The 56,580-nt window shown below is 68.8% G+C and carries 51 protein-coding genes, 1 pseudogene and 1 riboswitch (2 of these 53 only partly in view); of the genes and pseudogenes, 34 read left to right on the forward strand and 18 right to left on the reverse strand.

Annotated features, from left to right (window positions below):
* The 8 genes from ICG51_RS07930 to ICG51_RS07965 all read left to right on the forward strand — a co-directional run.
* Nucleotides 1-282 carry the 3' portion of a hypothetical protein gene (locus tag ICG51_RS07930; protein WP_190279858.1) on the forward strand. The gene continues 192 nt to the left of window position 1, outside the view, so 282 of the gene's 474 nt are visible here — the last part of the coding sequence; the start codon falls outside the window, past its left edge; the stop codon is at nucleotides 280-282.
* Between the two features lie 1,136 nt (nucleotides 283-1,418).
* Nucleotides 1,419-1,859 carry a hypothetical protein gene (locus ICG51_RS07935; protein WP_190279859.1) on the forward strand — a complete coding sequence of 147 codons (441 nt, stop codon included), beginning with the start codon at nucleotides 1,419-1,421 and terminating at the stop codon, nucleotides 1,857-1,859.
* A gap of 36 nt (nucleotides 1,860-1,895) precedes the next feature.
* Nucleotides 1,896-2,339, forward strand: coding sequence for a hypothetical protein (locus ICG51_RS07940; RefSeq protein ID WP_190279860.1), 444 nt, complete (start codon nucleotides 1,896-1,898; stop codon nucleotides 2,337-2,339).
* Between the two features lie 37 nt (nucleotides 2,340-2,376).
* On the forward strand, nucleotides 2,377-2,691 hold the full coding sequence (locus ICG51_RS07945) for a hypothetical protein (protein ID WP_190279861.1): 315 nt from the start codon (nucleotides 2,377-2,379) through the stop codon (nucleotides 2,689-2,691).
* Nucleotides 2,692-3,227: 536 nt separating this feature from the next.
* Nucleotides 3,228-4,100, forward strand: a complete 873-nt coding sequence (locus tag ICG51_RS07950; protein WP_190279862.1) for a S41 family peptidase — start codon at nucleotides 3,228-3,230, stop codon at nucleotides 4,098-4,100.
* A 68-nt stretch (nucleotides 4,101-4,168) separates the two neighbouring features.
* On the forward strand, nucleotides 4,169-4,693 hold the full coding sequence (locus ICG51_RS07955) for a hypothetical protein (RefSeq protein WP_190279863.1): 525 nt from the start codon (nucleotides 4,169-4,171) through the stop codon (nucleotides 4,691-4,693).
* Nucleotides 4,694-4,799: 106 nt separating this feature from the next.
* Nucleotides 4,800-5,081 (forward strand): hypothetical protein, encoded by a 282-nt coding sequence (locus tag ICG51_RS07960; RefSeq protein WP_190279864.1) that lies wholly within the window; start codon nucleotides 4,800-4,802, stop codon nucleotides 5,079-5,081.
* 108 nt (nucleotides 5,082-5,189) lie between these two features.
* Nucleotides 5,190-5,543: a hypothetical protein gene (locus tag ICG51_RS07965; RefSeq protein ID WP_190279865.1), complete on the forward strand. Its 354-nt coding sequence runs from the start codon at nucleotides 5,190-5,192 to the stop codon at nucleotides 5,541-5,543.
* A gap of 164 nt (nucleotides 5,544-5,707) precedes the next feature.
* On the opposite strand, the gene ICG51_RS07970 is transcribed toward ICG51_RS07965, so the two are convergent.
* The 3 genes from ICG51_RS07970 to ICG51_RS07980 are packed head-to-tail and all read right to left on the reverse strand — an operon-like array spanning nucleotide 5,708 to nucleotide 9,145.
* Entirely contained in the window at nucleotides 5,708-7,426 is a 1,719-nt protein-coding gene (locus tag ICG51_RS07970; protein ID WP_223809580.1) for a cation acetate symporter, read from the reverse strand.
* An 11-nt stretch (nucleotides 7,427-7,437) separates the two neighbouring features.
* Nucleotides 7,438-7,755 (reverse strand): DUF485 domain-containing protein, encoded by a 318-nt coding sequence (locus ICG51_RS07975; RefSeq protein ID WP_223809399.1) that lies wholly within the window; start codon nucleotides 7,753-7,755, stop codon nucleotides 7,438-7,440.
* 10 nt (nucleotides 7,756-7,765) lie between these two features.
* Nucleotides 7,766-9,145, reverse strand: coding sequence for a DcaP family trimeric outer membrane transporter (locus tag ICG51_RS07980; protein WP_190279867.1), 1,380 nt, complete (start codon nucleotides 9,143-9,145; stop codon nucleotides 7,766-7,768).
* Nucleotides 9,146-9,333: 188 nt separating this feature from the next.
* Here ICG51_RS07980 and acs point away from each other — a divergent pair, with 188 nt between their 5' ends.
* Entirely contained in the window at nucleotides 9,334-11,277 is a 1,944-nt protein-coding gene (gene acs / locus ICG51_RS07985; RefSeq protein WP_190279868.1) for an acetate--CoA ligase, read from the forward strand.
* Between the two features lie 10 nt (nucleotides 11,278-11,287).
* The gene (locus tag ICG51_RS07990; RefSeq protein WP_190279869.1) at nucleotides 11,288-11,959 is read left to right on the forward strand and encodes a response regulator transcription factor; all 672 of its coding nucleotides are present in this window, start codon (nucleotides 11,288-11,290) and stop codon (nucleotides 11,957-11,959) included.
* A 171-nt stretch (nucleotides 11,960-12,130) separates the two neighbouring features.
* Here ICG51_RS07990 and ICG51_RS07995 read toward each other — a convergent pair whose 3' ends face one another.
* From ICG51_RS07995 to ICG51_RS08005, 3 genes are read right to left on the reverse strand one after another with little or no spacing between them, the layout of a single operon-like run.
* Complete coding sequence (locus ICG51_RS07995) at nucleotides 12,131-15,559, reverse strand: PAS domain-containing hybrid sensor histidine kinase/response regulator (protein ID WP_190279870.1); 3,429 nt, start codon at nucleotides 15,557-15,559, stop codon at nucleotides 12,131-12,133.
* Nucleotides 15,560-15,572: 13 nt separating this feature from the next.
* Nucleotides 15,573-16,673 (reverse strand): HD domain-containing phosphohydrolase, encoded by a 1,101-nt coding sequence (locus ICG51_RS08000; RefSeq protein WP_223809400.1) that lies wholly within the window; start codon nucleotides 16,671-16,673, stop codon nucleotides 15,573-15,575.
* Nucleotides 16,674-16,713: 40 nt separating this feature from the next.
* Entirely contained in the window at nucleotides 16,714-17,493 is a 780-nt protein-coding gene (locus tag ICG51_RS08005; protein ID WP_190279871.1) for an SDR family oxidoreductase, read from the reverse strand.
* A 60-nt stretch (nucleotides 17,494-17,553) separates the two neighbouring features.
* On the opposite strand from ICG51_RS08005, the gene ICG51_RS08010 reads away from it, so the two are divergent.
* On the forward strand, nucleotides 17,554-17,769 hold the full coding sequence (locus ICG51_RS08010; protein WP_190279872.1) for a hypothetical protein: 216 nt from the start codon (nucleotides 17,554-17,556) through the stop codon (nucleotides 17,767-17,769).
* A gap of 42 nt (nucleotides 17,770-17,811) precedes the next feature.
* On the opposite strand, the gene sppA is transcribed toward ICG51_RS08010, so the two are convergent.
* Nucleotides 17,812-19,704 (reverse strand): signal peptide peptidase SppA, encoded by a 1,893-nt coding sequence (gene sppA, locus ICG51_RS08015; RefSeq protein ID WP_190279873.1) that lies wholly within the window; start codon nucleotides 19,702-19,704, stop codon nucleotides 17,812-17,814.
* A 73-nt stretch (nucleotides 19,705-19,777) separates the two neighbouring features.
* Nucleotides 19,778-21,157: an MATE family efflux transporter gene (locus ICG51_RS08020; protein WP_190279874.1), complete on the reverse strand. Its 1,380-nt coding sequence runs from the start codon at nucleotides 21,155-21,157 to the stop codon at nucleotides 19,778-19,780.
* A gap of 65 nt (nucleotides 21,158-21,222) precedes the next feature.
* On the opposite strand from ICG51_RS08020, the gene ICG51_RS08025 reads away from it, so the two are divergent.
* Together ICG51_RS08025 and ICG51_RS08030 are read left to right on the forward strand one after the other, a co-directional pair.
* Nucleotides 21,223-22,386 carry a DUF3667 domain-containing protein gene (locus ICG51_RS08025; protein WP_190279875.1) on the forward strand — a complete coding sequence of 388 codons (1,164 nt, stop codon included), beginning with the start codon at nucleotides 21,223-21,225 and terminating at the stop codon, nucleotides 22,384-22,386.
* A complete protein-coding gene (locus tag ICG51_RS08030; RefSeq protein ID WP_190279876.1) occupies nucleotides 22,383-22,691 on the forward strand; it encodes a DUF4286 family protein in 309 nt (102 codons plus the stop codon). The genes ICG51_RS08025 and ICG51_RS08030 overlap by 4 nt, the downstream gene beginning before the upstream one ends.
* A gap of 16 nt (nucleotides 22,692-22,707) precedes the next feature.
* Here ICG51_RS08030 and ICG51_RS08035 read toward each other — a convergent pair whose 3' ends face one another.
* Entirely contained in the window at nucleotides 22,708-24,072 is a 1,365-nt protein-coding gene (locus ICG51_RS08035; RefSeq protein WP_190279877.1) for a DUF3106 domain-containing protein, read from the reverse strand.
* A gap of 792 nt (nucleotides 24,073-24,864) precedes the next feature.
* On the opposite strand from ICG51_RS08035, the gene ICG51_RS08040 reads away from it, so the two are divergent.
* The 3 genes from ICG51_RS08040 (at nucleotide 24,865) to ICG51_RS08050 (ending at nucleotide 28,911) form a co-directional block, all read left to right on the forward strand.
* Nucleotides 24,865-27,066 (forward strand): primosomal protein N', encoded by a 2,202-nt coding sequence (locus ICG51_RS08040; protein WP_190279878.1) that lies wholly within the window; start codon nucleotides 24,865-24,867, stop codon nucleotides 27,064-27,066.
* 54 nt (nucleotides 27,067-27,120) lie between these two features.
* Entirely contained in the window at nucleotides 27,121-28,062 is a 942-nt protein-coding gene (tal, locus tag ICG51_RS08045) for a transaldolase (RefSeq protein WP_190279879.1), read from the forward strand.
* Between the two features lie 228 nt (nucleotides 28,063-28,290).
* Entirely contained in the window at nucleotides 28,291-28,911 is a 621-nt protein-coding gene (locus tag ICG51_RS08050; RefSeq protein WP_190279880.1) for a trimeric intracellular cation channel family protein, read from the forward strand.
* A gap of 8 nt (nucleotides 28,912-28,919) precedes the next feature.
* On the opposite strand, the gene ICG51_RS08055 is transcribed toward ICG51_RS08050, so the two are convergent.
* Both ICG51_RS08055 and rpoH read right to left on the reverse strand, forming a co-directional pair.
* Entirely contained in the window at nucleotides 28,920-29,387 is a 468-nt protein-coding gene (locus ICG51_RS08055) for a DUF1203 domain-containing protein (RefSeq protein WP_190279881.1), read from the reverse strand.
* Nucleotides 29,388-29,520: 133 nt separating this feature from the next.
* Entirely contained in the window at nucleotides 29,521-30,387 is an 867-nt protein-coding gene (gene rpoH, locus ICG51_RS08060; RefSeq protein ID WP_190282417.1) for an RNA polymerase sigma factor RpoH, read from the reverse strand.
* A gap of 206 nt (nucleotides 30,388-30,593) precedes the next feature.
* Nucleotides 30,594-30,695: riboswitch (TPP riboswitch) on the forward strand.
* A 69-nt stretch (nucleotides 30,696-30,764) separates the two neighbouring features.
* Between rpoH and thiC the strand changes: the two genes are divergently transcribed.
* From thiC to thiD, 6 genes are read left to right on the forward strand one after another with little or no spacing between them, the layout of a single operon-like run.
* Entirely contained in the window at nucleotides 30,765-32,573 is a 1,809-nt protein-coding gene (gene thiC / locus ICG51_RS08065) for a phosphomethylpyrimidine synthase ThiC (RefSeq protein ID WP_190279882.1), read from the forward strand.
* Nucleotides 32,570-33,538: an FAD-dependent oxidoreductase gene (locus ICG51_RS08070; protein WP_190279883.1), complete on the forward strand. Its 969-nt coding sequence runs from the start codon at nucleotides 32,570-32,572 to the stop codon at nucleotides 33,536-33,538. The genes thiC and ICG51_RS08070 overlap by 4 nt, the downstream gene beginning before the upstream one ends.
* Nucleotides 33,535-33,735 carry a sulfur carrier protein ThiS gene (gene thiS / locus ICG51_RS08075; protein WP_223809401.1) on the forward strand — a complete coding sequence of 67 codons (201 nt, stop codon included), beginning with the start codon at nucleotides 33,535-33,537 and terminating at the stop codon, nucleotides 33,733-33,735. Before ICG51_RS08070 ends, thiS begins: the two co-directional genes overlap by 4 nt.
* A 1-nt stretch (nucleotide 33,736) precedes the next feature.
* Nucleotides 33,737-34,507 carry a thiazole synthase gene (locus tag ICG51_RS08080; RefSeq protein ID WP_190279884.1) on the forward strand — a complete coding sequence of 257 codons (771 nt, stop codon included), beginning with the start codon at nucleotides 33,737-33,739 and terminating at the stop codon, nucleotides 34,505-34,507.
* Entirely contained in the window at nucleotides 34,504-35,112 is a 609-nt protein-coding gene (locus ICG51_RS08085) for a thiamine phosphate synthase (protein WP_190279885.1), read from the forward strand. The genes ICG51_RS08080 and ICG51_RS08085 overlap by 4 nt, the downstream gene beginning before the upstream one ends.
* Complete coding sequence (gene thiD / locus ICG51_RS08090) at nucleotides 35,109-35,861, forward strand: bifunctional hydroxymethylpyrimidine kinase/phosphomethylpyrimidine kinase (protein WP_190279886.1); 753 nt, start codon at nucleotides 35,109-35,111, stop codon at nucleotides 35,859-35,861. Before ICG51_RS08085 ends, thiD begins: the two co-directional genes overlap by 4 nt.
* Here the strand turns inward: thiD and ung are convergent.
* The 3 genes from ung to ubiE are packed head-to-tail and all read right to left on the reverse strand — an operon-like array spanning nucleotide 35,848 to nucleotide 37,518.
* Nucleotides 35,848-36,558: a uracil-DNA glycosylase gene (gene ung, locus ICG51_RS08095; protein WP_190279887.1), complete on the reverse strand. Its 711-nt coding sequence runs from the start codon at nucleotides 36,556-36,558 to the stop codon at nucleotides 35,848-35,850. The two genes, thiD and ung, sit on opposite strands and share 14 nt — an antisense overlap.
* A 5-nt stretch (nucleotides 36,559-36,563) precedes the next feature.
* Entirely contained in the window at nucleotides 36,564-36,752 is a 189-nt protein-coding gene (locus ICG51_RS08100) for a hypothetical protein (RefSeq protein ID WP_190279888.1), read from the reverse strand.
* 4 nt (nucleotides 36,753-36,756) lie between these two features.
* Nucleotides 36,757-37,518: a bifunctional demethylmenaquinone methyltransferase/2-methoxy-6-polyprenyl-1,4-benzoquinol methylase UbiE gene (ubiE, locus tag ICG51_RS08105; protein ID WP_190279889.1), complete on the reverse strand. Its 762-nt coding sequence runs from the start codon at nucleotides 37,516-37,518 to the stop codon at nucleotides 36,757-36,759.
* A gap of 90 nt (nucleotides 37,519-37,608) precedes the next feature.
* On the opposite strand from ubiE, the gene ICG51_RS08110 reads away from it, so the two are divergent.
* The gene (locus ICG51_RS08110) at nucleotides 37,609-39,285 is read left to right on the forward strand and encodes a GspE/PulE family protein (protein WP_190279890.1); all 1,677 of its coding nucleotides are present in this window, start codon (nucleotides 37,609-37,611) and stop codon (nucleotides 39,283-39,285) included.
* 26 nt (nucleotides 39,286-39,311) lie between these two features.
* Entirely contained in the window at nucleotides 39,312-40,133 is an 822-nt protein-coding gene (locus ICG51_RS08115) for a D-hexose-6-phosphate mutarotase (RefSeq protein WP_190279891.1), read from the forward strand.
* 56 nt (nucleotides 40,134-40,189) lie between these two features.
* Here ICG51_RS08115 and rho read toward each other — a convergent pair whose 3' ends face one another.
* Together rho and trxA are read right to left on the reverse strand one after the other, a co-directional pair.
* Entirely contained in the window at nucleotides 40,190-41,908 is a 1,719-nt protein-coding gene (rho, locus tag ICG51_RS08120) for a transcription termination factor Rho (protein ID WP_190279892.1), read from the reverse strand.
* A gap of 309 nt (nucleotides 41,909-42,217) precedes the next feature.
* Entirely contained in the window at nucleotides 42,218-42,544 is a 327-nt protein-coding gene (gene trxA / locus ICG51_RS08125; RefSeq protein WP_190279893.1) for a thioredoxin, read from the reverse strand.
* Between the two features lie 207 nt (nucleotides 42,545-42,751).
* On the opposite strand from trxA, the gene rhlB reads away from it, so the two are divergent.
* From rhlB to ICG51_RS08145, 4 genes are all read left to right on the forward strand, one after another.
* Complete coding sequence (rhlB, locus tag ICG51_RS08130; RefSeq protein WP_190279894.1) at nucleotides 42,752-44,464, forward strand: ATP-dependent RNA helicase RhlB; 1,713 nt, start codon at nucleotides 42,752-42,754, stop codon at nucleotides 44,462-44,464.
* 75 nt (nucleotides 44,465-44,539) lie between these two features.
* Entirely contained in the window at nucleotides 44,540-45,229 is a 690-nt protein-coding gene (gene ftsE, locus ICG51_RS08135; protein ID WP_190279895.1) for a cell division ATP-binding protein FtsE, read from the forward strand.
* Complete coding sequence (gene ftsX / locus ICG51_RS08140) at nucleotides 45,222-46,184, forward strand: permease-like cell division protein FtsX (protein WP_190279896.1); 963 nt, start codon at nucleotides 45,222-45,224, stop codon at nucleotides 46,182-46,184. Before ftsE ends, ftsX begins: the two co-directional genes overlap by 8 nt.
* Nucleotide 46,185: 1 nt before the next feature.
* Complete coding sequence (locus ICG51_RS08145; protein ID WP_190279897.1) at nucleotides 46,186-47,016, forward strand: response regulator; 831 nt, start codon at nucleotides 46,186-46,188, stop codon at nucleotides 47,014-47,016.
* Nucleotides 47,017-47,140: 124 nt separating this feature from the next.
* Here ICG51_RS08145 and ICG51_RS08150 read toward each other — a convergent pair whose 3' ends face one another.
* Nucleotides 47,141-49,426, reverse strand: coding sequence for a DUF5916 domain-containing protein (locus ICG51_RS08150; RefSeq protein WP_190279898.1), 2,286 nt, complete (start codon nucleotides 49,424-49,426; stop codon nucleotides 47,141-47,143).
* Between the two features lie 195 nt (nucleotides 49,427-49,621).
* Between ICG51_RS08150 and ICG51_RS08155 the strand changes: the two genes are divergently transcribed.
* Genes ICG51_RS08155 through ICG51_RS08170 form a run of 4 tightly spaced genes read left to right on the forward strand, consistent with a single transcriptional unit; the run spans nucleotide 49,622 to nucleotide 53,600 of the window.
* Nucleotides 49,622-51,580, forward strand: coding sequence for a M1 family metallopeptidase (locus tag ICG51_RS08155; protein WP_190279899.1), 1,959 nt, complete (start codon nucleotides 49,622-49,624; stop codon nucleotides 51,578-51,580).
* A 47-nt stretch (nucleotides 51,581-51,627) separates the two neighbouring features.
* On the forward strand, nucleotides 51,628-52,578 hold the full coding sequence (locus tag ICG51_RS08160) for an alpha/beta hydrolase (RefSeq protein ID WP_190279900.1): 951 nt from the start codon (nucleotides 51,628-51,630) through the stop codon (nucleotides 52,576-52,578).
* A gap of 31 nt (nucleotides 52,579-52,609) precedes the next feature.
* On the forward strand, nucleotides 52,610-53,332 hold the full coding sequence (locus ICG51_RS08165; RefSeq protein WP_190279901.1) for a hypothetical protein: 723 nt from the start codon (nucleotides 52,610-52,612) through the stop codon (nucleotides 53,330-53,332).
* 4 nt (nucleotides 53,333-53,336) lie between these two features.
* Nucleotides 53,337-53,600 carry a hypothetical protein gene (locus ICG51_RS08170; protein ID WP_223809402.1) on the forward strand — a complete coding sequence of 88 codons (264 nt, stop codon included), beginning with the start codon at nucleotides 53,337-53,339 and terminating at the stop codon, nucleotides 53,598-53,600.
* On the opposite strand, the gene ICG51_RS08175 is transcribed toward ICG51_RS08170, so the two are convergent.
* Nucleotides 53,585-54,520, reverse strand: coding sequence for a carbohydrate kinase family protein (locus ICG51_RS08175; protein WP_190279902.1), 936 nt, complete (start codon nucleotides 54,518-54,520; stop codon nucleotides 53,585-53,587). The genes ICG51_RS08170 and ICG51_RS08175 overlap by 16 nt on opposite strands.
* A 208-nt stretch (nucleotides 54,521-54,728) precedes the next feature.
* Between ICG51_RS08175 and ICG51_RS08180 the strand changes: the two genes are divergently transcribed.
* Entirely contained in the window at nucleotides 54,729-55,772 is a 1,044-nt protein-coding gene (locus ICG51_RS08180) for a rod shape-determining protein (protein WP_190279903.1), read from the forward strand.
* Nucleotides 55,773-55,884: 112 nt separating this feature from the next.
* Nucleotides 55,885-56,580, forward strand: a pseudogene (mreC, locus tag ICG51_RS08185) (rod shape-determining protein MreC) (its annotated part continues 141 nt past the right edge of the window); the annotation flags it as partial.

The following is a 56,580-nucleotide window of genomic DNA, read 5'->3' on the forward strand; positions in this document are numbered from 1 at the left end:
GATGAGGTCATACGACAAGAGAAAGCCAAGATCTACCTTCGCCAGAGCAATCCTTCATCTTTTGACCAGTCGGGCGATACGGTCGCGATACCAATTGGCAACTCGAATATTTCAATACCAAAAGATCTCTATGCTCAAGTCGCTTCCCTCGTGAGTGAAGGACAGACGCTTATCGCAGCCTCAAAGATTAGTGCAGCCCTTCCCTGGCTCGGTCTGGCAGGCGCACGTGCAGTAGCACAGTCAATTTGTGACTACCAGTTGGCAGTTGGTGACCGCGCATAGCGGCCTAACAATTCGTCCAAGCCGACGCCGCTTCGCGGCGCGGCTTAACTCAGGTGTTAGGCAGCACAGCAGGAGCTTCGCTTGCGACCTTCCAATCTTATCAGTGCTCTGATTGCCACAGCAGCATCACTAGTTTTTTCCTATTTATTGCTCAGCTCCCTGATATCCGGATCTTCTCCAACTTTCGGCGGAAGAGCGACAGCCGCATTGGGCATACGGCATGACGCCAATACTGAACCAGCGCAATTTTGGTTCATGATCATGATCTATGCTGTTGGAGCCATCGGCCTTGGTTACTTGGCCTGGCGGGACTACAACAAGTGACCGCAAGGAACGTCAAGAAAGTGCTGCCTAACAATTCATTCAAGCCGACGCCGCTTCGCGGCGCGGCTTAACTCAGGTGTTAGGCCGCACCAGAATTCTCGACCGAGCAAAGAACCCATCAAGTGAACGGACTTACCCCTACAGTCATCCTCCTGTTCTTCCTTGCAACCGCACCTGTCGGTCTTCTGCCTACCGTACTGGCGTTCGTGACCAAGCAACGGCATCGCGCATGGGTCACTGCGGGTAACGTCCTCCTGTGGTTGCTGCTCTATGTGGGAGCGCGCGCATTCACGCTAGACGGCTCGAGCGCATTCGCGATACCGACCTATCTTGCCTTGCTGGCATGGCTTTTACTGTTTGGTTGGTCGCTGCGTAGCCTGGGTAGACGGGCAGCGGCCTAACAATTCGTTCAAGCCGAGATCGCTTCGCGGCCGCGGAGTTGTTCGGTACATTGTCACAACGCCGCGGCCGCAAAGCGCTCCGGCTTAACTCAGGTGTTAGGCCGCTATGGTCAGACTGGTCAGGATTGCGGCGGTGGTGCTCGGAGTTCCGCTGATCTGCGTGCCGCTGGCGATCCTCGTCACGGTGCTTTGTGCGCCACTCTGGGAGTGGTTTGAAGCTGCAACCTCCATCCAGTCTTATGGCCATCACGGCCCGGTGGAGTGGTGCTATATGGTCAGCTTCGTGGCGCTCATGGCTGCCGGATACACTCTCGCTCTCATTTCAGAGAGGCGGCGTAGATCGCGGCCTAACAATTCGTCCAAGCCGACGCCGCTTCGCGGCGCGGCTTAACTCAGGTGTTAGGCCCCGCAATGCAGCCCCTCGACAAGTTGCGAGAGAAGCTCTCCAAGTATCCCGACCTAAGGGTTGAGGATGATGGCCGCACAATCACAGTGTTGGCCTCGGATTCTGATGGCTTTGATGTGGCGTTTAGCGTCGAAGAGTCGGGTTACATGGTCTGGTTCGGCCCATGGCACCAGTCCTTTGAGCCAGCTGAAGAGCAGTCGGCCCTAGAGTGTTTTGCGTTCGGCCTGTCCGGCGAGGCGCGCCTTAAGGTCAAGTCCAGGGGCCAGCGAGACTACAGTTGGACCCTCGAAGCATTGGAGCAGGGTCAATGGAGTACGTACTCCACAACTGCACTGCTGCTCTTCCCATTCTGGCGCCCGCGCAAGATCCGCTATCTTCAGAACCCGGCACTCGGTGCGGGGCCTAACAATTCGTCCAAGCCGACGCCACTTCGCGGCGCGGCTTAACTCAGGTGTTAGATGCCCGTGGAAAGGAGATCGCACGTGAAGAGAATGCTTGGAGCTGTCGCGGCGTGCCTTGCGGTCGGCCTGATCGCAGATGAGTTGTTTGGCCTGGTGTGGAATGCCTCCTTGCTCAAACTTCCTCACTGGGCCGGATACGCCTTTGCGCCTGCCTCGGCGCTGTCCACTCTCGCCGGAGTTGCGGTCGGCACATTTGTTTCTCGTGGGCGCTTTCTGTCCGCGGCGCTCGTACTCTGGCTCCTAGGCACCGTGGTTGTACTCACCATCGGCTACAGGGTGCAGGTCGCGGGCATGCCCATGTCGTTCGTTGATTACCTCGCGCTCAATCTGCCGGGAATTGGCAGCAGGCTAATCGCATCTGTCCTTGGTCTCGCGCTTGGATCTGCGGCCTACATGCGCTGGTCGCGCGTCGCGCGGGCATCTAACAATTCGTCCAAGCCGACGCCGCTTCGCGGCGCGGCTTAACTCAGGTGTTAGGCGCTTGTGACCCGAATGGTGGAGCATGGATTTTGAAATTTCCAATATAGAGAAGATCGCAATAGTAATTGCGTCGCTACTTCTCGCAGCATCGCTAATATTCCGTATCTATCTCTTCTTGATCGAAAGAACCACCAACGATGAAATTCTTCACAAAATGCTGGAAGAGCGATTTTTACTTTCGCTCGGGGATATGTTTGCCCTAGTGTTGCTTTGGAGATGGCCGGAGCTACAGCAAGACTCAAAACGACGCGCTCTTCCTTATATCGCATCCTACCTAACAGCCACATTAATTCTTATTGCAGTTTTCGTGCCGCTATTTGCAAAGGCTTGGTTATAGACCGCGCCTAACAATTCATTCAAGCCGACGCCGCTTCGCGGCGCGGCTTAATTCCGGTGTTAGCGCTCATGGCAACCCCTCCTGCAGTCCAGCTACCAGCCCCGCTCGTCGTAAGGTTGCTGGCTGTCGTGATGACCTGCGTCATATCTGGCCTCGGCTTAATGGCCCTGGTCACTGGTCACGCGGCCGGGCGCTGGACCCGCTATGGCTATGCGGGCCCGCTGGAAGGATCCCCTGCCCATGCATTTGGGCTCGCCATGTTCTTCTTCGGGCTTCTCCCACTGGCACTAGCAATGCGTAGTCCCAAGTCCGCGGTCCGGCTTGCTGTTGCATCTGCCGTACTGGGGTTGCTGTCGGTGTTCGTTGGTCCAGCTTTGCTAGCTTGAGCGCTAACAATTCATTCAAGCCGACGCCGCTTCGCGGCGCGGCTTAACTCAGGTGTTAGGGCTCACATGGAGGCAAGGATGCGGCTTGCACCTTTTTGTTTAGTGCTTCTCGCATTGCCCGTACTGGCTGTCGCGCAGGAGCAGTCGAGCTTGAGCCTGACGCTGAAGCTCGCGCGTGACCGCGCCTACCGCACTGCACACGTCGACTGGAAGGCCGTCGAAGCAGACGCCAGATTGCTGGTCGTGAGTAAAGGCGAGGACGCGGCAATCCGCTTCGTGCTGAAGTCGCTGGGCGATGGGCACTCCTTCTACCGGCCGCCTCGACAGGGCGTCACGCCGCTCCTTGCCGCCACCACCGCCCCTCAAGCGTCGGTCCGGGTCCTGTCTCAGCTACAGGCGCCTCAAGATGGCGTTCCGGTCATTCGGATCAATGGCTGGTCGGGCACCCCCCAGGAGGCGATGGCTGCAACTGCAGCGCTGAGGGCCGACTTGGTGAGTGCGCTTTCGGAGCCACGTTGCGGCGTCATCCTGGACTTCTCAGGCAACACCGGCGGCAACATGTGGCCAATGCTGGTTGGCTTAAGCCCGCTCTTAACGGAGGGTGTGCTGGGCTACTTCAGGGATGCACGAGGCACTGACAAATCCATCGAGAAGAAGCCGGGCGGAATCTTCTTCGGCGACTCGGTCCACGCGCTTAACAGCGCAACAGCACTGCAGCCGAAGCACCCGGCCCCGCTGATTGCAGTAGCCGTAGGGCCGCGAAGCTCGAGTTCCGGCGAGATTGTCCCAATCATGTTCCACGGTCAAAGCAACGTGCGTCTGTTTGGCCAGCGGACCTCCGGTCAATCCACTGCCAACTCGACGTTCCCTTTACCCAATGGCGGTGCCGCCAACATCACTACTGCCGTTACGCTGGATAGGCACGGGAAGGTGTTTGACGCACACATCGAACCGGAAGTCTCGACGGAGAAGCCTGTAGAGGACGCAGCACGATGGATATCGAGGCAATGCCAGCACAGGTGACCCCTAACTATTCGTCCAAGCCGACGCCGATTTGCGGCGCGGCTTAACTCAGGCGTTAGGGGCCAATCGTGACATCTCTGGAAGTCCTAGATTCCGCCATCAAAATTGGACTCGGCGCATTGATAGCCGCCCTCTCCACTTTTGTTATCACACGCGTCCAACACAGGAACTCTCTCAGAAAAGAGGCTATTGACCGAGAGTTTGCACTTCTGCGAGAGGTTGCAGAGAAGACTGAGAGATTCACACATACCACTCTCAAGTATTGGTCATTCGCGTCTGATTGGCACCGCGCGTTGCGCAAGGATAGAGGCACTCCCAAGCCTGACCTTCTCAAATCATCACAACAGGAACTTTTCAATCATTTCGGTGATGTAACAAGCGCTGAGGCGGTTTTGCTTCTATTGGGCCAAGAAGCCGCACAAGAGCGTCTCCGCACTTACGGAGAGTACGTCGTCAGCTTTCGCAAGGAAGCTAGCAAAACGTCCGAGCCCATGTCAGAGATCATCATTGAGGACTACCGCAAACACTTCCTCAATGCACGTGCCAGCCTATTCCGAGAACTCCATCAGATTTATAAAGGACTTGGCCCCTAACAATTCGTTCAAGCCGAGACCGCTTCGCGGCTCGGCTTAAGTGGTAGGTTTTACCACTCCGCCGTGCCGCGCAGCGGTCCGGCTTAACTCAGGCGTTAGGCCCCACATGAAGAAGATCGCCCGACCGGAGCCGCAAGTGACTTGGATCTCCCCGGTTGGAGAAGGATTTCAGTTGGAGATCTCCGCCACAATCAATGGGCTATTGCATCAGCTAGTGACTGTTGTTGCCGACGATCTAGATGAATCGCTCTGGGCTCAAGTCAGTTCAGGCGGCACCGAAGTCCAAATACCTCTTGCAGTCCTGCGAGATGCGCTTGACGCTGCCGTCGGTCAAGTTCACTCGGAGAGTTGGTATGACGAGCAGCTACCGACTGACGGTGAGGCCTAACAAGTCGTTCAAGCCGAGCCCGCTTCGTGGCAGCGCCTGCGTGCCTGCGCTACGCTTGCACGCATTCGCCGCCACTGCGCGTGCCGGCTTAACTCAGGTGTTAGGCCCATGCCCAAGCTCACTCGCTACCTGTGTATTGCCTTCGTCATTACCGCATTGGCCATCCCCGCTGCCTGGCTGGCAATTCAACGCACGGACGCCTTTTCCGTAGCGTCTTCCCACATCAAGAACAGCATTGACGTTCGCTCTCGCCTTGGAGAAATCCAGGACATTGACCTGTCCCTCTTCGGTTACAACATGCATGTTGTCGGCGCCGGCGGTGAAGCTAGCTTCAACCTTAAACTAAAGGGCTCTCTCGCTACCGGCACTGCTTTCGTCGAACTCACTCGGCAAGGCACTTGGCGCCCAGTAGGGACTCGGCTTGCGCTTCAAGACGGCACGGTAATGGACGTCACGCAATGAGGCATCATGGGCCTAACAAGTCCTTCAAGCCGACGCCGCTTCGCGGCGCGGCTTAACTCAGGTGTTGGCCGACGTCCGCTTCTGGCCGAAAGCTGCCTTATTCGCAATAAAAAAACGCCGGCCTTGCGGCCGGCGTTCTGCGTACGCGACGCGGGGGAGGCGCGTCAGTGGCCGGAGGACTTGGAGGCTCCCAGGCCCGTCTCCGCGCGCACCTGCTGGGCCTTGAACGCGCCGCGTTCCTTGGCGGCCTGGGCGCTGCGGTCGGTGATGGAGAAGAACCAGATGCCGGCGAAGGCGATCGCCATCGAGAACAGCGCCGGCGAGGTGTAGGGGAACCAGGCCGAGCCGGCGGGGTTGCCCAGCGTGGCTTCCCACACCGAGGGAGAGACCACCGTCAGCGCCACCGAGGACACCAGGCCGAGGAAGCCGCCGATCACCGCGCCGCGGGTGGTGCAGTCCTTCCACAGCAGCGACAGGATCAGCACCGGGAAGTTGGCGGAAGCGGCGATGGCGAAGGCCAGCGACACCATGAAGGCCACGTTCTGCTTCTCGAAGGCGATCCCCAGCAGCACCGCGATCACGCCCAACGCCACCGTGGTGATGCGCGAGACCTTCAGCTCGGAAGCGCTGTCGGCCTTGCCCTTCTTCAGCACGGTGGCGTAGAGGTCATGCGACACCGCCGACGCGCCGGACAGGGTCAGGCCGGCCACCACCGCCAGGATGGTGGCGAAGGCCACCGCCGAGATGAAGCCGAAGAACACGTTGCCGCCCACCATCTTGGCCACCAGCACCGCCGCCATGTTGGCCGCGCCGGCGCCGCCCTTGATGGTGCCGGCATCGGCCATCTCGGGGTTGGTCAGCACCAGGGTGATGGCGCCGAAGCCGATGATGAAGATCAGGATGTAGAAGTAGCCGATCCAGGTGGTGGCCCAGAACACCGACTTGCGGGCTTCCTTGGCGTTGGGCACGGTGAAGAAGCGCATCAGGATGTGCGGCAGGCCGGCGGTGCCGAACATCAGCGCCATGCCGAAGCTGATTGCGCTGATCGGATCCTTGATGAAACCGCCCGGGCCCATGATCGACAATCCCTTTGCAGCCGCTCCCGCGCTTTCCTCCGGCGTTGTTGCCGCTGCGGCCGCCAGCTGCGCCTTCACCTGCACGCCCTTGGCGAACAGCGCCTCCGGGCTGAAGCCGTAGTTCGCCAGCACCATGAAGGCCATGAAGGTCACGCCCGCCAGCAGCAGGCAGGCCTTGATGATCTGCACCCAGGTGGTGGCGGTCATGCCGCCGAACAGCACGTAGACCATCATCAGGCCGCCGACGATGACCACCGCGATCCAGTACTCCAGCCCGAACAGCAGCTTGATCAGCGCGCCCGCGCCGACCATCTGCGCGATCAGGTAGAACGCCACCACCACCAGCGTGCCGGAGGCGGCGAAGGCGCGGATCGGGGTCTGGTTGAAGCGGTAGCCGGCCACGTCGGCGAAGGTGAACTTGCCGAGGTTGCGCAGGCGTTCGGCCATCAGGAAGGTGATGATCGGCCAGCCGACCAGGAATCCGACGGAATAGATGATGCCGTCGAAGCCGCTGCTCATCACCATCGCGGAGATGCCCAGGAACGACGCCGCGCTCATGTAGTCGCCGGCGATCGCCAGCCCGTTCTGGAAGCCGGTGATGCCGCCGCCGGCGGTGTAGAAGTCCGCCGCCGAACGCGTGCGCGCCGCCGCCCACTTGGTGATCCACAGGGTGGCGATGACGAATACGGCGAACATGCTGATCGCCACCCAGTTGGTGGGCTGTTTGTCGACCTGGCCGAGATCGCCGCCGGCGGCCAGCGCGATGTTGCTGGCCGTCATCGCGGCCAGCGCCAGCGATGCCTTCATCTTCGATGCGTTCATCGGGCAGCGTCCTCCAGGATCTGGGCGGTCAGGCGGTCGTACTCGCTGTTGGCGCGACGCACGTACAGCCCGGTGATGGCGATGGTGAACACGATCACCCCGAACGCGATCGGGATGCCGAGGGTGGTGACGCCATCGCTGATCGGCTGGGCAAGGAATTCCTTGTCGAACGCGATCAGGCCGATGAAGCCGTAGTAGACGACCAGCATCAGGATGGTCAGCGTCCAGCCCAGGCCGTTGCGCTTGCGCTTGAGCGCCTGGTAGGCGGAGTTGGCCTCGATGCGGGCCACCATCGGATCTTGCATGTCGGACATGGCGTGCTCCTCAGAAGCTGTACTTGACGGTGGCGTGGACGCGGCGGAGGTCGCCGTCGGCGCCGCTTTCCAGTTCGCGGTTGCCCCAGATCAGTTCGGCGCCGACGTCGAGCTTGGGCAGCGGCGAGTAGATCAGGTTGGCGTGGAACGACTGCGCGGATCTGGTCACCCCGAAACCGGTCCAGTCGGTCTCGTTGTCCAGCTGCGCGCGCGAGAACATCAGGTTGCCGCGCAGCTTGGGGTTGAACACGTGCCGCCACGCGACGAAGCCGGCCAGTACGCCGGTGGGCTCGATGTCGCCGGCGGCGGCGTCGAGGGTGCCGTCCGCGCCCAGCGCGAAACCGACGTAGCGGCCGATGCCGTTGCCGCCGATCAGCATGTAGCGCAGGTCGTCCTGCTTGCCGAGGTTGTACTTGCCGGACAGGCTCAGGCCGTAGCCGTTGCCGCTGGCATGGGTGCTGGCGGTGTCGTGGCGCAGCTGGCGGGCGATGCCGGCCACGCTGACGTGGCCGTAGTCACCCTTGCCGGTCCAGCGCACGGTGATGTCGGGCAGGTTGCCGTCGTCGCTGGTGGTGCGCGCGGTGCCGCGGTAGGCGCCAACCACCGTCTGCGGGTTCTCCAGCGCCACCGACCACGCACCGCTGGTGTAGCGCAGCTGGGCCTGGCGCACGAACACCGTGCCTTCGGTGGGGCCCACGAAGTCCACCGCGTCCGGCAGTGCCGCCACATCCTGGAAGTTGGACCAGGTCTGGCCGGCCAGCCACTTGTCCCAGCTCACGTAGGCCTGCCGCACGGTCACGCCGTGGGTGTTGGTGGAAGCCTGGTTGCCGAGGTTGGCCATGCCGCCGCCGAACAGGTCGAACTCCAGGTAGGCACGCGCCTTGTGGCCCTGCACTTCGCCGTCGCTGGCGAACCAGAAGCGCGAGAACTGCGCGTGGCTGTCGAGGTCGGTGCGCGACTCGTCCACGCCGCCCACCGGGATCGCGCTGGGCAGGTAGAACATGCGGCCGGCGGTGCCGTCGGCGATCTCGCCGGCATTGGTGCTGGTCGCCATCGCATCAAGCTTGATGAAGCCGCCGAAGCTGAAGCGCGTGTCGGGATTGCCGCTGGCCAGGATCGGCGCCGACTGGATCTTCGGCTTGCCGTCGGCCTGCGCCACCTGCACGGCGTCGAGCTTGGCCTGCGCCTGTGCCAGCGTGCCCTGCTGCTGGGTGAGCGCGGCCTGCTGTTGCTGCTGCGCGCCCAGCAGCGCCTGCACCTGTGCCTCCAGCTGGGCGATGCGGGCTTCGAGTTCTTTCTCCTTCGCGGTCTGCGCGAAGGCCATGCCGGGCAGCAGCAGTGCCGCCACGATTGCAAGCGCCAACGGCTTGCGGATGGAGCGTGCGTTCATCGTTCCCCTCCCGGAATCAGTGCACGCGGTCGAGGGTGCGTGCAGGCAGGGCGTGCGCCTATTCGCCATTGGTCGTAGATCGTGCCGATTTCGACCAAGGTCTAATTCCACTTGCTGCGACGCAGCAGCATTGATGCGGCACACTTGGGAAAAGTGGCAACGCCCGCGTGGCGAATGGGAGAAGCACGATGAGCGACATCTATCCGGTGGAACCGGCTTTCGCCGCACAGGCCAACATGGATCGCGCCGCCTACGAAAGCGCATACGCGCAGGCGCTGCAGGATCCTGACGCGTTCTGGGCCGGGCTTGCGCAGCGCCTGGACTGGTACCGGGCGCCGACCGTCATCAAGGACGTCAGCTACGACCTGCGTGATTTCCGCATCCGCTGGTTCGCCGACGGCGAGCTCAACGCCAGCGTGAACTGCCTGGATCGCCACCTGGACAAGCACGGCGACAAGGTCGCGCTGATCTTCGAGCCGGACAGCCCGGATGCGCCGGGGCAGAAGCTCACCTACCGCGAGCTGCACGCCCGCGTGTGCAAGCTGGCCAACGCGCTGCGCAACCTAGGCGTGGGCAAGGGCGACCGCGTCACCATCTACCTGCCGATGATCCCCGAAGCGGCCATCGCCATGCTGGCCTGCGCGCGCATCGGCGCGATCCACATGGTGGTGTTCGGCGGCTTCGCGCCCAATTCGATCGCCGACCGCGTGGCCGACTGCACCAGCAAGCTGATCATCACCGCCGACGAAGGTCTGCGCGGCGGCAAGAAGGTGCCGCTGAAGGCCAACGTCGACGCGGCGCTGAAGCTGCCCGGCACCAATTCGGTGGAAACCGTGCTGGTGGTGCGCCACACCGGCGGCGCGGTGGACATGCAGATGCCGCGCGACCGCTGGTATGACGCGGTGGTGGACAGCCAGCCGGCGAGCTGCGAGCCCGAGCGCATGAACGCGGAAGACCCGCTGTTCATCCTCTACACCTCCGGTAGCACCGGCAAGCCGAAGGGCGTGCTGCACACCACCGGCGGTTACCTGCTGTGGGCCGCCTACACCCACGACATCACCTTCGACCTGAAGCCGGACGACGTGTTCTGGTGCACCGCGGACGTCGGCTGGGTCACCGGCCACAGCTACATCGTCTACGGCCCGCTGGCCAACGCCTGCACCGAGGTGATGTTCGAGGGCGTGCCGAGCTATCCCGATTTCTCGCGCTTCTGGGAAGTCATCGACAGGCACCAGGTCAGCATCTTCTACACCGCGCCCACCGCCATCCGCGCGCTGATGCGCGAAGGCCTGGAGCCGGTGAAGAAGACCTCGCGCAAGTCGCTGCGCGTGCTCGGCAGCGTCGGCGAGCCGATCAACCCGGAAGCCTGGCGCTGGTACTTTGAAAACATCGGCGATTCCCGCTGCCCGGTGGTCGACACCTGGTGGCAGACCGAGACCGGCGGCATGCTGATCACCCCGATCCCCGGCGCCACCGACCTCAAGCCGGGATCGGCCAGCAAACCGCTGCCCGGCGTGCAGCCGGCGCTGGTGGATGCCGAGGGCAACCTGCTGGAAGGCGCCGCCGAGGGCAACCTGGTGATGCTGGATTCGTGGCCGGGGCAGATGCGCTCGGTGTATGGCGACCACCAGCGCTTCATCGACACCTACTTCAAGACCTACCCGGGCATGTACTTCACCGGCGACGGCTGCCGTCGCGACGAGGACGGCTATTACTGGATCACCGGCCGCGTCGATGACGTCATCAACGTCTCCGGCCACCGCATCGGCACCGCCGAGGTGGAAAGCGCGCTGGTGCTGCACCCGAAGGTGGCGGAAGCCGCGGTGGTCGGCTTCCCGCACGACCTCAAGGGCCAGGGCATCTACGCCTACGTGACGCTGGTGGCCGGCGAGCAGGAAACCGAGGCGCTGCGCAAGGAGCTGGTGGCCTGGGTGCGCAAGGAGATCGGCCCGATCGCCACGCCGGACTTCCTGCAGTGGGCGCCGGGCCTGCCCAAGACCCGCAGCGGCAAGATCATGCGCCGCATCCTGCGCAAGATCGCCGAGAACGCGCCCGACCAGCTGGGCGATACCACTACGCTGGCGGATCCCTCGGTGGTCGAGTCGCTGGTGCAGAACCGGCGCCAGGAGTGATGCCGGCTCCATGACCACCCTGCTGATTGCCGACGACCACCCGCTGTTCCGCGAGGCGCTGCGGGGGGTCGCGCTGCGGCTCTTGCCGGAGGCCGACATCCGCGAGGCGGACAACGCCGCCGCGCTGTACGCGCTGGTGGAAGCCGAACCCGACGCCGACCTGCTGCTGCTCGACCTCAACATGCCCGGCGTGCACGGTTTCTCCGCGCTGGTGCACCTGCGCGCCGCGCATCCGCAGCTGCCGGTGGCGATCGTCTCCGCGCGCGAAGAACCCGAAGTGATGCGGCGCGCGCTGGACCATGGCGCGATGGGCTTCATCCCGAAGTCCTCCGATGCCGCCACCCTTGGCACCGCGCTGCGGCAGGTGCTGGACGGCGAGCGCTGGATCCCGCCGGCGGCGCTGGCGGCCAAGCCCATGGCGGAGGAGGAGCGCGCGATCGCCGCGCGCATCCGCGAGCTCACGCCGCAGCAATTCCGGGTCCTGCAGATGCTCGGCTCCGGCCTGCTCAACAAGCAGATCGGCTACGAGCTGGGCGTGTCGGAAGCCACCATCAAGGCGCATATGAGCGCGATCCTGCGCAAGCTGGGCGCGACCAACCGCACCCAGGCGATCCTGCTGGCGGGCAAGCTGCTGGTGGATCCGGAAAGCGTGGTGCTGCCGGAAGAACCCGAGGCGTCCTGAGCACGGGCACTGGCGGCCAGTGCGCAGGGAAGTCAGGAAGCGGGACTCTTCCTGCTTCCATGCGAGGCCTCGCACCATGCGTGCGTTGTTGTCGACGAGGCATCGGGGCCGGGGTGCGGCCTGCGCCGTGTTCGCGCGTTGCGCGAGGTGACAGGAACAGGTGTCGGATCGCTATGCCTGCGCGTGCTCCCGCACCGCCGCCAGGAACGCGCGCAGCGACGCCGGCTTCACCGGCTTGGTCAGCACCCGGTAGCCGCGTGCACGCGCAGCCTGCTTGAGCGCGGCGCTGCCGTCGGCGGTCAGCAGCGCGCCCGGCACGTTGCCGCAGGCGGCGCGCAGCGCGTCCAGCGTGTCCAGCCCGTCCAGCCGGTCGTGCAGGTGGTAGTCCACCAGCAGCACCTCCGGCGCGTTGGCGACCTGCGCCAGCGCGGCGTCCACGGTGTCGGCGCAGTGCACGCGCACGTTCCAGCGCTCCAGCAGGGCGCGCATGCCGGCAAGGATGTCGGGGTCGTTGTCCACGCACAGCACGCGCAGGCCGTCGAGGCCGGGGTCGGGGATCGGCGCGGCCACCGGCGCGGTGGCGACCACGGTGTCGCCGCGCGGCACGGTGATGGAGAACATCGAGCCGCGCCCGACCGTGGAGCGCGCATCCAGCGCATGCCCCAGCAGGCGCGCGATGCGCTGGCAGATCGACAGGCCCAGCCCCATGCCGCGGCCGTCCCAGTCGAACGGCTGCTCGTAGCGGTGGAACTCTTCGTAGATCTGGCGCATGTGGTGGGCGGGGATGCCGGGACCGGTGTCCCAGACCTGCAGCGCCACCTGGTCGCCGCGCGAGCGCGCCGCCAGCACCACCCGCCCCTGCGGGGTGTAGCGCAGCGCGTTGGCGAGGAAGTTCTGCAGCACCCGGCGCAGCAGGCGCGGGTCGCTGCGCACCGCCAGTGGCGGTGCGTGCACGCGGATCTCGATGCCGCGCGCTGCCGCCATCGGCGCGGCCTGCGCCGCCAGCTCGCGCAGCAGCGCGCCGGCATCGAGGTCGCGGATGGCCGGCGTCAGCGCGCCGGCGTCCAGCCGCGACACGTCCAGCAGCCCGTCCAGCAGTTCCTCGGCGGCGCGCAGCGAGGCATCGACGCGTTCGGCCAGGTGGTGCTGCTGGCTGGCCTCGTCGGTCTCGCGCAGCGCGGACGCGAACAGCCGCGCTGCGTTCAGCGGCTGCAGTACGTCGTGGCTGATCGCGGCCAGGAAGCGTGCGCGCGACTCCTGCGCCGCCTCGGCCTCGCGGGTGCGCTCGGCCACGCGTTGTTCCAGCGTCTCGTTGATGTCGCGCAGTTCGCGCTGGGCGTGCACGTGTTCGGTCACGTCGGAATAGCTGGTGGCGTAGCCGCCGCCCGGCAGCGCCTGCCCGCGCAGCTCCACCACCGTGCCGTCGGGGCGCAGGCGCACGGTGACGTGCGGCGAGCCGGCGCGCATGTAGCCGAGGCGCTTGTCCACCTGCGCCTGCACGTCGCCGTCGTCGAGCACGCCCAGCTCGCCGCGCTCGATGTTGTAGCGGATCATGTCGGCGATCGGCCGGCCCACGTAGAGCATGCCGTCGGGGTAGTCGAACAGCCGCTGGTAGCTGCGGTTCCAGGCTACCAGCCGCATCTCGCGGTCGACCACGCTGACGCCCTGGTCGATGTTCTCCAGGGTGGTGGAGAGGATCTCGCGGTTGAATCGCAGCGCCTGTCCGGCTTCGTCCAGCACCGCCACCACTTCCGCCACTTCCATGCCGGAACCACGCAGCGCGCTGGTCAGCACCCGCCGCGCCGAGGCCGCGCCCAGCGCCGCGGCCAGCAGGCGCTCGGTGAATTGGATCCACTGGCGGTCGGCCTGCGCCGTGGGTGCCAGCTCGCGGCCGAGGCTCCTGGCCTGCTCCGCGAAGGCGCGCTGCGCGGTGCGCTCGCCGACGATGCGTTCGGCCAGCGAACGCAGTTCGCCTACCCGCACGCTGCCGCGCCAGTCGTCGCCGGCCAGGCTGCGCTGCTCGGCGTAGGGGTCTAGGAAGGGCGCCGCGCGCAGGCGCTCGTCCAGGCTGGGCCGCCAGCGCATCGAGGCCAGCAGCAGGCCGGTCACGTTCGCGAGCAGCGAGCACACCGTGCCATGGGTGAGGGGATCCCAACCGGACAGTCCGAACAGCTGCTGCGGGCGCAGCCAGCCGATGCCGAACGGACCGGCCTCGACCCAGCCGGCATCCAGCCAGCCAGAGCGCGCCAGGGTGGGCAGCAGGAGGGTGTAGGCCCACACCACGAAGCCCGCCAGCAGCGCGGTCTCGGCGCCGCGTCGGCTGGCGCCGCGCCAGTACAGCCCGCCGATCAGCGGCGGCGCGAACTGCGCCATCGCCGCGAACGCCATCAGTCCGTAGGCGGCGAGGTCGGTGTCGCTGGCGCTGGCGCGGTAATAGCCCCACGCCACCACCGCCAGCAGCACGATGGCGGCGCGGCGGATCCACAGCACGGTCGATGCCACGTTGTCGCCAACCAGGCCGGAGCGCAGCAGCAGCGGCATCGCCAGGTCGTTGCTGACCATCGTCGCCAGCGCCACGCTGGCCACGATCACCATGCCGGTGGCGGCGGAGAAACCGCCGACGTAGGCCAGCAGGGCCAGCGTGCTGTGGCCGTCGGCCTGCGGCAGCGCGAGCACGAAGCTGTCCACGGGCACCGCGCCATCGCTGCCGAAGCGGGCCACGCCGGCCACCGCGATCGGCAGCACCATCAGGCTGATCGCGACCAGATAGGCGCCGAACATCCAGCGCGCGCGGCGGATGTCGGCGACGTCGGCGCATTCCACCACCGCCACGTGGAACTGGCGCGGCAGGCAGACGATGGCGGCGAACGCCAGCAGGGTCTGCGCGACGAAGCCGACCGGCGGCGCGCTGTCGACCAGCGCGCGGGTGGCCTCGGCCAGCGGAATCGCACGCGCGTCCAGCCAGAACAGTGCGAACACGCCGATCGCCACCAATGCCACCAGCTTGACCAGCGACTCCAGCGCCACCGCCAGCATCAGCCCGGGGCGGTGCTCGGTGGCGTCCACCTGGCGGGTACCGAATAGGATCGCGAACAGTGCCATCAGCGCCGCCACGTACAGCGCCGGATCCCCCCACACCGAGGTCTGCGCGCTGCGCCCGCCCAGCACGTCCAGGCTGATCGCCACCGCCTTGAACTGCAGCGCCAGGTACGGCACCGCCGCGATCAGTGCGATCACCGCCACCAGCGCCGCCACCTGCTGCGAGCGGCCGTAGCGGGCGCCAAGGAAGTCGGCGATCGACACCGTGCTCTGCGACTGCGCGATCAGCGCCATCCGTTCGAGGATGCGCCAGCCGAACAGCAGGAACAGCAGCGGGCCGAGGTAGATCGGCAGGTAGCCCAGGCCCTGCCGCGCGGCGGTGCCGACCGCGCCGTAGAACGTCCACGACGAGCAGTACACCGCCAGCGCCAGGCTGTAGACCAGCGGGCGCAGCCAGTTGCTGCGCGGATACAGCGGATGGCGGTCGCCCAGCCAGGCCACGCCGAACAGCAGCGCGGCATAGCCCACCGATACCAGCAGCAGCGCCCAGCCCGGCAGCATCCCCGCGCGCGCCTCAGGCCGTCCCGGGCTGGTGGAAGCGGGCGTGGATGGCGCGCCAGTCGTCGAAGCAGCGCTCGGCCATCGCCACGCACTGCGGGTCGAACTGGCTGCCGCTGTGTTCGCGCAGGTAGGCCAGCCCTTCGTCCAGCGTCCACGCGCGCTTGTACGGGCGTGGATTGGTCAGGGCATCGAACACGTCCGCCACCGCCACGATCCGGCCGGCCAGCGGGATCGCGTCGCCGGCCAGGCCGTTCGGATAGCCCAAGCCGTCCCAGCGCTCGTGGTGGCAGGCGATGACGTCGAGCAGCAGCTGTGCGTAGTGCTCGTTGGCCAGCCCGAACTCGCGCATCATCGCCTCGATCATCTCGCTGCCCTTCTGCACGTGCGATTTGGCGATCTCGTACTCCTCCGGGTCGAGTTTTCCCGGTTTCAGCAGGATGCGGTCGGGCACTGCGATCTTGCCGATGTCGTGCAGGCCGGCGAACTGGAACAGGAATTCGATGTCCTCGTCGCTGTGGCCCATGTCCTGCGGCAGTGCCCTTGCGATCGAGCGGGTGTAGTGGGCGACGCGGTTCAGGTGGCCCGCGGTTTCCGCGTCGCGGTGGCGGCCCAGCTCGCGCGCCAGCGCCATCGCGCTGCGCAGGGCGCGGGTGGCGGAGAAGGCATGCGACACCAGCGTGCCGATCAGCTGGGCGTAGGCATCCAGCTCCAGGGTCACGTCCTCGCGGAAGTGCCCGGGCTCGCGCGAGTCGAAGAACAGGAAGCCCAGCAGTTCGCCCCGCGCATACAGCGGGCAGGTGTAGCTGGAGCGGTAGCCGGCGGCAAGGATCCGCCGCGTGTGCTCGCTGGGAGAGTCGGCCAGCGTCGCCATGTCGTCGATGATCCGGCTGTGCCCGCTCTCGTGCAGCTGCCGCAGCGACGGCACTTCCGCCAGCGGCGCCTGGTAGCGCTCCAGCGGCACCTGCTCGTCGGAGCTGTGGATGAAGGTGCTGAGCTGGCCGCTGTCGGCGTTGTACAGGGCGATGCCGATGCGGCCAACGTTGCCGACATGGGTCTGGATCTGTGCGTGGATATCCGCGATCTTCCTGCCCAGCGTGTCGTGCTGCTGCATCATCCGTCCTTTCCCGGGCGGCCGCGCGCGACGCGGCGGTTGCTCAGAAACCGTAACGCAAAAAGCCGCCGTCGACAGCGATGCACTCGCCGGTGACGTAGCCGGAGGCGGGGAGGCACAGGAAGGCGACCGCCGCCGCCACTTCCTCCGGCTCGCCCACGCGGCCCATCGGCGTGCGCAGCAGCACTTCGTCCAGGTAGTCCGGATCGGCCAGCTTGCCGCTGGTGCGGCGGGTGCGGATGTACCACGGCGCCACCGCGTTCACCCGGATGCCGTCCTCGGCCCATTCCACCGCCAGATTCTTCGTCATCTGATGCAGTGCCGCCTTGCTCATGCCGTAGGGCGCGCCGCTGCGCACGTGGGTGAGGCCGGACACGCTGCCGATGTTCACGATGCTCGATGCCGCGTGTTTCGACAGCAGCGGGTGCGCCAGCCGGCACAGCTCGAAGGCGGAGAACAGGTTGGTTTCGAAGATCCCGCGCCACTGGTCCTCGCCGTAGTCCAGCGTCGGCCGGGTCAGGTTGCCGCCGGCGTTGTTGACGAGCAGGTGCAGGCCGCCCTGGTCGTTGGCCCAGTCGATGATCTCGGCGCGCTGTTCGTCGTCGGTGACGTCGGCCGGCAGCGCCAGCACCGCGTCCTCGGGGCCGGGGAATTCTTCCTCCAGCTCCACGCGCGCCTGCTCCAGCAGGCCGGCGTCGCGGGCCACCATCAGCACCTGCGCGCCGAAACCGAGCAGTTCGCGGCAGATCGCCAAGCCAATGCCGGCGCTGGCACCGGTCACCAGCGCGCGTTGTCCCGACAGGCTCCAGCGGGGCGAATGCATGCGCGTCTCCGAAAGGATGTCCGGCGTAGGATAAGCGCAAGCCCGCCGCCGGAGACCGCCATGCGCCGCGTCCTGCCGATGTCGTTATGCGTTGCCTGCCTGCTGGCGGCCTGCACGCCTTCGCCGCCGGATCCAGAACAGCGGCCGGAGCCGCAGGTGAAGCCGGCGATCACCGCCAATGCCGATGCCTACAAGGATGCCGCGCGCGATGCGGCGGCAAGGACGCAGGCGCAGGCCGCGCAGCAGGCGCGCGCGGCGGGTGAAGCGGCGCGGTAGCCGTGTTGCGGGGCGACCGGGCTGCCCCAGTCGCCGCATGCCTCACATCGGCTCGCAGAAGCAGTAGGCCAGCGCCTTCACCCGCGCCTGCCCGCGCTTGTCCAGCGCGTCCTGCACGAAGCGCAGCGGCGCCTGTTCATGGGCGCGGGTGGCCAGCAGCAGCTCGCCCAGCCCGGTGCCGCGCAGCAGGCCCAGCCCGACGCGGCTCTGCATCAGTTCGGACAGCATCTGCGACAGCGGCACCGTGCGTTCCTCCACGTACACGGTCTGCCAGCGGTCCGGCTTGCCCAGCTTGGCGCGCGCGGCGGCATCGGCCACCGCTTCGCCCAGCCCGCCCAGCGCGTCCACCAGCCCGCGCTGCTGCGCCTGTGCGCCGCTCCACACGCGGCCTTGCGCCACCGCGTCGATCTGCTCCACGGGCTTGCCGCGGGCCTTGGCCACCTTGCCGGTGAAGTCGCGGTAGCCCTTCTCGATCACCGCCTGCACGGTGGTGGCCACGCCCGGGTCCAGCGGACGGGTGATGTCGAACGCGCCTGCATACTTCGCGGTGGCGACGCCGTCGGTGTGCACGCCCAGCTTGCCGAGGGTGCGGTCGACGGTGGGGAACAGGCCGAAGATGCCGATCGAGCCGGTGATGGTCGAGGCATCGGCATAGATGCGGTCGGCATTCATGCTGATCCAGTAGCCGCCGGACGCGGCGACGTCGCCCATCGACACCACCACCGGCTTGCCGGCGGCCTTGAGCGCCTCGACCTCGCGGCGGATCTGCTCGGACGCGAACACCTCGCCGCCGGGCGAATTCACCCGCAGCACCACCGCCTTCACGTCGTCGTCGTCGCGCGCCTCGCGCAGCAGTGCCGAGGTGGATTCGCCGCCGACCTTGCCCGGCGGCAGCTCGCCGCCGGCGATCTCGCCCTCGGCCACCACCACCGCCACCTGCGGACGGGTGTCGGCCTGCGGCAGGGTGCCGTCCAGGTGCTGCAGGTACGTGGCCAGCGCCACTTGGCGGAAGCCGCCGTCCGCATTGTCGTCGGCCACGCCGCGCTGGGCGAGCAGGTCGGCGACCTCTTCGCGGGTCTTCAGCGCGGTCACCAGTTTCTGCCGCTGCGCCAGCTGGGCCAGGTCGCCATTGGCCGCCGCCACCTGCTCGGGCAGGGTGTTGGCATAACCCTCCAGGACGGTGGGATCGAGCCCGCGCGCCTTGCCGATGTCGGCCAGCAGGCGCTTCCACAGGTCGCCCATCCAGAACAGGTCGGCTTCCTTCGATGCGGGCGAGGCGGCATCGAGGATGTAGGGCTCGGCGGCGGACTTGTATTCGCCGACCTTGAACAGGTGCATGTCCACGCCGAGCTTGTCCTGCAGCGCCTCGCGGTAGTACTGCCGGTACGAGGCCAGCCCGTCCAGCATCACCCCGCCGGGCGACATCGGGTCGAGGTAGATCTCGCTGGCCTGTGCCGCCAGCAGGTACTGGCCCTGGCCGTAGGCGTCGCCATAGGCGATCACCTGCTTGCCGGCGGCGCGGACCGCGGCCAGCTTGGCCGCCACTTCGCGCAGCGAGGCGAAGCCGCTGGGCTGCAGGTCGTCCAGGTACAGGGCCACGCGCTCGATGCGCTTGTCGGTGCGGGCGGCATCCAGCGCGCGCAGGACGTCGCGCAGGCGCACTTCACGGCAGTCGCCGCTGCGGGTGGCGCGGGCCAGGTTGCGGCTGAACGGATCGCAGCTGTACTGCTCCACCAGCCGGCCTTCGGGCGCGAACACCAGGGTGGCGCGCGGTTCCAGCGGCGCCAGCTTGCCGCCCCCGAACATCGCCACCAGCACGATCGCCAGCACCAGCAGGAACAGCAGGTTGAAGACCAGCCGGCGGCTGAAATTGACGGCGTCCCACAGGCCGACGGCCAGGCGGACGATGGGGCCGCGGCGGCGCGGTTCGTTCATTGCAGTGCTCCGGGAAATGCGGGCCGCGCAGCGGCGGCCAGTGTGGGAATGCTAGCCGAGCGGCGTGACGGGCTCATGCGCAATCCGTCATGGTGACCGATGGCGCCGGCATGGGCAGGCGCGCGCTGCTGCGCAGGAAACGCCGGCACAGCAGCACCGCCGCCACCAGCAGGCCCGCGGTCAGGCCCAGCCACATCCCGCGCGGCCCCCAGCCCAGCCACAGGCCCAGCCCGGCGCCGACCGGCATGCCGATGCCCCAGTAGGCCAGCGCCGCCATCCACATCGGCACGCGGGTGTCGTTGAGGCCGCGCAGCGCGCCGGCCGACACCACCTGCACGCCGTCCGGCAGCTGGAACAGCGCCGCGTACAGCAGCAGGCTGCCGCCCAGCGCGATCACCGCCGGGTCCGCGCTGTAAAGCGCCGCGATGGCGTCGTGGCCGGCCAGCATCAGCAGCGCCGAGCAAACCTGGGTGCACAGCGCCAGCGCCAGCCCGGCGAAGGCGGCGCTGCGCACGCCGTCGCGGTCGCCGCGGCCCAGCGCGTGGCCCACCCGCACGGTGGTGGCCTCGGCGATGCCGAATGGCAGCATGAAGCACAGCGTGGCCACGTTCAGCGCTACCTGGTGGGCGGCCGCCGGCACCTCGCCCAGGCGCCCGATCAGCAGCGCGGTGGCGGCGAACAGCCCGCCCTCCATGGTCACGGTGACGCCGATCGGCAGGCCGTTGAGCAGCAGTTCGCGCTGCGCAGGCCAGCGTGGCCATTCGAAGTGCGCGAACAGCTGCAGGTCGGCGAAGCGAGGGCTGCGCCACAGGTACAGCGCGAACCCCAGCGCCTGCACCCAGAACATCAGCGTGGTGGCGATGCCGATGCCGGCCGCGCCCAGCTCCGGCAGGCCCAGCAGGCCGTTGGTCAGCACGTAGGCGGTTGGCGCCAGCAGGCACAGCCCGCCGAAGCCCAGCAGCATGGTCGGCAGCGACCAGTGCAGGCCGTCGCTGAGGTAGCGCATCGACAGATACAGGGTGAACGCCGGGATGCCCCAGCGCACCGCGTGCAGGAAGTCGACCACGCCGGGCACGATGTCGGGCGCGATGCCCATCGGCCGCAGCAGCAGCGGCAGCGCCGACAACAGCCCCAGCAGCACGATGCCCAGGCACAGCGCCAGCCACAGCGCCTGCCGGAACAGCGGACCGATCGCCGCGCGGCGGCCGCCACCGTCCAGTTGCGAGACCGCCGGCGGCAGCGCCATCAGCGTGCCCATCGGCGCCAGCATCGGCAGCCACAGCAGCGCCGAGCCCACCGACACCGCGGCCAGAGTGGCGGTGCCGTGGTGGCCGGCAACCATCGCATCGACGAAGCCGACCAGCCCGTGCGACAGGTGCCCGGCCGCCAGCGGCGCGGCCAGACGGGCGGTGCGACCCGCGTCGGTGCGCAGGCGGGAAAGGAAGGTGGGCATGGGTGGTACCGGGAGGCAGGGGCGCGCGCTGGCGCCGGCGCCGCGCGGCCTGTCATTCTACCGGGATGAGCCAGCCGCCCGTTCGCGAACCCGACCCCCAGCCCGCGCCGGAGGCCCACTGCCGCAACTGCGGCGTGGCCCTGCACGGTCCCCATTGCCACGCCTGCGGGCAGCCGGTGAAGGGGCTGGTGCGGCCGCTCGGCAACCTGTTCGGCGACGTGCTGGACAGCGTGTTCGACCTCGATACCCGCGTGTTCCGCACACTGCCGCCGTTGTTCGCCAAACCGGGGTTCCTGACCCGCGAATACTTCGCCGGCCGGCAGATCCGCTATGTCACCCCGTTTCGGCTGTTCTTCTTCCTGACCGTGCTGACGTTCTTCGTGGCGCAGCTGGCTCTGGACGGCCCTTCCATCAACTTCGGCGATGGTGACGCCATTGCCCGCGCCACCACCGTGGCCGAAGTGGAGAAGGCGCGCGACGCCAAGCTGGCGGAACTGGCGAAGGTGAAGCAGGGAATGGCCGGCACGGCGGCGGCCACCGGCATCCCCGGCGTAGAGGCGGGCGAGCAGGCGGTTCGTGAAGTTGCCGCCGAGCGCATCGCCGCGCTGCAGAAGGCACAGGCCGCCGGAGTGCCGCCGCCGGCAGCGGACAGCGGTGGGGAAAACACCCTGAATGTGCGCTTCAACGACAAGGCCTGGGACGAGAAGAAGAACCCGCTCGACACCTGGCTGCCCGGCTTCGCCGATCGCTGGCTCAATGCGCAGGTGGCGCGCGCCAGCAACAACATCGCCCGTCTCCGGCAGGACCCGTCGGCGTTCAAGGACGCGGCGCTGGGGGCGGTGCCGACCACGCTGTTCGTGCTGGTGCCGATCTTCGCGCTGATGCTGAAGCTGGCCTACTTCTTCAAGCGCCGGCTGTACATGGAGCACCTGGTGGTGGCGCTGCACAGCCACGCCTTCCTGTCCCTGAATCTGCTGCTGGTGCTGCTGGTGCGCGCGCTGGCGCTATGGCTGGCGCCGGGCGAAGGCACGCTGCCCACGCTGTTCGGCTGGGTGGAAGGGCTGCTGCTGGCGTGGATGCCGATCTACCTGCTGCTGATGCAGAAGCGCGTGTACGCGCAGGGCTGGCCGATGACCGCACTGAAGTACTTCGTGCTGGGCACCTGCTACTCGGTGCTGCTGAGCTTCGCGGTGGTGGCCAGCATGGCGATCGGGCTGGTGGCGATGTGAGCGGGGTGACCTACGAGGTCAACCTGGACGTCGACGCCGGCATCGCGGCCGAGTACCGCAGCTGGCTGCAGGCGCACGTGGCGCAGGTGCTGGCGCTGCCGGGGTTCATCGAGGCGCGGACGGCCGAGGTGCTGGAGCCCGCGCCCGCACCGGGACGGGTCGCGTTCTGCGTGCATTACCGGCTGCACGACGAGGCCGCCCTGCAGGCGTACTTCGACCACCACGCGGCCGCCATGCGCGGGGACGGCGCGGCCCGTTTCGGTGGCCGCTTTTCCGCCAGTCGACGGGTGCTGCGCGACGCCTGAAGCGGCGCAGGCACGGTTACTGCTGCAGGCGCGCCCGCAGCCAGGCCGAGCGCTGTGCAGGCAGCTGCGCCAGCAACTCCCGGCGCAGCGCGGCACGGGCTTCCGGCGGGGTGATCTGCGCCAGCCGTGCCAGCGTGTCCAGCTCTTCGGCGGAGGCGGCCCGCAGCAGCCGTAGCAGCGGTTCGCGCTCGCCGGGCTCGACGTACGCGAACAGCGCGCCGATGCGCGGCCAGTCGCGCCCCAGCCGGGGCCCCAGGTGCCAGCCGCGGTGGGCATCGAAGGACAGTGACGCGTAGCGCTCGCGCAGGGCCTGCTGCTCGGCCGGGGGCAGTGCGGCGAATCGCGCCGCCAGCCGCCGCAGGAGCGCCTGCTCGTCGGCCGGCAGGGCCTGCCATTCCGCCAGCGCCCCGCGCTGCTGCGCGCGCTGCTGCGGCGACAGCCGGTCCCAGGCACGCATGCGTTCCGACAGGCTGGCGGCCGGGGAGGGCGCGGCCGGTACCGCCGAGGCGGTGTCCGCGAAGGCCGGCGCCAGCGGTGGCGCCGGCAGCGTGTCGGGGGCCTCTGCCGCCAGCCAGGCCAACAGCGGCAGCTGGCGTGCCAGCTGCACGGTGCCCGGCTCGGCCAGCAGCTCGCGGTCGGGGTGCAGGGCCGGGTCAACAGGGTCGAAACGCGCCTTGGGTGCAGCGGCGGGCGGAAGCGGCGCCACCTGCACGTGGTTGCGCCACTGGTCCAGCAGTTCGCGTCCGCGCGGGTGCAGGAAAAAGCTCGCCACCAGCGCCACCGCGCACAGCGCGACGCCCAGCCACAACCAGCGCATGCGTCGGCGGTGGCGGGCGGCGTCCGCGGTCGCATCGGCCTGCGGCCCGGGCGTCCGGGGCGCGTCGGCGGGGGCGGCTTCCGGCAGGGCCTCCAGCGCCCGCTGCGCGGCGGCGCGCCAGGCGCGCCAGACGTCGAGGTCGGGCTGGCCGAGGACATCGCGCGGCAGCGCGTCGCGGATCCGCAGCTGGTAGGCGTCGGTGTCGATGCCCAGCGCGGCCGCGGCATCGGCATCTTCCAGCGCGGCCACCAGGTGCAGCAGGACGGCGGCCCGCACCGGCGGCGGCAGCCGCGTGATCCCGGGCAGGGGGCCGGCAGCCGGGGTGTCGGCCTGCCGCATGGTCGGGGCGGTCAGCAGCAGTCGCCAGTACTGCTGCGGCCACTGCGCGATCGGCCGTTGGCCTGCTTCGGTGGCGAAGACCCGGGCGGTGGCATCCAGCGCGCGCGTGGCCGCTGCGGTGTCGCCGCACTGCACCAGCGCTAGCAGGCGCGCGCGCCGGTCCAGGCCACGCAGGAAGGCGGCGACCGCCGCGGGTGGGGGGGAATGGGGGCTGGATCTGGTCATGTCGGGGGAGTCGGCACCGGCCAATCTTATAGCGCCCATCCGGCGTCCCGCCCGCTTCGCGCCGGCCTTGGGTGGTCAGGCTTCAGCGAAGGGAGGGGCCACACGGTCGCTGCAGTTGTGCACAGCGGCATGAATTGTGTGCTAGTGCCGACTGCAGGCCCGCTGGGTCGCGCTCCAATTGTGCTGGATTTCTGCAAGCCATTGATTTAAAAGATCATTGATGTGGCGATCAAATTTTGGCCAGGGCCTTGAGCGGTGCGCTGCTGTTGCGTTCGGGGCTGCCATCCCGGCGTCGCACACAGGCTTATCCACAGGCAGTGTGGATAACGGGTGTTTTCCTTCCCGAAACAGGCGCTTGCGCGGGATTCCGTGCGCTGGCTCACGCAAGTTCCGGATCCGGCCCCCCGTCAGCACGGCTTGACACCCTCCATCGCGCCGGCTCCGTGAGCAGCGGCGCGGCTTGCGGGCAGGGCAGTTGTGCACAGCCGTGAAGAAGCGGTCACAAATGTGGGTTCCACGTTAACCGGCCCGACACACCCCCATGTGTTTCACGGGTAAAACATTGATGTGTAAGTGAATTTCGAATATGGCGATTTTTTGTCCAGCTGAACGAAAGCATGCTGGAACGGCGCTTGCGCAGTTGTGGATGGGCCCCATGCACAGACTTATCCACAGCCGATGTGGATAAGCATTCTTTCCCTGCAATAACAGCAACTTGCATGGAAGAGGTAAGGGCGGAATCAGGTATGCGGCGCAAGCTGAACGGTGCGCGGCGGGGCTAGACTTGCATCGATGACTGCTCCCGCGATCCTGCGCGTGGCCCTGCCGGTGCCGCTGCCGCGCCTGTTCGACTACCTGCCGCCGCCGGGCCTCGAGGCCTCGGCGGTAGCGGTGGGCGCGCGCCTGCGGGTGCCGTTCGGCCAGCGCGAGGTCTGTGGACTGGTCGTCGGGCATGGGCTGGCGGAGCCGGGCGTCGAGCTGCGCGCCGCGCTGGCGGCGCCGGACGGGGCGCCGTTGCTGCAGGGCGAACTGCTGGCCTCGCTGCGATGGCTGGCGGCCTACCTGCATGCGCCGCTGGGAGAAGTGCTTGCCGCCGCGCTGCCGGCCGCGCTGCGGCGCGGCGAGCCGCTGCCGGACATCACCCGCCATGGCTGGGTATTGAACGAAGCGGGGCGCACCGCGCTGGCGGCAATGCGCGCGGGCAAACCGAAGGCGTTGGCCGGTCTGCTGGTGGACGTGCGCGACGAGGATTGGCTGGATGCCACATCGCCAGGCTGGCGCACACCCCTGCGCGCGCTGCGCGAGCGCGGGCTGGTCGAGCGGGTAGCCGAAACGGGGTCAGGTTCACTACCTCGTGGAAGTGGACCTGACCCCGTTCCTTCCGCTTTCTCTCCCAATACCGAGCAGCAGGTCGCCATCGACGCGATCCGCAGTGCCGAAGGCTTCGCGCCCTTCCTGCTGGACGGCGTCACCGGCAGTGGCAAGACCGAGGTCTACCTGCAGGCGATCGCCGACTGCCTGGCGCGCGGCAGGCAGGCGCTGGTCCTGGTGCCGGAGATCGGCCTGACCCCGCAGGCGCTGGCGCGCTTCCGTGCGCGTCTGGGCGTGCCGGTGCATGCGCTGCATTCCGGTCTCACCGACAGCGAACGGGCCGCGACCTGGCTGGCCGCCGCCAGCGGGCAGGCGCAGGTGATCGTGGGCACGCGCTCGGCCGTGTTCGTACCGCTGCCGGAGGCCGGCCTGATCGTCGTCGACGAGGAACACGACGGCAGCTACAAGCAGTTCGACGGCATCCGCTACCACGCCCGCGATTTCGCCATCGTGCGCGCCCGCGCGCTGGCCGTGCCGGTGGTGCTGGGTAGCGCCACGCCGTCGCTGGAGACGCTGCACAACGCGCAGTCCGGCCGCTACGCGCTGCTTCGGCTGCGCCGGCGGGCGGGCGACGCGCGGCCGCCGCAGGTTCGGGTGCTGGACGTGCGCAAGCGCCCGCTGCACGCCGGCCTGTCCGAGGAATCATTGGCGGCGATCCGCGCTGCGCTGGATGCGGGCGGGCAGGTGCTGGTGTTCCGCAACCGCCGGGGCTATGCGCCGGTGCTGCTCTGCCACGACTGCGGCTGGAGCGCGCACTGCCCGCGCTGCAGCACGCCGGAACGGCCCACCGCGATGACTGTGCACGCCCACGGCAAGCGCCTGCAGTGCCACCACTGCGGCCACCGCCGGCCGTCGCCGCCGGCCTGTCCGGATTGCGCCAGCCTGGCGCTGCAGCCGCAGGGCAACGGCACCGAACGGATCGAGGCCGAACTGCAGGCGCGTTTCGACGCGGTGCCGGTGATCCGCATCGATCGCGGCAGCACCGGCCAGCGCGACGGCCTGCAGAAACATCTCGATGCGCTGGGCAACCGGCCGGGCATCCTGATCGGCACGCAGATGCTGGCCAAGGGCCACGACCTGGGCAATCTGGTGCTGGTGGTGGTGGTGGGGATCGACGAGGGCCTGTTCTCCGCCGATTTCCGCAGCGGCGAGAAGCTCGCGCAGCTGCTGATCCAGGTAGCCGGTCGCGCCGGTCGCGCCGACCGTCCGGGCACCGTGCTGTTGCAGACCCATCACCCGGAGCATCCATTGCTGCAGACGCTGGTGGGCGGCGGCTACCACGCCTTCGCCGATGGCGAACTGGCGCTGCGCGAGGCCGCCGGATTCCCGCCATTCGCCCATCTCGCCCTGCTGCGCGCCGAGGCCAAGCGGGCGGAGCTGCCGCTGCAGTTCCTGCAGCTGGCGAAGACGCTGCTGGATAGCAGCGCAATCGAAGTGCACGGTCCGCTGCCCGCTCCCATGCCGCGCCGCGCCGGCTTCGTGCGTTCGCAGCTGCTGCTGGCCGCGCCGGCACGCGCCGCCCTGCATGCGGCGCTGGACGTGGCGGTGCCCGCGCTGTACGCCGCGCCGGACGCGCGGCGGGTGCGCTGGTCGCTGGACGTGGATCCGCTGGACCTGTACTGATCCTTCGCGGTCGCAGTCCTACAATGCGCAGCCCCATGCCGCGCCAGGCCGTCCGTGAAGTCCCAGCTCGAACAGCTCCGCACCCATTCCGCCGTGGTCGCCGACACCGGCGACATCGAAGCCATCGCCCGCTTCATGCCGATGGATGCCACCACCAATCCGTCGCTGCTGCTGAAGGCCGCGGCGCTGCCGGCCTATGCCCCGCATCTGGCGGCCAGCGCGGCGGCGGCCAGCGGTGACGACCCGCTTGGTGACGCCTGCGACAGGCTGGCGGTGGCGATCGGCAGCGAGATCGTCAAGCTGATTCCCGGGCGGGTGTCCACCGAAGTGGATGCGCGCCTGAGCTTCGATACCGAGGCCACCGTGGCACGCGCGCGCCGGCTGGTGCGGCTGTATGCCGATGCCGGGATCGGCAGCGACCGTCTGTTGATCAAGATCGCCGCCACGTGGGAAGGCATCCGCGCCGCCGAACGGCTGGAGCGCGAAGGCATCCACTGCAACCTGACCCTGCTGTTCTCGTTCGCGCAGGCGGTGGCCTGCGCCGAGGCCGGCGTCTACCTGGTCTCCCCCTTCGTCGGCCGCATCCTCGACTGGCACCTGGCCAACGGCATGGCGCCGCCCGCCACGCCGCAGGACGACCCCGGCGTGCAGTCGGTCACGCGCATCTGGCAGCACTACAAGCAGCACGGCTATGACACCGTGGTCATGGGGGCCAGCTTCCGCAACACCGGCCAGGTGCTGGCGCTGGCCGGCTGTGACCGGCTGACCATCTCCCCGGAACTGCTTGCCGAACTGGAGCGCTCGGACGCCCCGGTGACGCGCGCGCTGGATGAGACCGTCCAGCGCCTCGCACCGCCCGCGGCGCTGGACGAGGCCGGCTTCCGCGCCCGCCACGCCGAGGACGCGATGGCGCGCGAGAAGCTGGAGGAAGGCATCCGCAAGTTCGCCGCCGACCAGCAGCAGCTGGAAGCCCTGCTGGCGGCGAAGCTTGGCTGATGCCGCGGTAATGGCGGGCTGGCCGCGCGTGGTGATCGTCGGTGGCGTTTCCCCGGCCTGACGGCATGGTGGTTCCGGCTGCCAGCGCAGCTGTGCTTCCTGATCGGGTTCCGCAACCGGCCGGTGGGGCTGCTCGACTGCTGGTAGGCGTGTTGGAGCCGCCAGCCCCTGGCGCCGATCATCCCCGGTGAGGCCCGCGAGGGGTCGCCGCCGGGGTAAGGTGGCGGCATGTCCACCCTCCTGCTTGTTTTCGACCTGATCGGCACCTTCGTGTTCGCGCTCAGCGGCGGCACCGTGGCGGTGCGTCAGCGGCTGGACCTCTTCGGCGTGCTGGTGCTGTCCTGCGCGGCCGCGGTGTCGGGCGGGATCGTCCGCGATGTCCTGATCGACGCGCATCCGCCGGCCGCGCTGGCCGACTGGCGCTATCTGGTTACGGCGATACTGGCCGGGCTGGTCACGTTCCGCTGGTCCGCTGCGATCGAGCGCCTGCGCAACCCGGTGCAGCTGTTCGACGCCGCGGGACTGGCGCTGTTCGCGGTGCTGGGCACCGGCAAGGCGCTGGCTTTCGGGATGTCGCCGTTCGCCGCGACCCTGCTGGGAATGACGACCGGGATCGGCGGCGGCATCGTCCGCGACCTGCTGGTGGCGCGGGTGCCGGTGGTGCTGCAGGCCGAACTGTACGCGGTGGCGGCATTGGTCGGCGGTGGCGTGGTGGCGCTGGCGGCGGTCCTGCAACTGCCGCAGCAGCCGGCGATGGCGGTCGGTGCGCTTGCCTGTTTCGGGCTGCGCTGGATGGCCCTGCGCCATGGCTGGCAGCTGCCGGTCGCGCGGCCGCGCGAGGACGGCTGAACCCGGCGTCAGGCGCGGTCGCTGCGGCAGGCGTAGCAACCGCGGCGGGCGTTGTGGACGTGCAGGCAGGCGATCCGCGGATCCTGGAAGAAGCGTTCGATCGCGGTCTCCAGCTGCGTCCCCTCGAGCACGTCCGCATCGTGCATCCAGCCATCGGCGTCGTAGCCGCGCACCGACAGCAGGCGTTCGCGTTGCTGCGGCGGGATCGCGTTGCGCACCCGGGCCGTGGCCCGCGCCCCCTCGCGCACGAAGATTGGGCCGCCGCTGCGGTAGGGTGTCGCGGCCGGCTGGTGCTGCCAGTGCAGGAGGAGCAGTGACTCGCCCGGGGCGGCGTCCTCCAAGGTGATCCGGCATGGAAATCCGGGCCTCGCATCGGCACGGATGCGGACGGCGCCGTGTGCGCGCAGCGCGGCATCGCCCAGTCCGAACAGGGGTTCGAAGGGCGCCAGCGGCAGGCCTGAAACGATGTATTCCATGGGTGCCTCGCAGTTCGGGCCGGCCACGATCGCGCCGGACGCCCGTCGTGGCCTCCCGGTTCTTGCGTGGCCGCCGCAAACGCAAACGGCCCGGATCGCTCCGGGCCGTCTTGGTATCGCGTGATGGCGTTGCTTAGGCCGCGAACAGCGCCTTCATCTTCTTCAGCGCATTGGCTTCGATCTGGCGGATGCGCTCGGCGGAGACGCCGTATTCGTCGGCCAATTCCTGCAGCGTGACCTTGCTGTCGGCGTCCAGCCAGCGGCGCCGGATGATGTCGCGCGAGCGGGCGTCGAGCCGGGCCATGCCTTCGCGCAGCACCTCCAGCTGGTCGGCTTCGCTGTCGGCGGATTCATAGGCGGCGGCCGGGTCGGCGTCGTGGGCGACCAGATAGCTGACCGGCGCCGGCGGGGCGTGGTCGTCGTCGGCGTCGTCGGGCGCGTCGAAACCGATGTCGCGGCCGGACAGGCGCGACTCCATCTCCATCACTTCACGCTCGGAGACGTTCAGGTCCTTGGCCACCAGCCGCACTTCCTCCGCATTGAGCCAGCCCAAGCGGGTCTTGCTCTTGCGCAGGTTGAAGAACAGCTTGCGCTGCGCCTTGGTGGTGGCCACCTTCACGATGCGCCAGTTCTTGATGATGAACTCGTGCATCTCGGCGCGGATCCAGTGCACCGCGAAGCTGACCAAGCGCACGCCCACCGAGGGGTCGAAGCGCTTGACCGCCTTCATCAGGCCGATATTGCCTTCCTGGATCAGGTCGCCCAGCTGCAGCCCGTAGCCGCTGTAGCCGCGGGCCACGTGCACAACGAAGCGCAGGTGCGACAGGATCAGCTCCTGCGCCGCGGCGATGTCGTTGTCCTCGCGCAGGCGATGGGCCAGCCGCTGCTCGTCCTCCACCGACAGCACCGGGATCTGGTGCACGCCGCTGATGTAGGCCTCCAGCGAGCCCATGGCGCTGGGGATCGGCAGGTTGTTGGCGACAAGCGCGTTGGTGGTCATGCTGGCTTCCCTCATGCGGCCGATTCTAGCAGTCGCCATTTATGACTGCTGCCCACGCCAGTAGTTCACAGTCGTTTCACCCATGGAACAACGGCAGCGGGTTTCCGTTCAGGAAACCACGGCGTATCCAGACGAGCTGGGGGCGTTGCATAGGGTCTGCAAGCCCGGTGCGCGCTTGACAGCGTGAAGGCCTCCACCGATCCTGCGCCCATTCCGAGGGGAGCCCCGTACGGGGCTGAGAAAGCGTCGAGCTGACCCTTGCACCTGATCCGGGTCATGCCGGCGTAGGAACGGAAAACCACATGCAGCGCGCGCCGCGCTGCGTGCCGTTGCAGCGTCAACTCCCGGATCTCCCGCGTTTCACGAGGAGGAGATCCATGCAGCCGTCCGATACCCGCCCGGGCACCGTCACCACCGGCCCGATCCGCGGCTCTCGCAAGGTCTACCTGTCGCCGCCCGGCCACCCCGGCCTGCGCGTGCCGCTGCGCGAAATCGCGCTGGACGACCCGCAGACGCCCCGCCTGCACCTGTACGACACCTCCGGCCCCTACACCGAAGACGGCGTCGCCATCGACCTGGCCGCCGGGCTGCCGCCAGTGCGTGAAGATTGGCTGGCCGCGCGCGGCTTCGAGGCCATCGAAGGGCGCAGGGTGCGTCCCGAGGACAACGGGTTTGCCAGCGGCGAGCGGCTGGTGGCGCCCTGTCCGGCGGCGCGCACGCTGCGCCGCGGCGCTGACGGGCAGCCGGTGACCCAGCTGGAGTTCGCGCGCGCCGGCATCGTCACCGAGGAAATGGTCTATGCCGCCCATCGCGAAAACCTGGGCCGCATCGCCGCCAGCGACGAGGAGGAGCGCCGCCTGGCCGAAGGCGAATCCTTTGGCGCGGCGCTGCCAGCGTTGGTGACGCCGGAATTCGTGCGCGAAGAGATCGCCCGCGGCCGCGCCATCCTGCCGGCCAACATCAACCATCCCGAGCTCGAGCCGATGGTGATCGGCCGCAACTTCCTGGTGAAGGTCAACGCCAACATCGGCAACTCGGCACTGTCCTCCGGCGTGGCCGAGGAGGTGGAGAAGCTGGTGTGGTCGATCCGCTGGGGCGCGGACACGGTCATGGACCTGTCCACCGGCCGCAACATCCACAACCTGCGCAGCTGGATCCTGCGCAACGCGCCGGTGCCGATCGGCACGGTGCCGCTGTACCAGGCGCTGGAAAAGGTCGGCGGCGACCCGGCCAAGCTGGATTGGGAGGTGTTCAAGGACACCCTGATCGAACAGGCCGAGCAGGGCGTGGATTACTTCACCATCCATGCCGGGGTGCGGCTGGCGCATGTGCCGCTGACCTCGAAGCGGGTCACCGGGATCGTCTCCCGCGGCGGATCGATCCTGGCGCGCTGGTGCCTGCGCTATCACCGCGAGAATTTCCTCTACGAACGCTTCGACGAGATCTGCGACATCCTGCGCCGTTACGACGTCGCCTTCTCACTGGGCGACGGGCTGCGCCCCGGCAGCATTGCTGACGCCAATGACGCCGCCCAGTTCGCCGAACTCGATACCCTCGGCGAGCTGACCAAAGTGGCCTGGGACAAGGGCTGCCAAGTGATGGTGGAAGGCCCCGGCCACGTGCCGATGCACAGGATCCGCGACAACATGACGCGCCAGCTGGAGGTCTGCAGCGACGCGCCGTTCTACACCCTGGGCCCGCTGACCACCGATGCCGCGCCCGGCCACGACCACCTGACCTCGGCGATCGGCGCGGCGATGATCGGCTGGTTCGGCACCGCGATGCTCTGCTACGTCACCCCCAAGGAGCACCTGGGCCTGCCCGACCGCGACGACGTCAAGACCGGCGTGATCAGCTACAAGGTTGCCGCCCACGCCGCCGACCTGGCCAAGGGCCATCCGGCCGCGCAGGCGCATGACGACGCGCTGTCGCGGGCGCGCTTCGCATTCCGCTGGGAAGACCAATTCAACCTCTCGCTGGATCCCGACACCGCGCGCGCCTACCACGACGCCACCCTGCCCAAGGACGCGCACAAGAGCGCGCATTTCTGCTCGATGTGCGGGCCCAAGTTCTGCTCGATGCAACTCAGCCACGAGCTGCGCGACGCGGCTGATGCCGGGATGCAGGCGAAGTCGGCGGAGTTCGTCGCCGCCGGTGGCGAGCTGTACGTGGACGCCGCGCCGTGAGCGCGCGCGTCACCGTGCTGGGCGCCGGCGTGGCCGGCCTGGCGGCCGCATTGGAGTTGGCCCGGGCGGGTGCCGAGGTGGAGGTGCTGGAAGTCGGCATGCAGCCCGGCGGCGAGGCTGCCAGCCGCTTTGCCGGCGGCATGCTGGCGCCGTGGTGCGAATGCGTCAGCGCTGAACCGCTGGTGGCCGAACTGGGCCGGCAGGCGCTGGACTGGTGGCCGCGGCAGTACCCCGGCACCGTCCGCAACGGCACGCTGGTATTGGCCGCTGCGCGCGATGCCGGCGAGCTGGAAGCCTTTGCCCAGCGCAGCGACAACTACCGCCGGCTGGACGCCGACGGCGTGGCCGCACTCGAGCCGGAACTGGCCGGGCGGTTCCGCCAGGGCCTGTTCTTCGCCGACGAAGCGCACCTGGATCCGCGCGCGGCGCTGGCGGCACTGGTGGCGCGGTTGCAGCCACTCGGCGTTGCCATCCACTACGGCGTGGACGCGAGCAAGGTGCCAGGCGATGGCCGGACCGTGCTCGACTGCCGCGGCTACGCCGCCCGCGACCGCCTGCCGGAACTGCGCGGCGTGCGCGGCGAGATGCTGCTGCTGCACAGCGACGATGTGCAGTTCGCGCGACCGATCCGCCTGCTGCATCCGCGCGGCATGCACTACCTGGTGCCGCGCGGCGGTGGCGATTACATGCTGGGCGGCAGCATGCTGGAAAGCGATGATGCCGGCGCGACCAGCGCGCGTTCGGTGATGGAGCTGCTCAACGCCGCTTACGCGCTGCACCCGGCGCTGGCCGAAGCGCGCATCCTCGAACTGGGCCACGGCCTGCGCCCGGCCTTCCCCGACAACCTGCCGCGGCTTGAGCAGCGCGACGGTCGCTGGCATCTGAACGGGCTGTTCCGCCACGGCTACCTGTTGGCACCAGCGCTGGCGCAACAGGCCGCGGTGCGCCTGTTGGAGGCGGCGTGATCCAGCTGCAGGTCAACGGCGAAACCCGCCCCATCGAAGCCGCCACGCTGGCGCAGGCGCTGCTCGAGCTGGGCTATCACGAAGCGCATGTGGCCACCGCCCTCAACGGCGTGTTCGTGGCCGCCGGTCAGCGCGCCGCGCAGCGGTTGTGCGAAGGCGACGCGCTGGAAATCCTCGCCCCGATGCAGGGAGGTTGAGATGCAGGTGTACGACATCGAACTGGGCTCGCGTCTGTGGCTGGGCAGCGCACGCTATCCCTCGCCGGCGATCCTGTCCAAGGCAGTGCGCGGCGCGGACTGCGACGTGGTGACGGTGTCGCTGCGCCGCGAAAACGCCCGGGCAGGCGCCGGCCAGGCGTTCTGGTCGCTGATCGGCGACCTCGGCGTGCGGGTGCTGCCCAATACCGCCGGCTGCCATTCGGTGAATGAGGCCGTCACCACCGCGCAGATGGCGCGCGAGCTGTTCGGCACGCGTTGGATCAAGCTGGAAGTGCTGGGTGAAGGCGAGCTGCTGCAGCCGGACGTGTTCGGGCTGGTGGAGGCCGCGCGGATCCTCTGCGACGACGGCTTCGATGTGTTTCCGTACACCACCGCCGACCTCGGCGTGGCCGACCGCCTGCTCGAGGCGGGCTGCCGCGTGCTGATGCCGTGGGGCGCGCCGATCGGCAGCGGTCGCGGGCTGTCCGATCCGTTCGCGCTGCGCGCGCTGCGTGCGCGCTTCCCCGACGTGCCGATGGTGGTGGACGCCGGCCTCGGCCTGCCCTCGCACGCAGCGGCGGCGATGGAGCTGGGTTTCGACGCAGTGCTGGCCAACACCGCGGTGGCGCTGGCCGCCGACCCGGTGCGGATGGCACGCGCATTTGCCGATGCGGTGCGCGCCGGCCACGCCGCGCATGCCGCGGGGCCGATGCCGGTGCGCGACTTTGCCGAGCCGTCCACGCCCGTCATCGGCCAGGCCTGGCGCGCATGAGCCGGCTCGATCCGTTCTACCCGGTAGTCGACGGCGCCGCATGGGTGCAGCGTCTGCTGCCGCTGGGGACGAAGCTGGTGCAGCTGCGGATCAAGGACGCCACGCAGGCGCAACTGCAAACGGAGATCCATGCCGCGCTGGCCGCCTGCCGCGCACACGCCGCGCAGCTGGTAGTCAACGACCACTGGCAGCTGGCGCTGGAGGCCGGCGCGGACTTCGTCCACCTCGGCCAGGAAGACCTCGATGAGGCCGACCTGCCGGTGCTGCGTCGGCGCGACATCCGCGTTGGCCTCAGCACCCATGACGATGCCGAACTGGAACGTGCGTTGTCGCTGGCGCCGGACTACATCGCGCTGGGCCCGGTGTATCCCACCACGCTGAAACAGATGCCGTGGTCGCCGCAGGGACTGCCGCGCATTGGCGAATGGAAACGCAAAATCGGTGCGCTGCCGCTGGTGGCGATTGGCGGCATCACCCTGCAGCGCGCGCAGGGCTGTTTCGACGCGGGTGCCGACGTGGTTGCGCTGGTCAGCGATATCACCCGCCATCCCGATCCCGAGGCGCAAACCAAAGCCTGGCTGCAGGCCACGCGGGGCCGCGCATGAAGCCGCTGGCGCTGAGCATCGCCGGCTCCGATTCCTGCGGCGGTGCCGGCATCCAGGCCGACCTCGCTGCATTCGCCGCGCTGGGCGTGCGCGGCGCCACCGCGATCACCGCGGTCACCGCGCAGAACCGCAGCGGCGTGCGCGCGGTGCAGGTGTTGCCGGCCACGCTGGTGCGCGAGCAGGTCGATGCGGTGTTCGAGGAAGAGCCGGTGCGCGCGGTCAAGCTGGGCATGCTGGCCGAGGCGTCGATCATCGAAGCGGTGGCGGCCAGCCTGCGCCAGCATCGCGCCGCCGCGGTCGTCATCGATCCGGTGATGATCGCCAGCTCCGGCGCGCGGCTGCTGCGCACCGACGCGGTGGCCATGCTGCGCCGCGAGCTGTTGCCGCTGGCCGATTGCCTGACCCCCAATCTCGATGAAGCGGCCGCGTTGCTGGACGTGCCGCGCGCGCGCGACGAGGCGCAGATGCTGGCGCAGGGCCGCGCACTGCTGGCGCTGGGGCCGCGCGCGGTGCTGATGAAGGGCGGCCACGCGCCGCTGGCCGAGGCGGTGGACCTGCTGGTGCAGCCGCAGTCGGCGCAGCGTTTCGCCGCGCCGTGGATCATCGGTGCCGATGGCCACGGCAGCGGTTGCACGCTGTCGGCCGCGGTGGCGGCCGGGCTGGCGCTGGGGGACGGGCTGGAGGTGGCGGTGGGCGCCGCCAAGCGGCACCTGGGCAGCTGGCTGGGCGAACGCTTCAGGTCGTCGTGAGCAGCGCCCGCGGCGGCAGAGTCCAGTCGATCGGGGTCTTTCCGCAACGGGTCAGGTATTGGTTGGCGGCCGAGAAATGGCCGCAGCCGAGGAAGCCGCGGTGCGCCGACAGCGGCGACGGGTGCGGCGCCTTCAGCACGCGATGGCGGCGTCCGTCGATCACCGCGCCCTTCTTCTGCGCGTAGCTGCCCCAGAGCAGGAACACCAATTGCTCGCACTCGCGGTTGAGCACGTCCACCACGTGGTCGGTGAACCCTTCCCAGCCGCGGCCCTGGTGGCTGCCGGGCTTGCCGTCCTCCACCGTCAGCACGCTGTTGAGCAGCAGCACGCCGCGCCGCGCCCACGGCAGCAGGCAACCGTGGTCGGGACGGATGAAGCCGGTATCGCGCTCCAGCTCCTTGTAGATGTTCAGCAGCGACGGCGGCACCGGCACCCCCGGCAGCACCGAAAAGCACAGCCCGTGCGCCTGCCCGGCGCCGTGGTACGGATCCTGGCCGAGGATGACCACCTTCACCGCGTCGAACGGCGTGGCGTCGAAGGCGGCGAAGATGTCCCTGCCGGGCGGGTAGATGCGCGCGCCGGCGGCTTTGCGCTGGCGCAGGAAGGCGGACAGTGCGCGCATGTCTTCGCGCGCGAACCAGTCGCCCACGCGCGCCTTCCAGCTCGGTTCCAGTTGCAGCGCGGCGGCGGCGTCCATCGCGCTCAGATCACGCCGCGCTTCTTCTCGAACAGCAGGTAGGCCACGCCCAAGGCGGCGCCGATCCCCAGCGAGGCCGGCCAGCCCAGCGGGCTCAGCCACTTCACCAGCCCGGCCAGCAGCAGACCCAGCACCACGAACTGCGAATAGCGCCAGCGGCTGTCGCGGAAGTTCTTCAGTTCCGGGCCGGCCATCGGCTCAGACCTTGTAGCCGGTGTGGATGGCGACGATGCCGCCGCTCATGTTGCGGTAGCTGCAGCGCGCCAGCCCGGCCGCTTCCATCATCGCCTTGAGCTCGCGCTGCGGCGGATGCTTGCGGATCGACTCGGCCAGGTACTGGTAGCTCTCGGCGTCGCCGGCGAACAGGCTGCCCAGCTTCGGCAGCACCTTGAACGAGTGGAAATCGTAGATCGGCCTGAACCACTCGGCCTGCACTTCGGAAAACTCCAGCACCCGTGCCTGCCCGCCCGGGCGCAGCACGCGCGCGATTTCGCGCAGCGCGGCGTCCTTGTCGGTCACGTTGCGCAGGCCGAAGGCCATTGTCACCAGGTCGAAGCTGGCGTCGGGGAAGGGCAGGCATTCGGCGTTGCACTGCACGTATTCGAAGCCGCGGACGAAGCCGCGGTCGGTCATGCGGTCGCGGCCCACCCGCAGCATGTCGCCGTTGATGTCGCCCAGCACCAGTTCACCGGTTTCGCCCACTCGGTCCTTCAGCAGCGCGGCGATGTCGCCGGTGCCGCCGGCCAGGTCCAGCACGCGGTCGCCCTTGCGTACCTGCGTGGTGGCGACGAAGAAACGCTTCCACAGCCGGTGGATGCCCAGGCTCATGGCATCGTTCATCAGGTCGTACTTGCCGGCCACCGAGGTGAACACCTCCGCGACCAGCTTCTGCTTCTGGGCCACCGGCACGTCGCGGAAACCGAAGTGGGTGGTGCCGGCTTTGTCCTGGGCTGTATCCATGGCGGGGATTATCGCACCATGGATTGATCCCGATCATGCCCGCCGGCCGCCGCCCGGCGAGAATGGTCCCGACCGCCGCCGGAGCCCGCCATGCAATCACCCCATTCGCACCAGCCCTTGCTGATCGCCGACGATCCCGCGCTGGACGCCTACATGGCCGACGTGCACGGCAAGAATTTCGCGTCGCGACGTGACGGCGGGATCGCGCTGGCGGACTGGCTTGCCAGCGGCGACGACGCCGAGGAGCGCAGCTACCGCCATGCCGAGCGCCTGGGCCTGCCGCTGGTGCGGCTGCCCGAGGTGGCGGTGGACCCGCAGGTGGCGGCATTGCTGCGGCCCGAGCAGGCGCGCCAGCTGCGGGTGGTGCCGCTGCGCCTGCACAACGGCCTGCTGGCCGCGGCGATGGAAGACCCCACCAGCCAGCAGGCGATGGCCGCGCTGGAGTTCGCCACCGCCCACCACGTGCTGCCGATGGTGGCCAGCGCACGCGGCATCCGCGAGGCGATCGCCCACAGCTACGACCTGGCCGAGGACCGCGAAACCGTGCGCCAGCTAGGCCTGGATCCGCATGCGGCCGGCATCGAGAGCGAGGCCGAGGCCAACCGGCTGGCACGCGAGCAGCCGATCGTGCGGCTCGTGCACGGCCTGATCGCCGATGCGGTGGCACGCCGCGCCTCCGACATCCACCTGCGCCCGGGCGAGCACGACACCGACGTGCTGTTCCGCATCGACGACGAGCTGGTGCCGGTGCGCAGCCTGATGCGCGCCCTGCATCCGGCCGCGATCAGCCGGGTGAAGGTGCTGGGTGCGATGAACCTGGCCGAACACCGGCTACCGCAGGACGGCCGCACCAGTTTCGTCCTCGACAACGGCGGCAAGGTCGACCTGCGCATCTCGATCCTGCCGACGGTGAACGGCGAAAGCGCGGTGGTGCGCCTGCTGGACCCGCGCGAGGGCCTGTGGAACCTCGACCAGCTGGGCCTGAGCGAGGCCGACAAGCTGCGCGTGGACGACGTGATGACGCGCAGCCACGGCATGTTCCTGACCACCGGCCCCACCGGCTGCGGCAAGTCCACCACCCTGTACGCGATGCTGCTGGAGATGCGCAAGCAGCGCATCAACATCCTCACCATCGAGGACCCGGTGGAGTTCCACATCGCCGAGATCCAGCAGATGCAGGTCAACCGCGCGGCCGGCTTCACCTTCGCCAGCGCGATGCGCAACTTCCTGCGCCATGACCCGGACGTGATCATGGTGGGCGAAATCCGCGACCGCGAGACCGCCGGCATCGCGGTGGAAAGCGCGCTCACCGGCCACCTGATGCTGAGCACGCTGCATACCAACACCGCGGCGACCACCGTCACCCGCCTGCTGGACCTGGGTGTGGAGCCCTACCTGCTGCGCGCCAGCCTGCTGGCGGTGATGTCGCAGCGGCTGGTGCGCTTGACCTGCGCGCACTGCCGCGAGGTCGAGCAGGTGCCCGCGCGCATCCGCGAGGCGCTGGGCGTGGCGGCCGACGACGTGTTCCATGCCGGACGCGGTTGCGCCCAGTGCGAGGGGCTGGGCGTGCACGGGCGGCGCGCGGTCTACGAGCTGCTGGTGATGAGCCCGCGCCTGCGCGAACTGGTGGTGCCCGGGGCCGAGGCCGACACCATCCACCGTGTCGCGGTGGAGGAAGGCATGGTGCCGATCACCCAGGCCGCGGTGGCACTGGCGCGCAGTGGCGAGATCTCGCTGTCGGAAGCGTGGCGGGTGCGCGCGGACTGAGCGCGCCTGCATGCGACACTGCGCGCATGCACATCGAACCCGCCGCCTTCCGCGGCACGCCTTGCATACGCATCGCCGCTGAGGGCGCCAGCGCACTGGTCGCCCTGCACGGCGCGCAAGTGCTCTCGTGGATGCCCGCAGACGGCCGCGAGCGCCTGTTCCTGTCCGAGCGCGCGGTGTTCGACGGCCGCGCCGCCATCCGCGGTGGCATCCCGGTGATCTTCCCGCAGTTCGGCGAACGCGGCCTGTTGCGCAAGCACGGCTTCGCCCGCAACCGCAGTTGGACATACGCGGGTGTTGAAGGCGATCAGGCCGTGCTGGCGCTGTCCGGCGACGGCAGCGACACCGACTGGCCGTATCCCTTCATCGCCCGCCTGCGTGTCGGCCTGGCCGCCGCGCGGCTGGCGGTGGCGCTGGAGATCGACAACACCGGCGCCGCAGCCTTCGCCTTCACCGCCGCCCTGCACAGCTACCTGCGCGTGGACGACATCGCCCAGGTCGCCCTCGAAGGACTGCAAGGCTGCGACTACGAAGACAGCGCAAGCGGCGGCACCCTGCACCGCCAGCACGACTACGAAGTCACGTTCGAGAACGAGACCGACCGCATCTACAACGACGTGGTCGCCCCGCTGGTGCTGATGGATGGCACGCACCGGCTCGACATCGAGCAGGACGGCTTCGGCGACGTGGTGGTGTGGAATCCGGGCGAGCAGCTGTGCGCCCGCATCGCCGATCTGGCGCCGGACGACTGGCGGCACTTCGCCTGCGTCGAAGCCGGACAGGTGCTGCAACCGGTGGTGCTGGGGCCGGGAGAAACCTGGCGGGGCGCGCAGGTGCTGGGCCGCTAACGCAGAACGCCCCGCATCACTGCGGGGCGTTCCGTTTGCATCGATGGCGCGGTGGCTTACTTGCGCATCGAGCTGAAGAACTCGTCGTTCGACTTGGTGTTCTTCATCTTGTCGAGCAGGAACTCCATGGCGGCGATCTCGTCCATCGGGTGCAGCAGCTTGCGCAGGATCCAGATCTTCTGCAGCAGGTCGGGTTCGATCAGCAGGTCCTCGCGGCGGGTGCCGGACAGGTTCACGCCGATCGCCGGATAGACGCGCTTCTCGGTGATGCGGCGGTCCAGGTGCACTTCGCTGTTGCCGGTGCCCTTGAATTCCTCGTAGATCACCTTGTCCATCGCGCTGCCGGTGTCGACCAGCGCGGTGGCGATGATGGTCAGGCTGCCGCCTTCCTCGACGTTGCGGGCCGCGCCGAAGAAGCGCTTCGGCCGGTGCATGGCGTTGGAGTCCACGCCGCCGGTCAGGACCTTGCCGCTGCTCGGCATCACGTTGTTGTAGGCGCGGGCGAGGCGGGTGATCGAGTCGAGCAGGATCACCACGTCCTTCTTGTGCTCGACCAGGCGCTTGGCGCGCTCGATCACCATTTCCGCGACCTGCACGTGGCGCGCGGCCGGCTCGTCGAAGGTGGAGGAGATGACCTCGCCGCGCACGGTGCGCTGCATCTCGGTCACTTCTTCCGGACGTTCGTCGATCAGCAGCACGATCAGGTGCACGTCGGGGTGGTTGTAGGTGATGGCGCTGGCGATCTGCTGCATCATCATCGTCTTGCCGGCCTTCGGCGGGCTGACGATCAGGGCGCGCTGGCCCTTGCCCTGCGGGGCCATCAGGTCGAGGATGCGGCCGGTGATGTCCTCGCTTGAACCGTCGCCGCGCTCCAGCTTGAAGCGCTTGCGCGGGAACAGCGGGGTGAGGTTCTCGAACAGGGTCTTGTTCTTCGACGCCTCGATCGGCTCGCCGTTGATGGTGTCGACGATGTTCAGCGCGAAGTAGCGCTCGCCGTCCTTGGGCCAGCGGATGCGGCCGGAGACGTGGTCGCCGGTGCGCAGGTTGAAGCGGCGGATCTGCGACGGGCTGATGTAGGTGTCGTCGGGGCCGGCCAGGTAGCTGGCCTCGGCCGCGCGCAGGAAGCCGAAGCCGTCGGGCAGGATCTCCAGCACGCCGTCGGCCTGCACGCCTTCGCCGTGGCGGGTCAGCACCTTGAGGATCGCGAAGATGATGTCCTGCTTGCGCGCGCGGGCTACGCCCTCGCTGATCTGCAGCTGGTCGGCGATTTCCAGCAGCTTGTGCGCGGGCATCCGCTTGAGGTCGCCCAGCGAATAGGTGGGGAAGCCTTCGGGCACCTGCGGGTGCGGGCGCGGCACGAAGTTCTCGCCGTTGCCACCCTCGTCGGCCATGCCACCGTCGCGCTGGCGGTCGCGCTGGCGATCGCGGCGGTTCTTGAAGCGTTCACGGCGGCTGTTGCGGTGGCTGTCGCGCTGGCCGCCGTCCTGGCCGTCCTGGCTACCGGCATCGCCCTGCTGCTGGCGACCACCTTCGCGTTGCTGCTCACCCTGCGCCGGGGCCGGCGCGGACTCGGGCGGAGCTGCGGGAGCGGGAGCCGGCGGTGTAGCCGGCTGTGCCGGTGCTGGTGCCGGTGCCGCTGGCGGGGCTGCTGCTGCGGGCGCTGCCGGCGGCAGCGCGATTTCGGACTGTTCGGGCGCGCGCGGCTTGGCCGCGCGGGGCTTGCGCACGCGCTTCTCGGCGACTTCGCCGCTGGCGTCGTTGGGGGTATCGGACAAGGGGGAACCTCGCTTGCGTTGCGAGCGCCCGCAGGCGGCGGGCGGATCGTGGGAAATGGTTCGGATCGGGAGTGGATCAGAAGGGGTGCGGCGCGCCGTAGAGGGGACGGATCAGCGCCGGATGGTGCGAAACGCTAGCATCGCTGCCGGCTGCCGCGCAAGCGGCGGGCGCCGGGCGGTTCAGTTCCGGGCGATCACGCCGGCCGGAACACCGCGGCGCGCAGCGCCGTGGATCGGTTGCGGACCGGTGCAGGCATCGGCCAGGTGGCGTCGGCACGGATGCCGGCCACCGGCCGACCGGGCGGGGTATCAGATCGCCTTGTCGATCATCTGCGCCAGCTGGGCCTTGCCCACCGCGCCGATCTGGGTGGCCTGCACCTGGCCGCCCTTGAACAGCAGCAGCATCGGGATGCTGCGCACGTGGTACTTCATCGCGGTCTGCTGGTTCTGGTCGACGTCGACCTTGACGATCTTCGCGCGGCCGGCGTAATCGGCGGCGAGCTGGTCCAGGGCCGGGGCGATCATCTTGCACGGGCCGCACCAGGGCGCCCAGAAGTCCACCAGCACCGGCTGATCGGAGGCCAGCACCTGGCTGTCGAAATCGGCGTCGGTGGCGTGCAGGACGGTATCGCTCATGTCGGCTCCAGAGGGTTGCGGGACGCGGCAGGCCGCGCCGGTGTTAGACTTGGAAGGTTGCGCCGGATTCTGCAAGGCGCCGTGCCGGGAACGACCAGCCCCGGAATTGTCCCGGCAGTCTGCGTGGCTGCCCTCCATTCATGCAAGTGGCGAAGTGCAACGCGGCGTTCTGGAACCGTGTGCCTGCCACCTTCCGAGGCAGACACCGTGTCCGACAAGCCCCTGACCGACATCACCTTTTCCACCTTCGACCTGCATCCGGACCTGTTGGCCGGGCTGGAAGGCGCCGGCTTCACCCGCTGCACCCCCATCCAGGCGATGACCCTGCCGGTGGCGCTGCCCGGCGGCGACGTCGCCGGCCAGGCCCAGACCGGCACCGGCAAGACCCTGGCCTTCCTGGTGGCGGTGATCAACCGCCTGCTGACCCGCCCGGCGCTGGCCGACCGCAAGCCGGAGGATCCGCGTGCGCTGATCCTGGCGCCGACCCGCGAGCTGGCCATCCAGATCCACAAGGACGCGGTGAAGTTCGCCTCCGACCTTGGCCTGAAGTTCGCGCTGGTGTACGGCGGCGTGGACTACGACAAGCAGCGCGAGCTGCTGCAGGCCGGCGCCGACGTGATCATCGCCACCCCCGGCCGGCTGATCGACTACGTCAAGCAGCACAAGGTGGTCAGCCTGCACGCCTGCGAGGTCTGCGTGCTGGACGAAGCCGACCGTATGTTCGACCTCGGCTTCATCAAGGACATCCGCTTCCTGCTGCGCCGCATGCCGGAGCGCGGCACCCGCCAGACCCTGCTGTTCTCCGCCACGCTCAGCCACCGCGTGCTGGAGCTGGCCTACGAGCACATGAACGAGCCGCAGAAGCTGGTGGTGGAAACCGAGCACATCACCGCCGCGCGCGTCCGCCAGAAGCTGTACTACCCGGCCGACGAGGAGAAGCTGCCGCTGCTGCTGGGCCTGCTGTCGCGCAGCGAGGGCGCGCGCACCATGGTGTTCGTCAACACCAAGGCGTTCGTCGAGCGCGTCGCGCGCGCGCTGGAGCGGGCCGGCTACCGCGTCGGCGTGCTGTCCGGCGACGTGCCGCAGAAGAAGCGCGAATCGCTGCTGAAGAAGTTCCAGGCCGGCCAGCTGGAGATCCTGGTCGCCACCGACGTGGCCGCGCGCGGCCTGCACATCGACGGCGTGCAGTACGTCTACAACTACGACCTGCCGTTCGATGCCGAAGACTACGTGCATCGCATCGGCCGCACCGCGCGCCTCGGCGCCGAGGGCGACGCGATCAGCTTCGCCTGCGAGCGCTACGCGATGTCGCTGCCCGACATCGAGGCCTACATCGAACAGAAGATCCCGTCCGAGCCGGTCACCCAGGAACTGATGACCGCGCTGCCGCGCAAGCCGCGCGAGGGCGTGGAGCTCAATGCCGAGGAAGGCGAGAGCATCGGCGAGATCTTCAAGGAAGTGCGCGAGGCGCGCGCGGCCGAGGACGCCAAGCGTGGCGGTGGCCGCGGTGGCCGCAGCGCCGGCGGGCGTTCCGGCGAGCGCAGCGGTGGTGGCGAGCGTCGCAGTGGCGAAGGCCGCGGCCCGCGCCCGCCGCGCAAGCCTCGTGCGGAAGGCGATGCCGCCGCTGCGCCGAAGCCCGCGGTCGTGCAGGCGCAGCCGGCCGCAACCGAAGGCGATGCACCGGCGCGCAAGCGTCGCCGCCGCCGCGGCGGACGGCCGCTGGAAGGCGCCGAGGGTGCAGCGCAGGCACAGGCGGCCACGCCGCAGCAGCCGGCCAAGCCGGCGGCGCCGAAGTACGTGCCGGCGAACAGGGCCGCCGCCGGCAGCGCCGCGTCCACTGCCGACAAGCCCTCGTTGTTCAGCCGCATCGGCCGCGGGCTGAAGTCGCTGGTGACCCGCACGCCCAGCAAGCAGCACTGAGCCGGCGCGCCCGCGCTGGCCGCTGGCGCCGGCTCGGGCGATACTGCCCGTCCGTTCGCATCGTCCATTCCACGCATGCCGGTCCTGCGGTTCGACAACGTCAGCAAGCTCTACCCCGGCGGCCAGCCCGCGCTGTCCGAGGTGAGCTTCGCCGTGGACGCGGGTGAGATGCTGTTCGTCACCGGCCACTCCGGTGCCGGCAAGAGCACGTTGCTGAAACTGATCCAGCTGGCCGAGCGGCCCAGCCGCGGCGCGGTGCTGTTCGACGAGCGCAACCTGGCCAAGGTCCGCGGCGGGCGCATCGCCGCGCACCGCCGCAACGTCGGCGTGGTCTACCAGAACCACCAGCTGCTGATGGATCGCAGCGTGGCCGACAACGTCGCGCTGCCGCTGGTGCTGCGCGGGATGAAGCGCGTCGAGATCGGCAAACGGGTGCGTTCGATCCTCGGCCGGGTGGGGCTGGAGGCGCGCGCCAACGCCCTGCCGACGCAGCTGTCGGCGGGCGAGCAGCAGCGCGTCGGCATCGCCCGCGCGGTGGTGGCCGAGCCGCCACTGCTGGTCGCCGACGAACCCACCGGCAACCTCGATCCCACCCTGTCGGCCGAGATCATGGCGCTGTTCGCCTCCCTGCCCGAACGCGGCACCAGCGTGCTGATCGCCAGCCACGACCTGGCGCTGGTCAAGCGCATGCGCAGGCGCGTGCTGGTGCTGGAGCACGGCCGGCTGACCGACGACATCGCCCCGGAGGACCTGGCCGATGGCTAAGCCGGGCAACCAGCGCGTCGAGCAGCTGCATTCCAGCCGCGCCGGCGCGTGGCTGGAACATCATGGCTACAGCGTGGTCGCCAGCCTGGGCCGGCTGCTGCGCAAGCCGTGGGCCAGCCTGCTCACGATCGGGGTGATGGCGCTGGCGCTGGCGCTGCCGCTGGGCCTGTGGGTGGTGCTGGACAACGTGCAGCGGCTGGGCGGCCAGGTGCAGGCCGCGCGCGAGGTGACGGTGTTCCTGCAGCCGGGCCTCGACGCGGCGAAGGCGGAGGCGCTGGCCGACGTGCTGCGCGCGCGCAGCGACGTGGCCTCGGTCGAGCGGGTGGCGCCGGAGCAGGCGTTGGCGCAGCTGCGCCAGCGCGACGACCTGGCCGCAGCCATCGATGCGCTGGGCGAAGACGTCGCACGCGCGGCGCTGCCGGAGGCGCTGCGGGTGATCCCGCGCGATGACGAACGTGCGCTGGTGCAGGCCGCGCAGGCGCTGCCGGAAACCGACCGGGTGCAGCACGACGCGCGCTGGCGCGAGCGCCTGCAGGCATGGCTGGGTTTCGGCGCGCGGGTGGTGCAGGTGCTGGCGGCGCTGCTGGGGCTGGGCGCGCTGCTGGTGGTCGGCAATACCGTGCGCCTGGACATCCAGTCGCGGCGGGAGGAAATCGGCGTGCTGCAATTGCTCGGTGCCAGTGACGGTTTCGTGCGCCGTCCTTTCCTCTACCTCGGCGCCTGGTACGGGCTGGCCGCCGGCGCGCTTGCGCTGGGCATCCTGACCCTGGCATGGATGGCGCTGCAGGCGCCGCTGGCGGCGCTGGCCGCGCGCTATGGCAGCAGCTTCGCGCTGCAGGGCCTCGATCCGCTGGCCGCCGCCTGCGTGCTTGGCGGCGCCGGCCTGCTGGGTTGGTTCGGGGCCGGCCTGGTCACCGGGCACTATCTGCGGCAGGCCCGCCCACGGGAGCATTGAGATGGCAGGCAAACAGGATCTGCGCCATGTGGTCAGCGACGCGCCGCGGGTGATGGTGGTCGATGGCAGCAAGCTGGTGCGCAAGCTGGTCGGCGACACCCTGCTGAAGGAACTGCCGGGCGCGGAGGTGATCGGCTGTTCCGGGATCGCCGAGGCGCGCAAGGCGCTGGAAGCCGGCGCAGTCGACCTGGTCACCACCGCGCTGGTGCTGCCGGACGGCGACGGCCTGGCGCTGGCGCGCAGCGTACGCGAGGCGTCCGGACAGAGCTACGTGCCGGTGATCGTGATTTCCGGCAACGCCCAGGAGGCGCTGGAAACGCGCGCCTTCACCGAGGACATCACCGACTACTTCGACAAGTCGCTGGGCCAGACCGCGCTGGCCGCGTTCATCCGCGGCTACGTGCATCCGGCGCCGATCGAGGGCGCGCGGGTGCTGTACGTGGAGGACAGCCGGGTGGTGGCGGTGGCGACCAAGCGCATGCTGGAGCGCCACGGCATGCAGGTGCTGCACGTGATCAGCGCGGAGGATGCGCTGGAGCACCTGCACAAGTTCTTCGGCCGCAAGGACGGCGACGTCGGCGCCGACCTGGTGCTCAGCGACGTGTACCTGAAGGGCGCGCTCAGCGGACGCGAACTGCTCAACCAGATCCGCGACGTCTTCCACTACGGCAAGCGACGCCTGCCGATGGTGATGATGACCGGCGACGACAACCGCGACAACCAGGCCGCGCTGCTGCGCGACGGCGCCAACGACCTGGTGCTGAAGCCGATCGAGGAGCGCCTGCTGGTGACCAAGGTGCTGTTCCAGCTGCGGCTGTCGAAACTGGGCTGAGCGCGCGCCCGCCCACACTCACGCTTCCGTAGGAGCACCGCAGGGGCGCGAACGCTTTTGCGGGATCACGCAAAAAGCATCGCGCCCCTGCGGTGCGCTCCTGCAGGGGAGCGTCCGCCGGGCCTCACGGCTGCCAGCCGTAGCTCAGCTTCACGAACACGCTGCGGGTGTTGCCGAACAGCTCGCGATGGTCGTCGTCCATGAACGCGCCGTAGGACGCGCCGGCGTACAGCGCGGTGCGCGGGTTGACCTTGTAGGAATAGACCAGCTGCGCGGCCCAGTCGCGCGCGCTTTCGTTTAACGCGTCGAGGTAGAGCGCCGGGTCGCGGTCCACCTTGCTGCCCTGCACGGTGATGCGCAGCCGCTGGCGCGGGTCGAACTGCCAGCTGCCGCCCGCGTTCAGCACGCTGGCGGTGAATGCGGTGCCGCCGTCGCGGCGCATGCGCTGGTGGACAAGGTCCATGTCCAGCGCGATGCCGCGGCCGACATTGAGGTTGCCGGACAACTCGAGCATCGTGCGCCGGCCGGTGCGGTCCGCGGCCAGGTCCAGCATCTGCCCGACCTGCACGTAGGCGCCCAGCTGCAGCTTGCCGTTGGGGCGGAAGCTGGCGTTGACGTCGGCGTAGTGCTCGTCGAACAGCCGGCCCTCCCAGTACCGCGTACGGGTCAGGCCGTGCAGGCGCAGGCTGCTCTGCATCGGTCCCTGCGCGTTGACCTGCGCTTCCAGCTCGCGTTCCAGCAGCTGGCCGTCGAAGCGGTGGGTGATGTCGAAGTCCACGTAGGCATTGATGCGGTTGAACGCCTTGCCGTCGCGGAACCAGCTGTGGCCGGCGCCCAGCAGCGACTTGTCGTAGCCCACCTGGCCCATGAAGCCGAGATCGGCGCGGAAGCCCGGGTCGATGTCCATATGCCAGGCGTCGAAGCTCCAGTTGCGGTTGCCGAACGAATACGCGGCGCGCCAGGCGTTGCCGGACGGGGTGGCATCGTCGCCCAACTCGTCCCTGTAGCCATCGACAATGGCGGCGGGATATTCCGACTGGCTGTGCAGGAACTGCGCGGTGGCGGTGTGGCTGCCCTGCTGCCAACGGGCGTCGACGCCGGCCACGTTGTTGCTGTAGTCGTCGCCCTGGCGGAAGGTGCCGATCGCGCCGACGCTGAAGTGGGTGTTGAAGTCGTAGCGGTAGCGCCCCACCGCCACGTTGGCCTGCTGGTCCAGCTGCTCGAAGCCCGAGCCCAGCACGCCCGGCACCAGCAGCAGGGTGGTGGCGTCGCGCGCCACGATCGCGCCGTAGGCGCCGCTGCCGGTGCGGCCGGTCACGCGCAGGCCGAAATCGGGGTCGGCGATCTGGCGCGTATAGAGCACGTCGAACTGGCTGGTGAAGTAGTCCGCGCCCTCCAGGAAGAACGGCCGCTTCTCCTGGTAGAACAGCGCGAAGCTGTCGTTGAAGGCGAGCTGCAGCTGGTCGGTTTCGACCTGCGAGAAGTCCGGGTTGAGGGTGGCGTTGAGGGTCATCGCCGGCGACGGCGCCCAGCTCACGTCCACGCCGGGCTCGATGCTGGTGTCGCCGCTGCGCCAGCGTTCGCCGGCGTGGTCGCGGTCCTGCGTGGTGCCCACGGTCAGGGTCGGCACGATCTCCAGATTGCGGCCCTGCTGCGCACCGGCCAGGCCGTCGTACTTGCCCCACTGGCACTGGAAGCAGTTGGATTCGCGCGGCACCTGGTGGCTGGCCAGCTGGTGGCGCTTGTCGCGCGGCCAGTTGCGGAACAGCGAGATGCCCCAGCGCTGGTCGCCGCCGGCAGCCGGGAAGCGCAGGGTGGAAAACGGGATGCGCACCTCGACTTCGTAGCCGTCGTCGGTCAGCCGGCCGGCGCTGGCCCACAGCCCGTCCCAGCTGGGATCCTCCTGGTTGTTGCTGTTGGTTTCGTCGCGGATCAGGTCGGCCTGCACGCCCAGCGGGTTGACGATCAATTCGTAGCCGCGGCGGTGGTCGTTGAAGGTGTCGAGGAACACGCCCACCCAGTCGTCGTTGAACGCGGCGTCGCGGTCACGCAGGTGGGCGCGGATGCGCGACGGGTCGGGGTCCTTCGCGTGGAAGGCCAGGTACAGCGCATCGGCGGTATAGCCCATCCGCACCGTGGTCTTCACCGGCGCGGGGGTGTTGTCGCCGGGCTGGATGTCGAAGGCGATCTCCTGCACCAGCGCCTCGCCCCACGCCGCCTCGTCCGGGTTGCCGTCGATGCTGATGTCGCCGCGCAGCAGCGGGATGCGGCCGCCGGGCACGAACGGCGAACGCGACACGGCACCGGCGTCGTCCGCGGCAGGCGGGGTGGCGGCATGGGCGCCGGCGAACGGGGCGCACAGCAGCAGGGCGGTGGCCAGGGCGTGCGGCTTCAGGGCAAACGGCTTCAAGCGGGCTCTCCATCGCGGATCGTCGATGACACTGGGATGCCGCACCGGTGCCCACGGTTGCCATGACTGATGGCAGGGATGGCGATCGGCGGCGGGCGCGCAGTGTGGTCCATCCGCGCCGCAGCGCGGCCAGGCATGCGACGGATGCCTGCCGGCGGCGATAAACTCGGGTTTTTCCGCTACCGGGTCGTGACCATGCGTCAGCTGCTTCTTTCCGTTTCCATCGCCGCCGCGCTGGGCCTGGTCGCCACCGGCTGCCAGCGCAACCAGAACCCCGCGCCCGCCGCTGCCGCGCCGGCCGCACCGGCCGCTGCCGCGGAGAAGATCGTGGACGAGCATTCCTACGCCCAGCCGGACAAGGTCCGCACCACCGACCTGGCGCTGGACCTGGCCATCGACTTCGACAGCAAGACCATCGGCGGCACCGCCACCTACGCGCTGGACTGGGTGGACAAGTCCGCGACCCAGCTGGTGCTGGACACCCGCGACCTGACCATCGACAAGGCCGAAGGGCAGACTGCCGACGGCAAGTGGGAGCCGCTGAAGTTCGCGCTGTCGGACAAGGACAAGGTGCTGGGCAGCGCGCTGACCATCGAAACCCCGAACCGTCCGGCCAAGGTGCGCGTCACCTATGCCACCTCGCCCGAGGCCTCCGGCCTGCAGTGGCTGGCGCCGTCGATGACGGAAGGCAAGCAGACCCCGTTCATGTTCAGCCAGTCGCAGCAGATCCACGCGCGTTCGTGGGTGCCGCTGCAGGACACCCCGCAGATCCGCTTCACCTACAGCGCCCACGTGAAGTCGCCGGCCGACGTGATGGTGCTGATGAGCGCCGACAACGACCCGAAGGCGGCGCGCGATGGCGACTACAGCTTCAAGATGCCGCAGAAGATCCCGTCCTACCTGCTCGCCATCGCCGCCGGCGACCTGGTGTTCAAGCCGATCGGCGAGCGCAGCGGCGTGTGGGCGGAGCCGGCGATGGTGGACAAGGCGGTGGCCGAGTTCGACGACACCGAGAAGATGATCGATGCCGCCGAAGGCCTGTACGGCCCGTACCGTTGGGGCCGCTACGACCTGCTGGTGCTGCCGCCGTCGTTCCCGTACGGCGGCATGGAGAACCCGCGCCTGACCTTCGCCACCCCCACCGTGATCGTCGGCGACAAGTCGCTGGTCTCGCTGATCGCGCATGAGCTGGCGCACAGCTGGTCGGGCAACCTGGTCACCTTCGCCACCGACAAGGACAGCTGGCTCAACGAGGGCACCACCACCTACGTGCAGAGCCGGATCACCGAGGCGCTGTACGGCCGCGACATGGCCGCGATGGAGGAGGTGATCGACCGCGACGAACTGAAGAACGAATTCAAGTCGCTCGATCCCAAGCTGCAGCGCCTGTCGCTGAAGCCGGGCACGCTGGCCGACCCGGACGACCAGTCCAGCGCCACCGTCTACACCAAGGGCGCCTGGTTCCTGCAGTTCCTGGAAAAGCGCTTCGGCCGCGCGGTTTTCGATCCGTGGCTGAAGGGCTACTTCGACCATTTCGCCTTCCAGAGCATCACCACCAGCCAGTTCCGCGACTACCTGAAGGCCAACCTGATCGACAAGCACCCCAACGTGGTGACGATGCAGGAGGTCGACCAGTGGCTGTACGAGCCCGGCATCCCCGGCAACGCGCCGCAGGTGGAGTCCGGCAAGTTCAGCACGGTGAATGCCGCGCGGATCGCCTGGCAGGGCAGCGCCAAGCTGCCCGACAAGGCCATCACCGGCGCCTGGGGCACGCAGGAATGGGTGCATTTCCTCGAAGGCATGCCGGAGTCGCTGAAGGCCGAACAGCTGCAGCAGCTGGACGAGGCCTACCATTTCACCGGCACGCCCAATGGCGAGATCGCGATGCGCTGGTACCCGCTGGCTGAACGCAGCGGGTATGCGGCGGCGCGCGAGGAGATGGGCAAGTTCCTGGAGCGCGTCGGTCGCCGCAAGCTGATCCTGCCGGTCTACAAGGCGCTGGTGGCAACGCCGGGCGGGCTGGCCTTCGCCGAGCAGGTGTTCGCCAAGGCCAAGCCGGCCACCCACCCGATCACCGCGGGCTCGGTGGAGGCGATCATCGCCGAAGCCAAGGCGAAGGCGCCGGCGGCAGCGGCTGCTCCGGCAGCCCAGTGACCGCGCCGGGCGCGCCGGCCCGCGTGGCCGGCGCGCTCGCGTAGACGATGGTCAAACCCTTCGTCCTGCCCTTGTTCCTGCTCGCGGTGCTGGTCGCCGCGATCATCCTGTGGCGCGATCCGTACCTGCTGGTGCGCGCGGAGTTCGCGCGCCAGCGTGTTGCCGCAGGACTGTCCGCGGGCACGGTTGAAGCCGCCGGCCATCGCTGGGCGTACGCGTACCGCGAGGCCGACGATCCCGCCGCGCCCACCCTCGTCATGCTGCACGGCTATACCGGCAGCAAGGAGAACTGGTATCCGCTGGCGCGCGAACTGCGGGGTCGCTACCGGCTGCTGGTTCCCGACCTGCCGGGCTGGGGCGCGTCGGAGCGCAAGCCGGGCGTCGCCTATGGTTTTCCCGAACAGGCGGAACGCGTGGCGGCGTTCCTGCGCGTGGTCTCGTCTGATCGGCCGGTGGTGTTGCTGGGGCATTCGATGGGCGGCGGCATCGCCGCGCTGGTCGCCGCGCGGCATCCGGACACGGTGGCGAAAGTGGGGCTGCTCAACGCGGCCGGCGTGCGCTTCAAGGACAACCGCTTCGGCCTTGCCGTGCTGGCCGGCCGCAATCCGTTCGCGGTGGAGGATGCCGTGGGCCTGCAGCGCTACCTCGACACGGTGTTCTTCGACGCGGCCGCCAAGCCGTGGATCCCGTGGCCCGCCTCGACCGGGCTGATCGAAAAACGCCGCGCCGACGCCGCCTTCGAGCAGTCGGTGCTGGACCGCATCGGCCGCGGCGCCGACAGCCTGCTGCCGGGCGAAGAGGCCGCACGCATCCGCCAGCCGGCGCTGCTGCTGTGGTGCCGGCAGGATGCGGTGATCGACCCCAGCGCATTGGACCTGTACGCGGCGCGCATCCCGCAGGCGCGCCGGGTGCTGCTGGATGGCTGCGGCCACATGTCGCTGATGGAGCGCCCGCACGCGGTGGCCGAGGCCGTGGTTGAATGGATGCACGCACAGTGACGTGGACAGACGTACCGATGGGAGCACGCCGATGAAAATCCTGCCGCTGGTGGTTGCGCTGTGCCTGCTGCTGCCTGCCTGCAAGGGCGAGGACCCGGAGGCCGCCGCGCGCGCCGCCGCCGCGCAGGCGGAGGCGAAGGAACAGGCGGCAGTGGCGATGGAAAAGCAGTTCGAGGACGCGGTGGCCGCGCAGAACTGGCGGCTGGCCAAGGGCTACGGCGAGGTCCTGCAGATCGACCACCCCACCAGCCAGGCCGCGGCGCGGGTCAAGCCCAGACTCGAGGACATCCGTGCCAAGGCCGAGGCCGAGGTGCTGCAGCAGCGGCTGGCGGCGCTGTGGAGCTACGGCGACGAGCCGGTCGGCAAGGACGGCCACCAGCTGTCGGCGTCGATCTATTCGCAGGAGCCGGTGGACACCGACGGCGGCGGCGCGCACCCGGTGCGGCTGATCTTCCGCGACCACCCGGAATGGGGCCGCAGCGCCTACCTGGTGCTGGAGGCCGGCGACTTCGACTGCTACGGCGGCTGCAGGCTGAAGGTCGTCGCCGACGGCAAGACCCACACGCTGCCGGGCTCGCGGCCGAAGACCGACGAAGCCATCGCCATGTTCATCGAAGACCACAAGGCGCTGTGGAAACTGGCGAAATCGGCCGGCCACCTGTCGATCGAATTCCCGACCAAGGCCGTCGGCAGGCGCACTGCCGAGTTCGAGGTCGGCGGCTTGGCGCCGGCGAAGCTGCCGAAGTGGAACTGAGCCGGTGGCCTTCGACATCGCCGTCATTGCGCTGGTCAGCGCGCTGGCGCTGGCCCTGCACGTGATCCTGTTCCTGCTGGTGCGGCGCTGGATGGACCGCGACCTGGCCCTGTCTTTCGCCGGGGCGGATGCCGACCGGCGCGCGTGGATGCTGGCCCGGCTGCGGCAGGCGAAGGCGCAGGGGGTGCGCCGGCGCGAGCTGCCGGCATGGCTGGAGCGTGCAGCGGCGGAATACCCCGCCGCCGCGACCAATCAGCCCAGCGCGTAGCCGAACTGCTGGCGGAACTGCTCGGCGAATTCCTCGTAGTCGAAACGCTGGTTCTGGGTGCCGGGGTGCTCCACCTTGAGCGCGCCCATCAGGTTGCCCATGCGGCCGATGGTCATCCAGTCGTAGCCCTTCTCGATGCCGAAGATCAGGCCGGCGCGGAAGGCGTCGCCGCAGCCGGTGGGATCGGTGACGCGGCGCTCGTGCGCCGGCGGGATGCGGTGGGTGGTGCCGTCGGCGTGGATCTCGGCACCCTGCGGCCCGCGCGTGGTGATGTAGGCCTTCACCCTGGCGGCGATGTCCTGCTCGCTCCAGCCGGTGCGCTCCTGCAACAGGTTGGACTCGTAGTCATTGACGGTGACGTAGTCGGCCAGCTCGATGAAGCGGCGCAGTTCCTCGCCGTTGAACAGCGGCATCGCCTGGCCGGGGTCGAAGATGAAGGGGATGCCGGCCTCGTGGAATTCCTTCGCGTTCTGCAGCATGCCCTCGTAGCCGTCGGGGCTGACGATGCCGATGGTCACGCCCGGCACGTCCTTCACGTGATTCTCGTAGCTGCGCATCATCGCGCCCGGATGGAAGGCGGTGATCTGGTTGTTGTCGTGGTCGGTGGTGATGAACGCCTGCGGGGTGAACAATTCGTCGATCACCTTGACGTGGTCCAGGGTGATGGCGTGCTCGCCGAACCATTCGCGGTACGGGCCGAAGTCCGCGCCCACCGTGGCCATCGGGATGGGGTCGCCACCCAGCAGCTTGAGGTTGTAGGCGATGTTGCCTGCGCAGCCGCCGAACTCGCGGCGCATCCGCGGCACCAGGAAGGACACGTTGAGGATATGCACCTTGTCCGGCAGGATGTGGTTCTTGAACTGGTCGGGGAACACCATGATGGTGTCGTAAGCCAGGGAACCACAGATCAGGGCAGCCATCGGGAGTCTCGGAAAGCGGACGCAAGGCCGCCCATGATACCCGCCGTCCCGGCCGCGGGCACGCCGTGTGAATGGGTCCGGGACGTTGTTCCTTGCCGGCGGCGGGGGGCATTGCTAGGCTAACCGCCCCCGGCGGTGTCAGCGACCGCGGCCTTCTTCCTTCCGCGTTTCCCCCGCGCGGCGATCCCCTTTTCCGGCAGCCCTCCGCATGTTCAAGTTCCTCGGCCGCTACTTCTCCAGCGACCTTTCCATCGACCTCGGCACCGCCAACACCCTGATCTACGTGCGTGGCCAGGGCATCGTCCTCAATGAACCCTCGGTCGTGGCGGTGCGCCAGGACCGCGGCGGCGGCGCGCGCGCGGTGGCGGCGGTCGGCAGCGAGGCCAAGCAGATGCTCGGCCGTACCCCCGGCCATATGACCACGGTGCGGCCGATGAAGGATGGCGTGATCGCCGACTTCACCTACACCGAGGAAATGCTCAAGCACTTCATCCGCAAGGTGCACAAGAGCCGCTTCCTGCGCCCCAGCCCGCGCGTGCTGGTGTGCGTGCCGGCCGGCAGCACCCAGGTGGAGCGCCGCGCGATCAAGGAGTCGGCGGAAGAGGCCGGCGCGCGCGAGGTCTACCTGATCGAGGAGCCGATGGCGGCCGCGATCGGCGCCGGCATGCCGGTGACCGAGGCGCGCGGCTCGATGGTCGTGGACATCGGCGGCGGCACCACCGAGGTGGCGGTGATCGCGCTGAACGGCATCGTCTATTCGCAGTCGGTGCGGATCGGCGGCGACCGCTTCGACGAGGCCATCATCGCCTACGTGCGCCGCCACCACGGCATGCTGATCGGCGATGCCACCGCCGAGAAGATCAAGATGGAACTGGGCAACGCCTACCCGCAGGCGCAGGTGCGCGAGATGGAAATCTCCGGCCGCCACCTGGCCGAGGGCGTGCCGAAGATCATCACCATCAATTCCAACGAAGTGCTGGAGTCGCTGCGCGAGCCGCTGTCCGGCATCGTCTCCGGCATCCGCCTGGCACTGGAGCAGACCCCGCCGGAGCTGTGCTCCGACGTTGCCGAGCGTGGCATCGTGCTGACCGGCGGCGGTGCGCTGCTGCGCGACCTCGACAAGCTGATCTCCGAGGAAACCGGCTTGCACGTGCAGGTGGCGGATGATCCGCTGACCTGCGTGGCGCGCGGTGGCGGGCGCGCGCTGGAGCTGGTGGACATGCACGGCAACGAGTTCTTCGCGCCGGAATGATCCGTTGCCGCGGGCGTCGGGGAGGGGGCGCGTGAGCGAGCGCACGCGATCTTCCTTCCGCGACGCGCCGGTGTTCCCCTTCTTCCGCTGTCCCCTTTCCCGCGCCTAGACCATGCCCCACGCCGGCCCTTCCGCTTCCCGCCCCGGTGAAATCGCCGGCGTGCTGCGGTTGTTGGCCTTCCTGGTGCTGGCCGGTGCGCTGATGGTGCTGGACTACCGCGGCGGCTGGTTGCATGCGACGCGGGTGCGCGCCGAGGCGGCGATGCAGCCGCTGTGGTGGCTGGCCGGGCTGCCGTCGCGCGCGGGCTCCAGCCTGCGCGAGAACGTGGTGACCCGCGCCCAGCTGGCCAGCGACAACGCGCGCCTGCGCCAGGCGCTGTTGCTGTCGGCCGCCCGCAATGCACGCCTGCGCACCGCCGCGGCGGAGAATGCACGCCTGCGCGGGCTGCTGGACAGTGCCGAACGCGGCCGCCTCGACGTGCAGTTGGCCGGCGTACTCGACGTCGACCTGGACCCCAGCCGCCAGCGCCTGCTGCTGGATGCCGGTAGCGGCAGCGGCGTGCGGGTCGGTCAGCCGGTGATCGATGCCCGCGGCCTGATGGGGCAGGTGATCGCCACCACCCCGAGCACCGCCACCGTGTTGCTGCTGACCGACCCCGACCACGCCGTGCCGGTCATGGTGGCGCGCAGCGGGGTGCGGCTGGTGGTCTATGGCACCGGCCGCAGCGACGCGCTGCAGCTGGGCGACATTCCGCTGTCGGCCGACGTGCGGGAAGGCGATGAGCTGCTGACCTCCGGCCTGGGCGAG

The sequence above is a fragment of the Thermomonas sp. XSG genome (genome assembly GCF_014678725.1).
Taxonomy (GTDB): Bacteria; Pseudomonadota; Gammaproteobacteria; order Xanthomonadales; family Xanthomonadaceae; genus Thermomonas.

Coding starts and splice junctions, on each gene's coding strand:
- ftsX (WP_190279896.1), top strand. CDS start 45,222: ATGGCTAAGCCGGGCAACCAGCGCGTCGAGCAGCTGCATTCCAGCCGC.
- ICG51_RS08145 (WP_190279897.1), top strand. CDS start 46,186: ATGGCAGGCAAACAGGATCTGCGCCATGTGGTCAGCGACGCGCCGCGG.
- acs (WP_190279868.1), top strand. CDS start 9,334: ATGAGCGACATCTATCCGGTGGAACCGGCTTTCGCCGCACAGGCCAAC.
- sppA (WP_190279873.1), bottom strand. CDS start 19,704: ATGAACGAACCGCGCCGCCGCGGCCCCATCGTCCGCCTGGCCGTCGGC.
- ICG51_RS07935 (WP_190279859.1), top strand. CDS start 1,419: ATGCAGCCCCTCGACAAGTTGCGAGAGAAGCTCTCCAAGTATCCCGAC.
- ICG51_RS07980 (WP_190279867.1), bottom strand. CDS start 9,145: ATGAACGCACGCTCCATCCGCAAGCCGTTGGCGCTTGCAATCGTGGCG.
- ICG51_RS08000 (WP_223809400.1), bottom strand. CDS start 16,673: ATGATGCAGCAGCACGACACGCTGGGCAGGAAGATCGCGGATATCCAC.
- ICG51_RS07970 (WP_223809580.1), bottom strand. CDS start 7,426: ATGAAGGCATCGCTGGCGCTGGCCGCGATGACGGCCAGCAACATCGCG.
- rpoH (WP_190282417.1), bottom strand. CDS start 30,387: ATGACCACCAACGCGCTTGTCGCCAACAACCTGCCGATCCCCAGCGCC.
- ICG51_RS07960 (WP_190279864.1), top strand. CDS start 4,800: ATGAAGAAGATCGCCCGACCGGAGCCGCAAGTGACTTGGATCTCCCCG.
- ICG51_RS08025 (WP_190279875.1), top strand. CDS start 21,223: ATGAGCCAGCCGCCCGTTCGCGAACCCGACCCCCAGCCCGCGCCGGAG.
- trxA (WP_190279893.1), bottom strand. CDS start 42,544: ATGAGCGATACCGTCCTGCACGCCACCGACGCCGATTTCGACAGCCAG.
- ICG51_RS08050 (WP_190279880.1), top strand. CDS start 28,291: ATGTCCACCCTCCTGCTTGTTTTCGACCTGATCGGCACCTTCGTGTTC.
- ftsE (WP_190279895.1), top strand. CDS start 44,540: ATGCCGGTCCTGCGGTTCGACAACGTCAGCAAGCTCTACCCCGGCGGC.
- ICG51_RS08100 (WP_190279888.1), bottom strand. CDS start 36,752: ATGGCCGGCCCGGAACTGAAGAACTTCCGCGACAGCCGCTGGCGCTAT.
- ICG51_RS08040 (WP_190279878.1), top strand. CDS start 24,865: ATGACTGCTCCCGCGATCCTGCGCGTGGCCCTGCCGGTGCCGCTGCCG.
- ICG51_RS08155 (WP_190279899.1), top strand. CDS start 49,622: ATGCGTCAGCTGCTTCTTTCCGTTTCCATCGCCGCCGCGCTGGGCCTG.
- ICG51_RS07995 (WP_190279870.1), bottom strand. CDS start 15,559: ATGCTGCCGGGCTGGGCGCTGCTGCTGGTATCGGTGGGCTATGCCGCG.
- thiD (WP_190279886.1), top strand. CDS start 35,109: ATGAAGCCGCTGGCGCTGAGCATCGCCGGCTCCGATTCCTGCGGCGGT.
- ICG51_RS08110 (WP_190279890.1), top strand. CDS start 37,609: ATGCAATCACCCCATTCGCACCAGCCCTTGCTGATCGCCGACGATCCC.
- ICG51_RS08165 (WP_190279901.1), top strand. CDS start 52,610: ATGAAAATCCTGCCGCTGGTGGTTGCGCTGTGCCTGCTGCTGCCTGCC.
- ICG51_RS07945 (WP_190279861.1), top strand. CDS start 2,377: ATGGATTTTGAAATTTCCAATATAGAGAAGATCGCAATAGTAATTGCG.
- ICG51_RS07975 (WP_223809399.1), bottom strand. CDS start 7,755: ATGTCCGACATGCAAGATCCGATGGTGGCCCGCATCGAGGCCAACTCC.
- ICG51_RS07965 (WP_190279865.1), top strand. CDS start 5,190: ATGCCCAAGCTCACTCGCTACCTGTGTATTGCCTTCGTCATTACCGCA.
- ICG51_RS08010 (WP_190279872.1), top strand. CDS start 17,554: ATGCGCCGCGTCCTGCCGATGTCGTTATGCGTTGCCTGCCTGCTGGCG.
- ICG51_RS08160 (WP_190279900.1), top strand. CDS start 51,628: ATGGTCAAACCCTTCGTCCTGCCCTTGTTCCTGCTCGCGGTGCTGGTC.
- ICG51_RS08035 (WP_190279877.1), bottom strand. CDS start 24,072: ATGACCAGATCCAGCCCCCATTCCCCCCCACCCGCGGCGGTCGCCGCC.
- ICG51_RS08180 (WP_190279903.1), top strand. CDS start 54,729: ATGTTCAAGTTCCTCGGCCGCTACTTCTCCAGCGACCTTTCCATCGAC.
- ubiE (WP_190279889.1), bottom strand. CDS start 37,518: ATGGATACAGCCCAGGACAAAGCCGGCACCACCCACTTCGGTTTCCGC.
- ICG51_RS08085 (WP_190279885.1), top strand. CDS start 34,504: ATGAGCCGGCTCGATCCGTTCTACCCGGTAGTCGACGGCGCCGCATGG.
- ICG51_RS08115 (WP_190279891.1), top strand. CDS start 39,312: ATGCACATCGAACCCGCCGCCTTCCGCGGCACGCCTTGCATACGCATC.
- ICG51_RS08005 (WP_190279871.1), bottom strand. CDS start 17,493: ATGCATTCGCCCCGCTGGAGCCTGTCGGGACAACGCGCGCTGGTGACC.
- ICG51_RS08020 (WP_190279874.1), bottom strand. CDS start 21,157: ATGCCCACCTTCCTTTCCCGCCTGCGCACCGACGCGGGTCGCACCGCC.
- ung (WP_190279887.1), bottom strand. CDS start 36,558: ATGGACGCCGCCGCCGCGCTGCAACTGGAACCGAGCTGGAAGGCGCGC.
- ICG51_RS08055 (WP_190279881.1), bottom strand. CDS start 29,387: ATGGAATACATCGTTTCAGGCCTGCCGCTGGCGCCCTTCGAACCCCTG.
- thiC (WP_190279882.1), top strand. CDS start 30,765: ATGCAGCCGTCCGATACCCGCCCGGGCACCGTCACCACCGGCCCGATC.
- ICG51_RS08080 (WP_190279884.1), top strand. CDS start 33,737: ATGCAGGTGTACGACATCGAACTGGGCTCGCGTCTGTGGCTGGGCAGC.
- ICG51_RS08175 (WP_190279902.1), bottom strand. CDS start 54,520: ATGGCTGCCCTGATCTGTGGTTCCCTGGCTTACGACACCATCATGGTG.
- ICG51_RS07990 (WP_190279869.1), top strand. CDS start 11,288: ATGACCACCCTGCTGATTGCCGACGACCACCCGCTGTTCCGCGAGGCG.